Origin of the sequence: Polynucleobacter necessarius (assembly GCF_900095215.1) — a bacterium.
Taxonomy (GTDB): Bacteria; Pseudomonadota; Gammaproteobacteria; order Burkholderiales; family Burkholderiaceae; genus Polynucleobacter; species Polynucleobacter necessarius_H.
In genome coordinates, this window is record NZ_LT606949.1 from 618631 (window position 1) to 676301 (window position 57671).

Genomic DNA, 57671 nt, shown 5'->3' on the forward strand with positions numbered 1-57671 from the left:
GTAATTGATAGTGGTTTAGCGAGAGTAAAGCGCTACTCTTATCGTAATAAGGTGGAGCAACTTCAGATCGAACCAACTTCGCAAGCGGCAGCCAATCAAAGAGTGGGGCGTTGCGGTCGTGTATCTGACGGTATCGGTGTGCGTTTATATAGTGAGCAAGATTATCAAGGCAGATCTAAATTTACCGACCCTGAAATATTACGCAGCTCTTTAGCCGCAGTGTTATTGCGCATGAGTTCTTTGCGCTTAGCCAAGATTCGGCATTTTCCGTTTATTGATAAGCCTTTGGGTAGAGCTATTGCCGATGGCGTACAACTCCTTGATGAGTGTGGCGCAATTGCATTTGATGAGTCTGAGTTAGTGGATGGCAAAGATATCAACAGCAGCTTCAAACTGACTGCTATATGCAAACAATTAGCGGATTGACCGCTAGATCCCCGCATTGGGCGGATGCTGCTAGCCGCTAAAGAACAAAACGCACTAAAAGAAGTAACTTATTATTGCTTCAGCCTTGGCCACACAGGATCCCCGTGAGCGCCCCATGGAGCAGGCTGCAGCGGCTGATCAGGCCCATTTGCAGTTTGCGGAAGAGCGTTCCGAGTTCTTGAGTTTCGTTACGCTCTGGAATTGGTATCAAGAGGCTCTGCAACACAAACACAGCAATCGTCAGCTTGAGAATCTATGCAAAAGTAAATTTCTCTCACCACGTCGTTTGCGCGAGTGGCGCGATGTGCACGGCCAGCTCCATACGATGTTGGGTGAAAAGGGCTGGAAAGAGAATGACTTACCTGCTACTTATGAGCAAATTCACTTATCTTTATTGACTGGGCTGCTAGGTTATGTAGCCAAAAAAGAAGAGGATGAACAATCTCAGGACCGCAATAGTAAAACTGGTGGGTATGTTGGCGCGCGCGGTATTCGTCCTTTTATTTGGCTCGGCTCCACCATTGGCAAAAAGGCGGGTGCTTGGATTTTGGCGGGTGAGTTGCAAGAAACCAATCGCATGTATGCCAGAACGATTGCGAAGATTGAGCCCCAGTGGGTAGAGCGCGTAGCGGCGCATCGTCTCATTAAGTCCTTGAGTGATCCATTTTGGGATAACCGTCAGGGTGAAGTAATGGCGTTTGAGCGAGGTACTTTGTATGGTTTACCGATCTACAATGGCCGTCGCGTGCGTTATGAGCCACATAATCCAGATGAGGCAAGAGAGTTGTTTATTCGACAAGCGCTAGTTCAGGAAGAAATGTTTGGGCGCATGGGTACGCCTGCCCTACAACGGGAAACAGAATCTGACGCCAAGAAAAAATATCCCAATGTGTTTGCTTTCTTTTGGCAAAACCGCCGTCTCATTAAAGAAATTGAGGCTTTAGAGCATCGCTCCCGTCGCCCAGATGTATTAGTCGATGATGATTTGTTGGTTGCGTTTTATGAATCTCGCATTCCAAAAGAAGTGTGTGGGAGAGAGGATCTAAAGTCGTGGCTCAGCAAAGAGAAGGATTTAGATAGTCAGCTACGTCTAGAAACAGCGGATTTGATGCGCCATGAAGCTGCGGGCATTACTGTAGATCGCTATCCCAAAACTATGCTGGTCGGTGGTGCACCACTCAGTCTGACTTATCACTTTGAACCCGGCAGTCCAAAGGATGGGGTCACTCTAGTAGTTCCCTTGACTCAGCTGAATCAAGTGGATGGACGTCGCTGCGAATGGCTGGTGCCGGGGATCTGCGAGGAGAAGGTGTTGCTCTGAAGTCCTTGCCTCACAAGCTGAGGCGTTATTGCGTGCCACTACCAGATTACGCCAAGCCTTTTTTGGAGCGCAAGCTAGAAGAGAAGCAATTTGGTGTAGGTGATTTTTTGGATAGCTTGATAAGCGATATTCGCAAAGAACGCGGATTGGATATTAAGCGTACCGATTTCAGGCCCGAAGCATTACCGCTACATTCATCAATGAACTTTCGTTTGATTGATGAGCATGGTCGACAGCTCGAGGTGGAGCGGAATCTGACGCGCTTACGTTCTGAGTATGGGCAGACAGCTCGAAGCGCGTTTCAAGTGAGTGCCCAAGAAACTGCACAAGTTGAATTGGGTGTTGAGTCACCCGTAGGTGAAAAATCTAAACTCAATGCAAATGGAGGCGCAAATACTGCCGATACCACTCGCAAGGTTGAGCAGGGCGGTTACCGTGCCTGGGAATTTGGTGAGCTACCTGAAACGCTAGAGATTCAAAAGAGCAATAAGACTCTATTTGGTTATCCCGCCTTAGTTGATCGCGGCGATTTCTGCGATCTGGAGGTTTTTGACGATCTGGAGGAGGCGCGCAAGCAGCATGCTCTAGGGTTGTGTCGCCTATTTGCGCTGAGCAATAAGAACACGCTGAAGGCCTTGCAAAAACAATTGCCCGGGATTCGGGAATTGGGTTTGTTATTTATTAACGTGGGATCAGTGGATGGTTTGATAGAGCAGATTCTCAATCTAGCGCTGGAACGCGCATTTATGACTGAGCCTTTGCCAGTGAATGCTGACCAATTCATCGAGAGATTACAGGCCGAAAAGCCGAGATTGGCCTTAATTGCTCAGGAGATTTCTCGCCATGCGTTAAATGCATTGCAAGCATATGCTGATTTACAGAAAAAAACCGCTAGCGCGAAAGCGGCCTCACCATCTGCTTATGCCGATATTCAATCCCAGCTGCAAGGTTTAATCTTCCCCAAATTTGTTGCTGAAATACCTTATGCCCAATTGGTGCATTTACCGCGCTACCTAAAAGCGGTTGCGTTGCGGATTGATAAGTTACGCTCGAATCCTAGTCGTGACGCCCAGTGTCAAAAGGACTGGGAATCGGTTGCGCGTCCCTGGCAAAAATTGATGCAAGGAAAGAAAGGCGCTACTTCCTATGCGATGGCTCAGGACCAGGCCTTAATGGATTTTCGGTGGCAGCTAGAAGAGCTCAGGGTGGCCTTGTATGCTCAAGAGCTTAAAATGCCAACCCCCATATCTTTAAAGCGCCTTGAAAAGGTTTTGGCAAGCTTGCGCTAGGTCAAATTCACAGTCATATCCATTGGATTTTTGGGGTTTGAAGTCTCTCCGATTGCTTACAATGTAGGTATGTATACATTTATCAAAATTAGAGGTTTTCGCACTCTTGCGACTTTCGCTTTATTTTCATTTCTTTTTGGCAATCAATCTGCATTTGCCCAGGCTGGTAACGGCATGACACCGGCCGCACCGGTAAATCAACCAAAGTTGGCCGTTATTCTCAATTCTGGTGAAGCCTCGGTTAGTTTGATTGACATGACTACTCGTCAAGTGGTTAAAACTATTCCAGTAAGTAAAGAGCCACATCACCTAATGATCACCCCCGATCAAAAAACCTTGCTAATCACCAATGCGGCGGGTAATGACGTGGTGTTGATGAATCCTACTACTGGTGAGTTGACGGGTAAGATTCCAAACATCATTGATCCGTACCAAATCGGGTACTCACCAAACCATAAATGGTTCATCGCAAATGGCAATCGTTTGGATCGTGTGGATATTTATTCTGCTGATGGTGCCAATCTGAAGTTGGCGAAAACGCCAAATCATATTGCCTTTACATCAGATAGCAAAATCGCATTTATTACTTTGCAAGACTCCAGTGAGCTTGCGGCGATTGATTCGGAAACGCAAAATGTATCGTGGGTGATGTCTACAGGTAAAGTGCCCGCTGGTTTATGGATGACACCAGGAGATCAATATTTATTGGTTGGCATTACTGGCGAATTATCCAGGCAAGGGAGCGCATAATTATCACTGGACTCCCAGCCGGCCCGGATGACATGGAGATTACCCCCGATGGAAAAACACTCTGGATTACTTTCCGTTTCTCTAAAAAGGTTAGGGTAATTGATATCCCAACAATGAAGTTGGTAACTGTGATTCCCGTTGGGAAATCCCCTCATGGCGTCTTCTTTACTCCAAGGGCTGGATGGGAGTAAGTATCATCATGAATCGCATGAGTCATAAGGCATTCATACGTATTACAGCCGTCCTTTTGATCGGCTGTTTTTCATTGTGAGCTATTGCTCAGGTTGCAGAGTGCAATAAACAGGTTTACCTCACCTTTGATGCAGGCAATATAGCGGTCGCTGAAAAGGTTGCGGAGATGCTGCAGCGTCAAAATGTGAAGGCCACTTTCTTTTTGGCGAATGAGAAAACATTCCGCGGCGACTTTTCCATGGACGATTCATGGAAAACGTATTGGCAAGCGCGCGTTAAGGAAAGTCATCACTTCGGTAATCATACTTTTGACCACACTTATTTTGTCAAAGATGGTCTCAAAGGCGAGGTATTTGAAAAACCTCAATTTGGTTCCAAGGCCGGCATGACCCTGTCGTACAACGAAGCGGCAATGTGTAAAGAAATTCGCCGAGTAGGCCAGCGTTTTCAGGAGCTTACCGATCAGCCCATTCAAAAGATTTGGCGTGCCCCGGGTGGTACAACCTCTCCAACATTGATTCGGATGGGGGATATGTGTGGTTATGAACATATAGGTTGGGCTTCTACGGGATTCTTGGGTGATGAACTGAACTCGTATAAGCATCCCAATAGCGTTCTGCTAGATAAAGCAAGCCGTAGCATCAAAGATGGGGATATCACGATAGCCCACTTGGGTATTGGGTCTCGGAAAGACCCTTGGGCGCCTGCTGTTTTGGAGCAGCTCATTATTAATCTGAAGGGGCGCGGGTTCTGCTTTGGACTGTTACCCAAAAATGATGTAAATCCGTCAAAATAAAGCATGGATTTCAACGCGATCACTTCTGCGATTGCATCCGCTTACGCCAGCACTCAGGAATTTCTTTTTTCAAACGTTGTAGGTCCAATTCTGTACCAGTTTGATTTGATGTCTTGGGCTGAGGATGTATTCGATGGAATTGATTGGTTTTTATTTGGCTGTATTCAAATTTTCTTAATCATTGTCTTATTAAGAACATGGGAGCGTTTAGCTTCAGCTGAAAAACAGGAGCGTTTTGCTAAGTCGAGCAGGGCAGATGTTATCTACACGCTATTTCATCGCGTCATGTTTATTGCTTTATCTGGGTTCTTTTTGGAGATTGCCTCCATGCTTCATGATTTCCGTTTTGATCGATTGAATGTGGAGTCTTGGTGGCCTGGGGTTAGCTCCATTCCGGCGGTGAGTTTTTTTAATCTACTTGGTGCTACTAGATTTTGTTGATTACCTCTACCACCGGGCTTCGCACGCATTTAATTTGTGGTGGCAGTTACATGCTTTGCATCACAGTCAAACGGTGATGACCGCATGGTCAGACAACCGTAACCACATTCTGGACGACATCACGCGAGCCACTTTCATGGCTTTCTTTGCGCTTTTATTGCTCGTATCTCCCGGTCAATTCATTATGCTGCCAATATCAATGTGCATTTAGGGATCGCGAAATATTTCCTCATTTCTCCCATGTTCCATCGTTTGCATCATGCGGTTGGGTATGGACATGAGGCTATAGGTAAGCCTGGCGTTCTGGGAGGTTGTAATTTTGATATTTTGTTTCCCTGGTGGGACATGTTGTTTAGAACAGCCATCTTCCCAAAAGAGGTCTATCCTACAGGGGTGAGAAGCTTAACGGTTTCCCCAGAACATCCTTACTCAACAGTGGCAAGGACTTGTTCATGCCCTTAAAGAAATCATGCCCAAGTAGACATCAGTCTTAGGCAATAGGAGTTGTATGGTTGGATTACAGCAGGTATTCAAATCGTTTGGAATGGCTTTAGTTGGAACCATGCATCCTCGTATGCTGTGGCTCAGCTTAAGACCATTTCTAATCGTCTCCGTTTTATGGGGTTGTCTTATTTGGCTCACATGGGCGCCTGTTCTAGAGGCGCTCAGCATCTTTCTGACTACCTCTGTATTCACGAGTTGGATACAAGACGGCCTCATTTGGGCGGGTTTTGAAAATGCGAGAGCTTGGATCGCGCCACTATTTTTCGTGATGCTGATCATTCCTTTGATCACGATCAGCTTGCTCGTGTTGATTGCTTTTTCAACAGTGCCTTCGATTGTCAAAATCGCGTCCAGGCAAGCGCAATTCCATGATTTGGAATGCAAGCGCGGCGGGGGTTTCTTTGGCAGCGTGATTTATACCCTATGGTCAGCGTTAATTTGCTTGGCATTAGTGATGTTGACATTGCCAGTGTGGTGGGTTCCTCCGCTTGTGGCGATATTGCCTCCATTGCTTTGGGGCTGGCTAACCATGCGACTCATGTCATATGATGTTTTGGCCAAATATGCTAGCGCAGAAGAGCGTGATTTGCTGATTCAAAAATATCGCTGGCCTTTACTCTGCATGGGTATCGCATCGGGGATGTTGGGCGCAGTACCTACTTTCTTTTGGGCAACCTCCGCATTGGCTTTAGTGCTGTTTCCGATAGTGAGTTTTATCGCGCTTTGGATTTATTCTTTAATCGTTGTGTTTGCCGCTTTGTGGTTTAGCTATTTCCTCTTAGATGCTCTTAAGCAATTAAGAGAGGAGGAATTGGATCAAGCCCTCACAGTGCAGTCACGAGTTGTAGATATGGAGCTTCCATATCATGGCCAATAAGATGGTTGATGCAATTAAAAAAGTGGAGATTGATGCAGCTAAAGATGTATCAACAGCGATGCAGCGACGCTTTGGTCTCATTATGATTGGCGACGAGATATTGTCTTGGCGCCGTCAAGATAAGCACATGAGCAAGTTGATTGAGCTTCTGAATGAGCGTGGCCTCAGTCTTGCCTGGACTAAATATGTTACCAATGATCCAGCGCAAATTACAGCCACCCTAAAAAACAGTTTCGCGAGTGGTGATGTGGTGTTTAGTACGGGCGGCATCGCCGCGACACCGGATGATCACACGCGTTATGTGTAGCGCTTGCTTTGGGCACCAAAACAGAATTGCATCCAACAGCGCGCGAGTTGATTGCTGGACGTATTCAGTCGATGGCAGAGGGCGATCCAATCAAGTCGGATTTAAATACTCCCGAAAACCTACATCGCTTCAAGATGGGTGAGTTTCCAATCGGTAGTGAAATTATTCCGAACCACTATAACCAAATTCCCGGTTTTCGCATTCGGGAACATCACTTCGTACCTGGGTTTCCGATGATGGCTTTGTGCTTGGATACCCACTATAAAGACCTTTTTCATCAAGAAAATTGGGCTGAACAGAGTTTTATTGTGCCCAATGGCATCGAATCCACGTTGACCTCTTTGATGGAGCGTATTGAGGCTAACTTCCCTTGAGTGCAGGTCTTTAGTCTGCCGTCGGTGGGGGATGTCACCAAGGGGGCGTATGCCCAGCGCCACATCGCATTGGGCATCAATGGCAATGCCAACTTGCTAGCAAGTGCATGGATAGCCCTGCGTACAGGAACCCAGGACCTCGGTTACGAAATCCACGATATCAGTTCTCAATTTGCACTAAAAAGGTGCAAATTGAGGTAGTTTTGGCTGCTTGAGTGGTATTTCAGCACTTAACAGTGCGATAATGAGAGTTTCCAGTTGTTTGCTTCAGTAAATTACATACATCTATTGGGCATGTTTGATGCCTGGAATCAACAAGGGCGTATGCCTTAAGTTTTGATTCCGAATTTAGTTAATAAGAGGGGATTTGCATGACGAAGGCCGTCGCTGATGTGATGAAGTTAGTTAAAGAGAAAGAGTGTACTTTTGTTGATTTCCGCTTTGTGGACACAAAGGGCAAAGAACAGCACACGACAGTTCCCATCTCTGCTTTTGACGAAGATAAATTTGAGAGCGGTCATGCATTTGACGGTTCTTCTATCGCTGGCTGGAAGGGTATTGAGGCTTCAGATATGTTGCTCAAACCAGATCCAACAGCGGCTTACATCGATCCATTCTATGAAGAGCCAACCTTGGTTTTGACATGTGATGTGATTGAGCCGGCTGATGGTAAAGGTTACGATCGTGACCCACGTTCTATCGCTAAGCGCGCAGAAGCCTACCTCAAGAGCACTGGTTTAGGCGATACAGCTTACTTTGGTCCAGAGCCAGAGTTCTTTATTTTTGACGGTGTTCGTTGGGGCGCTGATATGCAGGGCTGCTTCGTGAAGATTGAATCTGAGGAAGCTCCATGGTCTTCTGCTGCTGAAATCGACGGGGGTAACACTGGCCATCGTCCAGGCAAAAAAGGTGGCTATTTCCCAGTTGCCCCAGTAGATACATTCCAAGATATGCGTTCTGAAATGTGTTTGATTCTCGAATCACTGGGTATTCCAGTGGAAGTGCATCACCATGAAGTTGCTGGCCAAGGTCAAAACGAATTGGGCACTAAGTTCAGCACATTAGTAGAGCGTGCTGACTGGACTATCTGGCAGAAATACGTGATTCAAAACGTAGCTCATGCTTACGGTAAAACAGCAACATTTATGCCTAAGCCTGTAGTTGGTGATAACGGTTCTGGTATGCACGTTCACCAATCTATTTGGAAAAATGGCGAGAACTTGTTTGCGGGTAACGGTTATGCAGGTTTGTCAGAGTTTGCATTGTTCTACATCGGCGGCATTATTAAGCATGCCAAGGCATTGAATGCGATTACCAATCCAGGCACAAACTCATACAAGCGTTTGGTGCCGGGCTTTGAGGCTCCAGTGAAGTTGGCGTACTCAGCACGTAACCGTTCTGCGTCTATCCGCATTCCACACGTTTCCAATCCTAAGGGTCGTCGTATTGAAACTCGCTTCCCTGATCCATTGGCAAACCCATACCTCTGTTTTGCGGCATTGATGATGGCTGGTTTGGATGGTGTTCAGAACAAGATTCATCCAGGCGAAGCTGCTGACAAGAACTTGTATGACTTGCCACCAGAAGAGGACGCAAAGATTCCAACCGTATGCGCGAGTTTGGAAGAGGCATTGGAAGAATTGAAGAAAGATCATGAGTTCTTGACTCGTGGTGGTGTATTCATTGAATCCATGATTGATGCATATATCAATTTGAAGATGGAAGATGTCACACGTTTCCGTATGACAACTCACCCAATCGAATTTGATATGTACTACTCTCTGTAAGCGAAGGAGAGAACTTGAGCGCATGTCTGTTGCGCAATTCGTTCAAAGGAGCGGCTTCGGCTGCTCCTTTGTTTTCGACATTGCGTGATCAGATGCCTAATGCCATTGTGGTATTTGAGGCTGAGACCCAACAATTGGTGTACGTGAACCCGGCTGCTGAGTCAGCTTTGGATCTTTCGCGTAAATCACTTGAGGGTCAAGCTGTGCACAATTTATTTGGCGATAACCTCGCTTTGGTTGGCATGATTAGCGAGGTGAAGCAAAACCATTTCTTGGCGCAACGCCAAGAAATGGTTTTGCTTCACTACATGGCAGTATTCATCAAGATTCCATTCCTGCGCATGTAGTAGTGGCAGCCTTGGAGGATACCACCCTCATCATGATGGCGTGGTTTCCAATTGACCAGCAATTGCGGAGCGAGCGTGATGAACGCGTGACCCAGCAAGTCGAAGCAAATAAACAGTTAATGCGTAATTTGGCGCATGAGATTAAAAATCCTTTGGGTGGAATTCGTGGAGCAGCTCAGCTGTTAGAGTTTGAGCTACCTGAAAAAGGTTTGCGTGCATATACCCAAGTCATTATTCAAGAATCAGACCGTCTGCAAATTTTGGTAGATCGTATTTTGACGCCGCATCGCAAAGCGCATGTGATGGAATCCTTTAATGTGCATGAAGCGCTGGAGCGAGTGCGCAGCTTAGTTCTGGCTGAGTTTCCCAAAGGACTCAGGATGATTCGGAACTATGACACCAGTCTGCCAGATGTATTGGGGGATCGTGAACAGTTGATACAGGCGGTTCTGAACATCGTGCATAACGCTGCCCAAGCGCTTTCTGAAGAAATTCAAAAAGGTGTTTCGCAAATTGAATTAAAGACGCGTGTGGCTCGTTCGGTGACGATTGCAAAACATCGCTATAAGTTAGCGATGGATCTACATGTGATTGATAACGGGCCTGGTATTCCGGAAGACATGATTGAACGCATCTTTTTCCCCTTGGCTTCGGGAAGAGAGAGCGRTAGTGGGCTTTGGCTGACATTAGCTCAAACCTTTGTGCAGCAACACCAGGGGTTTATTGCCTGTGATAGTCGTCCTGGACGGACTGATTTTTATATTCAAATTCCATACCGTAGGCAGGAGAAAGCATTATGAAGCCAATCTGGATCGTAGATGATGATCAATCCATTCGCTGGGTTTTGGAAAAAGCTTTAGCACGCGAGAATATTCCGCATAAAAGCTTTTCAACCCCCAATGACGTTCTGAATGCCTTGGAAAAAGAAGCTCCACAGGTATTCATTTCGGATATCCGCATGCCACGCGGCAATGGTTTGGATCTTTTGCAGCACGTAAAGGATAGTCATCCCCCAATTCGCCAGTCATTATCATGACAGCTTATTCGAATTTGGATTCAGCGGTTTCCTCGTTTCAATGGGGCGCATTTGAATACCTTACTAAACCATTTGATGTGGAGAAAGCTGTCGAACTAATCCATCGAGCGGTTGAACAGGGCATTCGGAATGAATCTGGCGCTAAAGAATTAACAGCTTGGCGACAAGACGCCACCGAAATCATTTGTCAAGCCCCAGCCATGCAAGAAATCTTCCGTGCTGTTGGCCGCCGATGCGATAAAAATGTCCGCCTGACAGCACCCTCAATAAACGGGTTTGCAAATCCAACGGGAGATCGCCAACCTCACCCAAAAATAGCGTGCCGCCATCAGCCTGCTCAAAGCGGCCTCGACGCAAGGTTTGAGCCCCTGGAAAGACGCCTCGTTCGTGACCAAAAAGCTCGAACTCCAATAAAGCTTTCGGCACAGCGGAAGTACTCAAAGAAATAAATGGTCCTTTAGCGCAAGGGCTATGCTTATGGAGAGCATGAGCCACCAATTCTTTACCGGTACCGGACTCTCCAGTAATTAATACAGTTGCATTTGAGTGGGCTAAGCGGCCAACATCCCATTAAGGAAAATGTACGCATCATTGCTTCAACCCATCAAAATCTCGATGCGCGAGTAGCGGCGGGTTTATTTCGTGAGAATCTGTTGCATCGTCTCAATGTTATTCGTTTGCGTATGCCTTCTTTGCGTGAGTGCAGTGAAGATGTTCCGATGCTCGCTAGACATTTCATGCTTAGCTGCGCCAAGTTTTTAGGTGTTGAGCCCAAGAAATTATCTGATGAAATTTTAAAACAGATCAGCGCAATGCCATTTCCTGGTAATGTGCGTCAGCTGGAAAACTTATGTCACTGGTTAACGGTGATGACACTCGCTAACGTGATTGGCGTTAGCGATCTACCCGCAGATATCGTCGCGGAAGCTAGTGAGCAACCCGTGATTTTGCATGGCGAATCTTCCCCCAGCAATCCCACTGCTAAAGTATCTTCGGGCGACTGGGAGAGTGGTGTGGCCCGTCTTGCGGTCAAGATGCTGCAGGATGGTGACAAAGAAGTGTTTGATACATTAACCGCGCGATTCGATAAGGCGGTATTGCAAGCGGCCTTGGAGGTGACTCGCGGCCGTCCGGTTAATGCGGCTCAGAGTCTAGGTATTTGGCGAAATACAATCACGCGTAAATTACAGGGACTGGAAATTGATGACTGATTTAGTGCGAATAGCTGCGTGGAATGTGAACTCACTAAAGGTTCGCCTCCCACAAGTGCTGCGCTGGCTCCAGGATCAAGAAAAAAAGCGTCAGCCGATTGATGCGCTCTGCTTGCAAGAGCTTAAGCTAACGGATGATAAATATCCACATAAGGCACTAGAAGAGGCTGGTTATCTCAGTCTTGCCGCAGGGCAAAAAACCTATAACGGTGTTGCGATCATTCTGCGTAAGGCTGCTTTAGCGCCGCTTGCCTCTGATGTAGATACCGCCTTTCTAAAGCCCGTCAGAAATATTCCCAACCACGAAGATGAGCGGCAGCGTATTCTTGCGGCGACGGTCTGTTTTGCGGGTACTCAGCCAATGAGGCTTGTTTCAGCATACTTTCCAAATGGACAAGCTCCCGATAGTGACAAGTTTGCATATAAGCTGAATTGGTTAAGTGGCTTGCGTACTTGGTTGGGTGAAGAGCTACAACTAAACCAACGTTTAGCGCTTCTTGGCGACTTCAATATCGCTCCAGCAGATGAAGATGTTCATGATCCCAAGGCGTGGGAAGGGCAGAACTTAGTGTCCCCGCCTGAGCGCGATGCTTTTCGGGAGTTAATTAAGCTTGGGCTCAATGATTCATTTCGGATGTTTGAGCAAGCTCCCAAAACATTTAGTTGGTGGGACTATCGCATGATGGGCTTTAGAAGAAATGCTGGGATGCGTATCGATCACATCTTGTTAAGCAAAGACTTAAGAGAAAAATGCACCGCTAGCACAGTGGATAAAGAGCCGAGAACGTGGGAGCAGCCTTCTGACCATGCTCCCGTGATAGCGACAATTAAAAAAACCTAAGAAAAAGCCAGGCGGCTCTTAAGTTAGTCCGCCATGCCTTAATAGGGCATCAATGCTGGGTTCTCTACCCCTAAAGGCCTTGAATGATTCGGCGGCCGGACGACTTCCGCCCACTTCCAAAATTTCCGTGCAATAGCGTGTGCCGGTTTCTTCATCGAGCACGCTTCCAGTCAGTTTCGCAGCCTCTTCAAAAGCAGAGTAAACATCAGCGGATAACACTTCCGCCCACTTGTAGCTGTAATAGCCTGCCGCATAGCCGCCTGCAAAAATATGGCTAAAGGTGTTGATCCAACGGGAGATTGCTGGCTGTGGAATGACGTTAAATTGATCGGCAATGACTCTCGATTCCTCCAGAACTGCCTGGCCCTTGGCATTCTTCGCATCAAAACTAGCATGCAGCCGCCAGTCGGTTAATGACATGACTATTTGGCGCAAGGTCATATAACCATTCTGGAAATTTTTAGCGGCTAAGATTTTTTCAAAGAGTTCTCGTGGCAGCGGTTTACCTGTTTCCGCATGCGCTGTCATTTTTTCGAGCACCTCCCATTCCCAGCAGAAGTTTTCCATAAACTGGCTAGGTAATTCAACTGCATCCCACTCAACACCATTGATGCCGGAAACTCCCAGCGCGCTGACTTGGGTTAATAAGTGATGCAATCCATGACCGCTCTCATGGAATAGGGTGATGACATCATTGTGGGTAATGGTTGGTTGACGCAAGACGCCGTCTACCTTCACTGGCGGGGCAAAATTACAAACGAGGTGCGCCACAGGAATTTGAATCTCTCCATTTGGCAATACTCTGCGACCACGCGCATCATCCATCCAGGCGCCACCGCGCTTACCAGGGCGAGCGTAGGGATCCAAGTAGAAATACGCCACGAGATCGCCTTTGGCATTCTTTACGGAAAATGATTGCACGTCCGCATGCCAGGTTGGCAAATTGGCAGATTCAATCTTCACCCCAAATAAGGTCTGAATGACTTGAAAGAGTCCATCTAACACCTTGGGCAAAGAAAAATATTGTTTTAATTCATTTTCGGAGAACGAGTAGCGCTCTTGTTTTAATCGTTCCGATGCAAATGCGATATCCCAAGGCTCCAATCCATCGACGATTGCAAGTTTAATGTTGGCAAATTCTGAAAGTTCTTGCCAATCTTTCATGGCAAATGGTTTCGCTGTCTTGGCGAAATTCGTGAGGAAGGAATCAACTTCTGCAACACTGCTAGCCATTTTGAGTGCCAGGCTAAGGGCGGCATAATTTTTATACCCCAGCATGCGCGCTTCTTCATCACGAAGTCGTAATTGATCGAGCATATTTTGTGTGTTATCCCAATCTAATTTACCTTTGCCGTACTGTGGCGCCAGTTCAGAAGCACGAGTGACATAAGCCTCATACATTAGACGCCGTAGCGCGCGATTTTCCGCATACTGCATAATGGGGTAATAAGAGGGGAAGTGCAAAGTGAAAGCCCAGCCCTGCAATGCTTTCTGCTGAGCGGTACCTGCCGCTGCGGCAATGGCATCCTCTGGTAATCCCGCCAGCTCAACTAGGTCAGTCACAAGATGAACGAAGCCATCGGTTGCATCTAATACGTGATCTGAAAATGCTTTGCCTAGGGTTGCTTGCTCATCTTGGATTTGTGCAAAGCGTGGTTTGTCTTCATCGTTCAATTCTGCGCCGCCCAAACGAAAATCTCGCAAAGAGTTTTCAATCACTTTTTTCTGCGCTGCGCTGAGCTTTCCAAAGTCTGGGGTTTTACTTAGGTCTTTAAATTTCTGGTAGAGCTCTAAATTTTGACCAAGACTAGAAAAGAAGGCGGTGACTTTAGGTAGCATCTCTCCGTAAGCGGCACGTAACTCAGGTGTGTCGACAACACTATTGAGGTGTGAGATCACACCCCAGGATCTGCCTAAAGCCTCAGTGGCATCTTCCAGAGGTTCGGCCAGCGTATCCCAGGTTGGTTCTGTATTGGGATTCACTGCGACATCAACCGCATCTTGCGCTTGCCTTAATAAATACTCGATCGCCGGGGCAATATGCTCTGGCTTAACTTCAGAGTATGTAGCAACCCCCCGCCAAAAGGTGAGCAGGGGATTATGTTTTAAGTTTGAAGGATGGGTGGAGCCGTGAGATGCGCTTGAGGATGCAATCATCCCTCTAGCTTAATGGACTAGCAGCAATTTTGCCAAATCCCCAGTCAATTCCCCAGTCAATTTCTCAGTGCGCGTATTGGTTAATGCTTTACTGCCTTTTCAGCGGCCTCTAATGTATTCATCAGCAGCATAGTGATAGTCATAGGGCCGACACCGCCGGGAACCGGGGTAATCCAGCCCGCTACGTACTTGGCAGTATCAAAATCGACATCGCCACAAAGTTTGCCATCAGGAAGTCGATTAATGCCAACATCAATCACTACGGCACCATTTTTTACCATGTCACCAGAGATCATCTTTGGTTTACCAGTGGCCACTACAAGGATATCGGCATCTTTAGTGTGGTGCGCTAGATCGCGAGTCTTGCTATTGCAGATGGTGATAGTCGCGCCGGCTTGCAATAGAAGCATGGCCATTGGCTTGCCCACAATATTAGAGGCGCCAACAATAACCGCGCGAGCGCAGCGAATAGGGTAGTCAATGCTTTCTAGAATCTTCATGCAGCCATAGGGTGTGCATGGTTTGAATTCTGGTTGACCAACCATCAGAGCACCGGCATTCGCAACGTGAAAACCATCTACATCTTTTTTTGGCGTAATCGCTTCTAGTACACGCTCGGAAGCGATATGTTCTGGCAAAGGGAGTTGCACTAAGATGCCATGAATCGCAGGATCCGCATTGAGGGTGGCGATACGAGCAATCAGTTCGTCTTCACCTAGCTCAGCGGAGTAGCGCTCTAAAACAGAATGAAAGCCCACATCTTCACAGGCCTTCACTTTATTGCGAACATATACCTGGCTAGCAGGATTATCTCCAACTACGATGACGGCTAAGCCTGGCCTCGTGCCTGTGGCAGTCACAATTGCGCCACGAGCCGCAATTTCTGTGCGAAGTTTTTTAGAAAGGGCGTTGCCGTCCAATAATTGCGCTGGCATCTAAACACTCCAGTGATTAATTAGGCTGAGGATCGGAGAAAGCGAAGCGGGGTAGGTCTGCAACGGTATTGACATTGAGCTTTTCCATGATGTTCGCGCGGTGCGCTTCAACCGTTTTAATGGAAATACCAAGATCATCGGCAATTTGTTTGTTCAAGCGACCGGCACGCTGTGCTCAAGAACTTGACGCTCACGACCTGTGAGTTTGCTCAGCAAGCCTTGAGTAATTTGTCGTTGACTTGCTTGTGAATAATCAATGCGCGCTTTAGCTAGCATGCGATCCACTAATCCGCGGAGATCATTTTCTTTGAAAGGTTTTTCAATGAAGTGCACCGCGCCACGTTTCATAGTGGATACAGCCATAGACACATCGCCATGACCGGTAATGAAAGCAACTGGCATTGGTAACTTTTCGGCAGTTAAGCGCTCTTGCAATTCAAGGCCTGACATGCCGGGCATACGAACATCCAAGATGGCGCAAGAGATGGTGGACTTATCAGTGCTTTGCAAAGATTGCAAGAAACGTTCCGCACTTGCATGGCAGCGCACAACATAGCCATTGCTCTCTAAAAGCCAGGTAAGTGCATCTCTCACCGCTTCATCATCGTCAACTACATAGACAACTTCAGCTTGGTTCGGTTTTGCAGTAGCACTTAAGTTCATATCAGTTCTCGCGAGGTAAACCTAAAAATTCGATGTTAAGTATTGGCCTTGGTTTCAGTGGATTCTAAGGGTAGAAGTATTGTAAAGGTGCAGCCAGCCAGCTTGGTCTGTTCTGCGTCGGTCACATTGGTGGCCCAGAGTCTGCCATGATGGGATGCGATGATAGAGCGACAAATATTCAGCCCCATGCCAATTCCATCCGATTTTGTGCTGAAAAATGGCTCAAACATGCGTTCTAGGACGTTTTCGGGGATTCCGCCCCCCGCATCTGTAACCTGAATTCTGAGCATGGCCGGGGAAATGCTGGTGTCTAAGTCCGCACTAATTTTTACTGCTGGAGCGGACCAGCGGGATGAGAGGGGATAAGCCTCGCGAACGCTATTTAAGGCGTTTTTCAGGAGATTAACGACTACCTGCAAGATTAAGACGGGGTCCAGATTTACTACCGGGAGATTGTCGGCAATTTCAGAGTTAATGCTTAATCTATGGCGATGGGCTTCAATTTCAACCAGACCTACTGCGTCATTAATGATTTCAGCGATGCAGGCCGCTTTGCGCTGTGGCTCACTGCATTTTACAAAACCTCGAATGCGTTGAATGATGGTTCCAGCGCGATGCGCTTGTTCGGAAGCCTTCTCTAGGGCCGGAAAAATTTCTTTGGTCATGGCGGGATCCAAATTGCCATCTAAGCGTTTTGCAACGCCCATGCAGTAGTTTGAGATCGAGTAGTTTGAGATCGCTGAGAGAGGTTGATTTAACTCGTGCGCCAGGGAGGAGGTCATCTCACCCATGGTGGTGAGGCGGCTCGTGAACTGAATGCGTTCTTGTTGTTGAAGCGCTAAGTCATCCACTTCTTTGCGTGCGGTAATGTCGGTGGCAATTAAGAGTTGTGCGAGGTGGCCATCTACCCAGGGTATGAAGCGTCGTCTCACTTCAAACCATTTATTGCTGTCATCACTTAATTGCACTTCTTCGGATTCGGGCTCTTGATATAAAAAAGAGGTTGGTATGCCAGGAGGAGATTCTTCGAGATCTTCGGCGATATCGCGCATTACCGTATCGCTTGAATCACCACCGGCTAATTGAAAGTGGCCTTTTGAATCATCTCCAAATCACTCTCGATAAAAGCAATTGGCAAACAATAGGGCACTTGTCTCTAATGAGACTACGGACACTGCCGCATCAAGACTTTCTAAAACGGTAGTAAAGCGTTCTTGTGATGCCGCCAATTCTTCACGAATCTTTTTTGGGCTCGGAAATATCAATTAAAGAGGTAACCCAGCCAGTCTGCTTCCCTTTTTCATTAATCAACGGAGCAATGAAGGTGCGCGTTTGAATTAGGGTTCCATCGCGCTTGAGTATCGCGCCTTCAATGCCGACTTTCATGCTGCCGCTGATATTTGATTGCAGCGCTCGATTCATCGTCTCTACAAGTTCATCTCTTCTGCTGTCGGGCCAGAACGGGCAGGGAGGGGTAAGCCCCATTAATTCTTCGGATGACCAACCCGTCATTTCGCAAAACGCGCGATTGACATAGGTATAATGCGCTTTTGCATATCGTGCGCACGAATTCCCACTGGTGTGGAGTTCTCCATCGCATTACGAAAGCTAGTTTCAGTTCTTAAGCTTGCTTCTGCCTCTTGGCGAACTTGCATTTGCTTGAGAACAGACCAGAGGCTCCAAATAACGAAAGCGCTCAACCCCAAGACAACGCCAATCAGCATCCTAAAGGTAAGGTTGGTGTGGAGGATAAGTATCAATACGCAAAGTAATGTTGGGGCTTAAAATCCCGATATCCAGACTAGTCTGATTGCTAAAGACTCAGTTCTTTTGTCTGAAGGAATCGCCAATACTTTTTCGTTGTCGGCAATGCGAGTGAATCCGTAGTAGGACTTCAGTTCGCCAGGGATGATGTCCAATATTCCTTGGGTGGTATAGAGCGCCGCTAAATAGTCAACGATCTCTCCGCTAACGATATTGGGCACCACTTGCCAAAAAACAATTTTTCTTTTCGTAAATATGGGGTCATTGTTCGGTAGATTTAATGAGATGAACTCACTAAAAGCTGCTCGATTGGTGGCTCTACTTAATTCAATTGTGGATGCAAGACTGGCATTAACAAGTTGATCATTGTGGGTTTTGCTGATCCAGTCTGTTTTGCTGGTTTCGGCCGGGGCTACCCATGGCCGCTGACTATGATTGTTGAGCCAAAGGATTCTGATAATTTCATGATTATTGGCTACCAGCTCTTCAGCTTGCTCTCTTGTGATTTGTTTTAACTTGACCTGATCTTCGCTAGCCGAAACTTCGAGATTAATCGTAGTTAATGCATCAAGATTGTTGGCAAAGCGCGATTGAATACGTTGTTTGGCAAATGAAAGTTCTCTGAATAACGCAGCTTCCTGCTGATTCTTTTCTTGTAAGTGCAGTGTGCCCAAAATAATGCCCATGACAGCCGTAAATAAAACAAGCGCTAGCAGGGGGTGTAAAAAAGCTTAAATCCGCGTATTTTGCGCAGCCATTTAAATGGTCTCAGGAAAAGGTTGGTTGGTGCGGGTCCTTTCATGAATACAAAGCATTTTGCCCTATCACCATTGCTAATAAGCGATTTCCGATCCTGGAAAAACCGTTCTTATTTTCAGCGTAATACAATACCACATTATGAGAAATATTATCATTATGTGGAAAATTGCTTGTTTACACCCATATACCTTCCTAGAATATTGTCTATAGAGTTAATGACAAAGTCAGCACTACTATTTATTGGAGACAAAAGATGGCAGCGGTTCCAGACCAAGTATTAGGTAAAAAAAATGCCCAGGACGCTGATCCAGGCGAGACTCAAGAATGGTTGCAAGCGCTCGATGGCGTGATTCGCAACGAAGGTCCTGAGAGGGCTGCCTATCTCATTGATCAGCAAATTTCTCATGCACGCGTCAATGGAGTGGTGCAACCTTTCCATGCGGAGACCCCTTATATCAATACCATTCCAGTTGAGAATCAAGCGCGCTTACCCGGCGATCAAAATGTAGAGCATCGCATTCGTTCTTATACTCGGTGGAACGCGATGGCGATGGTTCTGCGGGCCAATAAAGACACCAATGTTGGTGGTCATATTTCATCCTTCCAATCAGCGGCAACTTTGTACGACGTTGGCTTTAATCACTTTTGGCATGCACCGTCTCCAGAATATGGCGGAGATTTGATATTTGTACAGGGCCACTCCGCGCCGGGCGTTTATGCGCGTGCTTATATGTTGGGTCGCCTTGAAGAAGGCCAGCTGAACAACTTCCGCCAAGAAGTAGGGGGCAAAGGAATATCCAGCTATCCGCATCCTTGGTTGATGCCAGACTTCTGGCAGTTCCCAACGGTATCGATGGGATTAGGCCCAATCATGGCTATTTACCAGGCCCGCTTTATGAAGTACTTAACAGACCGTGGCTTCATTCAAGAGCAGGGTCGTAAGGTTTGGGCTTTCTTGGGCGATGGTGAAGCCGATGAGCCAGAGTCATTGGGTGCAATTGGTATTGCTGGCCGTGAAAAGTTGGACAACCTCATTTTTGTTATTAACTGCAACTTGCAGCGCTTAGATGGCCCAGTACGCGGTAACGGCAAAATTATCCAAGAGCTTGAGGGTGCGTTTCGTGGCGCCGGTTGGAATGTCATCAAAGTAGTGTGGGGCGGTCAATGGGATGCATTATTTGCTCGTGACAAAAAAGGCATTTTGATGCAACGCCTCGGTGAGATCGTTGACGGTCAATATCAGACGATGAAGTCTAAGAATGGCGCTTACGTTCGAGAGATTGTTTTCAATACTCCAGAATTAAAAGCCCTGGTAAGCGACTGGAGCGATGATGAGATTTGGCAGCTGAATCGTGGCGGCCATGATCCCCATAAAGTGTTCGCGGCCTTCCATGCTGCGGTCAACCATAAAGATCAGCCTACAGTGATCTTGGCTCACACCATTAAAGGTTACGGCATGGGCGGCTCTGGTGAAGCGATGAATATTGCCCACCAAGCGAAGAAGATGAATGCGGATGACGTGCGTCGTTTCCGCGACCGCTTTGAAATTCCTGTTAAGGATGAACAGTTGGATGAAATGCCTTTGGTGAAGTTTACTGAAGGTAGTCCTGAGTTGGAGTACATGAAGGCGCGCCGTCAAGAATTGGGTGGCTACTTGCCACAGCGTCGCACTAAAGCAGAAAGCTTGCCTGTACCAGCTTTAGATGTTTTTGCTCCTTTCCTTGAAGCAACCACAGAAGGTCGTGAGATTTCCACAACCATGGCATTCGTGCGTATGCTCAATACAGTAGTGCGCGATAAGGTCTTAGGTAAACGCGTAGTTCCGATTGTGCCGGACGAGTCTCGTACTTTTGGCATGGAAGGTATGTTCCGTCAATTAGGCATCTGGAATCAATTGGGTCAGCTGTATACGCCAGAAGATCATGATCAATTGATGTTCTACAAAGAGGATAAGATTGGTCAAATTCTGCAAGAGGGTATTAATGAAGCTGGCGGTATGTGCGACTGGATCGCCGCCGCGACTTCTTACTCAACACATGGTGTGCCGATGTTGCCTTTCTACATCTTCTACTCCATGTTTGGTTTCCAACGTATTGGCGACCTGGCATGGGCGGCGGGCGATATGCGTAGTCGTGGTTTCTTGCTGGGCGGTACCGCTGGTAGAACTACCTTGAACGGCGAAGGCTTGCAACACGAAGATGGTCACAGTCATTTGTGGAGTGGTGCAGTTCCAAACTGCATCAGTTATGACCCCACATTCTCATTTGAATTGGCGGTAGTGATTCAAGATGGTATGCGTCGCATGTTAGAGGTTCAAGAAGACGTTTACTACTATGTGACGTTGATGAATGAGAACTACGCTCATCCAGCCATGCCTAAGGGTGCTGAAAAAGACATCATCAAGGGTATGTACAAGCTGAAATCCGTTGGTGATGCTAATGCAAAACTGTGCGTGCAACTACTTGGTTCGGGGACTATTTTCCGTGAAGTGATTGAGGCTGCAGAAATTTTGCATAAAGACTGGGGCATTGCTTCTGACTTATGGGGTTGCTCAAGCTTTACCGAATTGGGGCGTGACTGGACTGCGGTACATCGTAGTAATCTCTTAAATCCAAGTGCGGCACCAGCCTTATCTCATGTTGAGAAGTGTTTAAAGGATACCGCTGGACCTGTGATTGCCGCAACTGACTATGTTCGTTTATTCGCTGAGCAAATTCGTCCAGCAATTCAGCATATGGGCCGTCGCTATGAAGTTCTTGGTACTGATGGCTTTGGTCGTTCTGATACCCGTGAAAAACTCCGTGACTTCTTTGAAGTAGATCGTCGTTGGGTTGTTTTGACTGCTTTGAGATCTTTGGTTGACTCTGGTCGGCTGGATCGTTCTAAGTTGGCAGAAGCGATTAAGAAATACGACATCGATACTACTAAACCAAACCCAATGACGGTTTGATAAGAGATAAAAACTATGAGTCAAATAATTGAAATCAAAGTCCCGGATATTGGCGATTACAAAGATGTTCCAGTGATTGAAGTCTTGGTGAAAGCTGGCGACAAAGTTGAGAAAGAACAATCTATCGTTGTATTAGAGTCTGATAAGGCGACTATGGATGTACCTTCCTCCCACTCTGGAATCGTCAAAGAAGTCAAAGTAAAGGTAGGCGATAACCTCTCCGAAGGCTCGGTGGTTCTTGTATTGGAAGGTGGAGCCTTTGGCGTATCTACGCCAGCAGCTAGCCCTTCAGTGTCTGCGGCTCCAGCAATGAAGGCGATTGAGCCGCCGATCGCAAGAGCCCCAGCACCACCGCCTATTAGCAATACGCCTCCGCCAGCAGATGCTGCTGTGAGCCATGCAAGCCCATCTGTGCGCAAGTTTGCACGCGAGCTTGGCGTAACGATTGCTCAGGTCAAAGGATCTGGTCTTAACGGTCGCATTACTCAGGAAGACGTTCAGGCATTTGTGAAGGCCGCAATGAGTGGTGGCGCTGGTAGTCCCGCGGCAACCTCTAGTGGCGGTAGTTTGGGTGGTCTTAATCTGATTCCTTGGCCGAAGGTGGACTTCACGAAGTTTGGCGAAATTGAGCGTCAGCCATTAAATCGTATTAAGAAGCTCACTGCGGCTAACTTGGGTCGTAACTGGGTGATGATTCCAGCAGTGACTTATCACGAAGATGCCGACATTACCGACTTGGAAGCATTCCGCGTTCTCACGAACAAAGAGAATGAGAAGAAGGGCGTCAAGATCACTATGTTGGCTTTCTTAATGAAGGCGGCAGTAGCGGCATTGAAAAAATACCCAGAGTTCAATAGTTCGTTGGATCGTGACGACCTGATATTGAAAAAATATTTTAATATCGGATTTGCGGCAGATACGCCAACTGGATTAGTTGTGCCGGTGATTAAAGATGCGGACAAGAAAGGCATTTTTGAGTTTGCTCAGGAAACTTCTGATTTAGCTGCGCTTGCGCGTGATGGCAAATTAAAGCCGGATCAAATGCAGGGCGCTAGCTTTACGATCTCATCTCTTGGCGGTATCGGTGGCACGTACTTCTCACCAATTGTGAATGCGCCTGAAGTAGCAATCTTGGGGGTGAGCAAGGCTGCTATGAAGCCGGTGTGGGATGGCAAGCAATTTGTGCCGCGCCTCATTTGCCCATTATCCCTATCCGCTGATCACCGCGTTATTGATGGTGCATTGGCTACCCGTTTCAATGTGTACATTGCTCAGCTATTGGCCGACTTCCGTCGTGCCAGTCTGTAAGGGGGATTTATGGCTAAGCAAACGATTCTCGTTCCGGATATTGGCGACTATTCCAATGTGCCAGTGATTGAAGTGCTGGTTAAGGTTGGTGATGTGATTGAAAAAGAGCAACCTTTGTTGGTTCTCGAATCCGATAAAGCAACCATGGAGGTGCTAGCCGATTCTGCGGGCACTGTTACTAGCATTGCAGTCAAGCTTGGAGATAAAGTCAGCAAGGGTTCTGTGATTGCGGAAATTGATGCGAGTGCTGCTGTACCTGCGGCTAAACCTGCTGCAACCCCCGCTCCCGTTGCATCAGCTCCAGCGCCAGCTGCGTCTGTGCCTGAACCCGTTGCAGCGCGGTACAGCGGTAATGTAGATCATGAATGCGAAGTGCTCGTTCTCGGTGCGGGTCCCGGTGGTTATAGCGCCGCGTTTCGTAGCGCTGATTTAGGAATGAATACGGTTTTAGTCGAGCGTTACCCAACTTTGGGTGGCGTTTGTTTAAACGTAGGCTGTATTCCGTCGAAAGCATTACTGCACACCACATCAGTGATGGATGAAGTAAAGACCATGGCTAAACATGGCATTACTTTTGGTGCGCCCAAGATTGAGATTGATCAATTGCGTGGCTATAAAGAATCCGTGATTGCTAAGTTGACTGGCGGCCTTGCGGGTATGGCTAAGGCACGCAAAGTAAAAGTGGTTCGTGGCTTAGGTAAGTTCTTAGACGCAAATCATGTCGAGGTTGAGTTAACCGGCGGCGCTGGTCAGGAGCTCACTGGTCAAAAAGAAGTGATACGCTTTCAGAAGGCGATTATTGCCGCTGGTAGCCAGCCAGTGAAATTGCCTTTCTTGCCTGAAGATCCGCGCATAGTAGATAGTACGGGCGCCTTACTGCTCAAGAGCATTCCAAAGCGTATGCTGGTCATCGGTGGCGGCATCATTGGCTTGGAGATGGGGACTGTTTACAGCACGCTAGGTTCACGCATTGATATTGCTGAAATGATGGATGGCCTCATGGCGGGCGCTGATCGTGACTTAGAAAAGGTCTGGGAGAAGTTCAATGCCGGACGTTTTGAAACAATCATGCTCAAAACTCGCGCTGCGAAAGCAGAAGTTAAGACTGATGGCATTCAAGTGAGTTTTGAGGGTGAAAACGCACCAGCTGAACCGCAAACTTACGATTTGGTTTTGGTTGCTGTAGGCCGCACTCCAAATGGCAAGAAGATTGATGCAGGTAATGCGGGCGTTCAAGTTGATGAGCGTGGCTTTATTCCGGTTGATAAACAAATGCGTACCAACGTCCCTCATATTTTTGCAATTGGCGACTTGGTTGGGCAGCCGATGTTGGCTCACAAAGCGGTACATGAAGGTCACGTTGCCGCTGAAGCTGCTGCCGGTGAAAAATCCTACTTTGATGCCAAGCAAATCCCATCTGTTGCCTACACTGATCCTGAAGTAGCTTGGGCTGGTTTGACGGAAGAGCAGTGCAAGGCCCAGGGCATTGCTTATGAGAAGTGTTTATTTCCATGGACTGCGAGTGGACGCGCAATTGCTAATGGACGCGATGAAGGTTTCACAAAACTCATTTTTGATGCGACAAGCCATCGCATTATTGGTGGCGGCATTGTTGGCACGCACGCTGGCGATTTAATTGGTGAAGTGTGTTTAGCAATTGAGATGGGCGCTGATGCGGTGGATATTGGTAAAACAATTCATCCCCATCCAACGCTTGGCGAATCAGTCGGCCTTGCTGCAGAGGCTGCACATGGTCATTGCACCGATTTGCCGCCAGTTAAAAAGAAATCGTAAATCCAAGGGGAGGGCGAACTAAGCCCAGATTTTGTTCCTTGTGCATTCTTGATTTGCAAAAGAAAAAGCCACGCGTAATAGGGTCTTTTGTATTGTTATGCACTTAATGCCTATAGGAATTGCTGCTTCTTAGCAGCTTTGCTTGCGGTGTCTGCGGCTTTTAAAACGGTGTCAGTAGCGCTATGAAGATTGGTTTGCGCAACTTAAACTGCATGCTTCACCGCTTTTGGACTAGTTTCAAATACATTGTTCGCGAATGCAATCGCCTGTTTCATGGCTTGTACAGCAGCATCAGATCCAACGGGCGCATTCTTAGTCCACTCCTCTACTAGGGAATTGATTTTCTTTGTGGCGGCTTGAAATTCTTTTTCGGCTGACTGGGTAAAGCTATTTTGAGTCTCGTGCGCCAATTCATATAAGTGGCGGCTATAAGCCATAATTTTTTCAGCCATTGGTTGTACAGCTTCTGGTTGATGGGCGAGTAATTGCTGAATATCTTTCACTTCCAATGCTTTCTTAGCGCTATTCATACTATCGCTCAAGCTTTGCTTAGCGATATGCATCTTGAGTTCAACTAATTTTTCAATGCTTTGCAATGCTTGATTGGTTAATCCGCTCAAGGTCTCTAAGTTTGCTTTTTGGGCTGCTGCAATTTGTTCTGGAGTTAAGTTCATTTCAGTTTCGATCTGTTTCTGGGTTCTGACCTTAGGTTTTCCTAGTGTACTCTCATTGCACCATTATATTGCATTTATGTTGCAATACAACATAAATCCTAAGACATGAAGATCAGTGTGGTATTTAATAAAAGCGCCTAAAATTAGGGGAGTCGCAAAAAATATTAATCTTTTCAGTAATTTACCAACGAAGCTTTCATTAGATAACGTCATTGCACCGATATTTGTACTTATTTGGAGTGCGGGATTTGTGATTGCGCGTTTAGCCATGCCCTATGTGGAGCCAGCCACCTTCTTATTTTGGCGATTTGCGGTGGTTCGAGCGGCTATGGCAGCGCTCAGCTTAGTGTGGAGAATGACCTGGCCTATCTGGGCTCAAATCAAGCATATTGCTGTTGCAGGTATCTTGCTTCAGTTTGGTTATTTGATGGGGGTATGGTTTGCTGTCAGGTTAGGTATGACAGTGGGATTGGTGGCCATTATTGTTGGACTTCAGCCGATTGTGACTGCCTGGTTTGCGGCCTGGATTTCCGAGAAGGTAACTCAACGCCAATGGATTGGCTTGGGCTTTGGTTTTGCTGGTGTTGCTTTAGTGGTCGCTGAAAAGATTGGTTTTGCGCATATTCCATTTGTGAGTTACGTGCTCGCTTTTATTGGGTTGCTGTCTATTACATTTGGAACTCTTTATCAAAAGAAATTCTGCCCTGTGTTTGATTTGCGCGCTGGTTCATCAATTCAGTTTGGCGTATCTGCCGTGCTTTGCTTTATTTGTATGTATGTATTTGAATCCGGGGAGATGATTTGGAATCTTTCCGTTATTGGCGCGTTGTTATGGGCAACCTTCCCCTTATCCATTGGATCTATCAGTTTGCTATTTATGATGATTCGCAAGGAGGCTGCTACCAAGGTCACCAGCTTGCTTTATTTGATGCCACCCACGACTGCCTTAATGGCCTGGTTAATGTTTGATGAGCCATTTACGTTGTTAATGGCCGTGGGATTATGTTTGACAATGACCGGTGTGGTGCTGGTAAATGCGCGTCAAACTAATACCGTGGCGACAATTGCAGAGTAGGTTATAAATTTAGTGGAATGAATTGCTAGAGTTGGGGCGTATAAAACCGCCTTGTCTTGGGAAATTAATTATCATTCCGTATGTTGAAAGTTTTGGAAGGTATTTTGGAATGCGTTTGAATCAATTTTGGCTCTGCATCTTGGCGGTATTGTTTGCGATTGGTGTCCTGGTGAATGCACCCGCTATTGCCGCCAGTAAAGATAAGCGGCAGACCAAAGCAAGCGCTAAAACAGCCACTAAGACGACTTCTAGATCGGTCAAGAAGCCTAAAACTGTTCGCGTAACTGTGACACGCTCAGCAGAGCCTGTTGTTCCAGCAAGACCTTCTCTTGCTACCGCATTGGGGTTGCGTGGTCAGCACGATGAGCTCAGCCTCAAATCCAGCGTGGCGATGGTAGTCAACCAAGATACGAAAGAGGTGTATTTTGAAAAGAATCCATCAGTGAGTTTGCCAATTGCATCGATTACCAAGTTGATGACCGCGATGGTTGTATTGGATTCCAAATTACCTCTAGATGAAACTTTGGTCATTAATGCGGATGATGTGCATATTTATCGCGCCTCACGTTTAGCTGGCGGTACGGTTTTAACTCGTGCAGAGGCTTTGCTTTTGGCGTTGATGTCCTCTGAGAACCGTGCGGCATATACCTTGGGAAGAAATTACCCAGGCGGTATTCCAGCGTTTGTGGATGCGATGAATCGTAAAGCAAAAGAGTTGGGTATGGACCATGCCCGTTTTGCGGACCCAACGGGTTTAATGAGCGAGAACGTGGCTTCCGCAGAAGACCTCACACGCATGTTGAACGCAGCATACCAATACAAAATGATTCGTGAGTTTTCAACTTGGCCAGATTTAACGATGGTGATCGCAAAGCGCCGACAAAAGTTTTTGAATACCAATCGCTTAGTCCGTTCTCGCGATATGAATATCGGTTTGCAAAAAACAGGATTCATTAATGCCGCTGGTAAATGTTTGGTGATGCAGGCGAGAGTGAATAACACCCCCTTATTGTTAGTCTTCCTGGACTCAGTAGGTACGCAATCGCGTTTTGCTGATGCCGTACGTGTACGAGATTGGTACGAGCGTATGCCTTCTAGCGGCGCTCACCCAATTCGTCGTTTGATGTAACTGAGGATTGGATGAAATTGCTGAGCCTGGCTCGGCAGACTTGGGTTTAAAGCCAATACCCTTGGAGATCTGTAAGGCGGTTTCTTGCAGGGCGCGTAGCTAATCCGCTTGAATACGGTCGGTTGGGGCGCTTAAAGAGAGTCCGGCGACCAATTTTCCGGTGTCATCCAGAATAGATTCGGCCAAGCAGCTTACGCCTAACTCCAATGCCTCATCATCACGTGCGCTACCCACTTTGCGAACATGATTGAGCTCGGTTTTTAGTTTTCCTAAGTCGGTAATGCTGTGGCGAGTATGTCCAGATAAGCCGGTGCGAGTGATATACGCGCGAACCTGACTGGGATCATCGCTCGCTAAAAAGAGTTTGCCAACAGACGTGAGATGCAGTGGGGCGAGACCGCCAATCGCACGGACTACCTGCATGCCGGAGCGTTCGCTATAGGCGCCGATCAACGTAGACGATTTCATCGCCTTGGCGCACGGAAAGATTCACGGTTTCGCCAGTGAGCTTATGCAAAGTGCGCATTGGTAATTGCGCAGTCTCACGCACCGACAATCGCGCTTTAACTAAGTTACCCAGTTCTAATAGCTTCAAATCTAGACGGTACGTGCCGCCGTCGCCACGCTCAACCAGTCTGCACGCAACCATATCGTTCAAAATGCGATGAGCGGTTGCGGGGTGTAATCCAGTAACTTCTGCGAGGTTCTTTAGGCTACTGGAGTCCTCTTGTTCGGCAAGAGCATCAAGTAAGTTCATCATGCGCTCCACCACCTGGATGGCGGTTTTCCCAACCTCACCGGTTGCCTTAGGAGTTTTGACAGTTTTGCTGGTATTGATGGGGCTTATTGTAGCGATTTCATGTGAAGTTGCATATTATGAAATCCTGTTTTATAGAATTCCACACAAATCAAATTCCCAAGTATTTCTTGGAGATGGGGCTCTAGGCCTGTCTTAGGGCGGTAGCACACTCATTGACAAGATCTGGGCCGCGATAGATCAAGCCGCTGTATAGCTGAATAAAGCTGGCGCCAGCCAAAAGCTTTTCGCGGGCATCGACGCCATTCAGAATGCCGCCTACGCCAATGATGGGGAGCTGATTGCCAAGTCGGGATTTTAAAGCTTTGATTACTAAATTGGATGCATTACGCACTGGGGCACCTGAAAGGCCGCCAGCTTCTTCGCCAAACTCCATTCCTTTCACGGCATCGCGAGAGATGGTGGTGTTCGTAGCAATTACGGCATCGATACCAAACGCGAGCAGAAGATCGGCAATTAAATTGATGTCGCTATGATCCAAGTCAGGGGCAATCTTTAAAAAGAGTGGCTTGCGTACACCATAGCGATCGCATAAACGCTTTCTAGCTTCATCCAGACTGCCCAATAATTCTCGTAGCATTTCTTCGCCTTGCAGAGCTCGTAGATTTTTGGTGTTCGGGGAGGAGATGTTGACAGTGATGTAGGTTGCGATTTCATAGACCGCTTCCATAGCGAGAATATAGTCGCGTGAAGCCTCTTCCATAGGGGTGCTGGCATTCTTGCCAATATTCAAACCTAGAACGCCACCGTTTTGCCAGAATTTAGAGCGACGAACTCGAGCGACAGAAGCCTCCACACCATCGTTATTAAATCCCATGCGATTAATGATGGCCTGCGCTTGCGGTAAACGAAACATCCGTGGCTTCGGATTGCCTGGTTGTGGTCGAGGCGTGACTGTGCCGATTTCCAAGAATCCAAATCCCAATCCAGCGAGCGCGTCAATATGTTTACCATCCTTATCTAACCCAGCAGCAAGGCCAACTGGATTCGGAAATTCAATGCCGCATAGCATTTTCGGATCGTTAATCGGTTTTGTAACCAAGTGCTCCAATAGTCCCCAGTGCTGCGCACGGTCTAGATTATTTAGGGTGAGGTTGTGGGCTGTCTCGGGGTCTATACAAAAAAGCCAAGGGCGTAGGAGGGAGTAACGATCGATCATAGGTTGATATTATGACCCAGAGAGTGTTTGCCAATGATCTTCAACCAAGCCTTCCATGGGTTGATATTTGATTTTGTATGACATCTTTTCACTTTCCTTGATGTAGTAACCAAGGTAGAGGTAGGGTAGACCTAAGATACGAGCTTGCTCTATCTGCCATAGAATGCTGTAACTGCCATAGCTTGCAACAGGATTTGAGGTGTCATAGAAGGTGTATACCGATGAGATGCCTTGTTCCAAAATATCAATCATGCTGACCATGCGCAATCGACCGGGATGCGAGTCTTGAGGCCCGTTTCGAAATTCCACAATGCGTGAGTTCACTCGGCTTTGCAATAAAAACTGCATGTACTGATCTTGGTCATCGCTATCCATATCCCCACCAGCATGACGCTCACTCTGATAGCGTTGATAGAGTTGGTAATGTTCTTCCAAGATTGAGAACAGAGACTTCAAGACCAGCATGTTTTTTCTGTGCACGCCTCTGGCTACATGAAGGAGTGAATTGATTCACCAAAATGCGTGTCGCGATACAGGCCCTGCATTCGTCACAATAAGGTCGATAGGTATATAAACCACTGCGTCTAAACCCCGCATTTAACAAATCGTTATACACATCCGTATGTATGAGGTGGGATGGAGTGGCTACTTGCGATCGAGCGGTCTTATTTGGTAAATAGCTGCAGGCATAAGGCGCAGTTGCATAGAACTGCAATGCGGTTAAGGGCAGTTCTTTTAGCTGCGTCATAACCAGTGATGCAAGATTGCTTTGTCAAAAGTCCAAGAGTTCTCAATCTTAGTTTGATTTAGGGAAATTTGCAGTTGTTCTAAAAATGCTTGCCGAGAAATGGGTGCCGCACCCAAGGAGAGTAGGTGGGCAGTTTCTTGTTGGCAATCGATCATATGGACATCATTGATTAGGCACCAGGCACTCAGAGCTGCTAGGGCGATTTTGGATGCATTCGTCTTGCGGCTAAACATGGATTCGCCAAAAACCATGCCACCAAAAGCAACGCAGTAGAGGCCGCCCATTAGCTGACTATCTTCTATAATAGCAATGCTGTTGGCATTTCCTTGTTCGTGAAGGGTGGTGTAAGCATCGATAATTTCATGGGTGATCCAGGTGCCATCTTGATCCTTGCGGGCACTAGTGGCGCATGAGCGGATGACCGCGCCAAAATCCACATCGACTTCTATTTGATTTCGGGTATTTTGACAAAAGCTTCGAATCGTTTTGCGCAAAGACTCACTGCATTTAAATGAAGCGGGTTTCAGCACCATTCTAGGGTCTGGTAACAACCATAAAACAGGTTGATTATCGGAGTACCACGGAAGAATTCCTTGTTGATAGGCGCGCGCCAGTTGCCCCGGATAAATCCGCTCACTCACTCCAACTAAGCCAGGCACGCTAGGGTCTGGATCTGGCTCGAGCAGGGGATTTGGAAAAGGGTCATGAGGCCCTAGCCAGGCAATCTGACCCATATAGACTTTTTAAATTATTTCGGAAGGCAATACATCGCGACTGCGAACATGACATTCTTTTCCAAGCTCCAGATTACCTGCGGCACGATCTGCAAAAAACCATTCTAAAGTTTGCTTTACAGTGGGAAAGGCTAAATCACCCCATGGAATCTCGCTCTCATGAAAGAGCGCAACTTCCAGGCTTTCTTCGCCCGCCGAGAACTCGGGCGTCTTCATTGTGGCTAAATAAAATAAATGGACTTGCTCTGCGTGAGGCACATTGAGTAAAGAGTAGAGCGGTCCAATTTCAACAATGGCACCCGCCTCTTCAAGTGTTTCGCGAGCTGCGCCATGGCTAGTGCTTTCGCCAAGCTCCATAAATCCTGCGGGAAGCGTCCAATACCCATGGCGAGGTTCTATTGCGCGACGACATAGCAGCACTTGCTTGCCATAAATGGGGATGCTGCCCACCACATTACGGGGATTTTGATAATGAATGTTGCCGCAGGATTCGCATACATGACGTTCGCGAGAATCATCCGCCGGAATTTTGATTGTCAATACAGAGGCGCAGTTGGAGCAATACTTCATACCGACTTTCTAAAAATGGGCTTTGATAGCGCCCTGCAGGGCATTGCTAAGCATAATCTCATCTGCCATTGAAACATCATTAATCGTCAGGTTGGCTTCGCGGGCATTTATGGCGGGGTCAGCAAGCAAGTCTGCGCGTATTACTCCGGGTCATAGGCCGGCTGAGACAGGCGGCGTAAGCCATTCAGGGCTACCTTGGGGTTTAACAAAAATGCTAGTTCTACCACCTTCGGTAACAAAGCCTTGCTCGTTACAAAAAAGAGCATCAAAACCGCCAAGCTTTACAGCCTCTTGCCATGCTTGATCATAGAGCGCGCGTTTGCTAATTTTGTGGCGCAATCAGGCGTTCATTGCCACATTACCCGAAAAGATATCCTTTGCCCAGAATATTTTTACGGGTTCGTTGACGACTTCAAGAGTGCCGGTCGTAACGGAGAGTGCTCCATCGGGTGCTAGATCTAACCTTAATCGACATAACACGTCTTTATCGAGAGTCTGACAGGCGCTCGCAATGACATTTTCAGCAATTTCCATATGAAAAGGAATTCTGATGGCTAATGCAGAAACATGCATGCGCTGGAAGTGGGCTTGCAATCGCTGGGGTTCGCTGTTTACTACTGCAATCGTTTCAAGCAGGCCCGTATTACTTGGAAGATTCATCAAAAAGGCGGATTTAATATGACATTCTTCCCGCTCTTGCTTGATGTTAGAGTCATTGGTAATACTCGTACCAACTCCAAGGGTGAAGCGAGATGCGTGAGATTTGTGATCTTGCTCAATTTCTACTGTGCGAATAGGAACGCTAAAAGTGAAGTTGCCGTTAGGATCAAGCCAACCTAGAGCGCCGCAATAGTAACCGCGATCTTCGGCCTCGAGTTCTTGAATAATTTCCATGCTGCGTTTTTTTGGTGCGCCAGTAGTGAAGCGCATTTTCATATAGACGGCTAGAGGGTGAGGCCGCGGTACTTTGCGCATCATCGAGCACAATCATCGCGGCTTCCCTATGCAGTCTGATTACTTCAGAATCGTTGCGGATTCGATTGTTACGGTTTTGCTTGGAACGTCAGCCATTCTACCCATGCGGGGTGCTGGGACTACCATAGTTGGTATTTTGCGGATTGCATCAATCGTTTGTGTACCAGAAATTACTTTGCCAAAAACGGTGTAACCATGACCCATTGCATTTGGATAATCTAAGCCAGCATTGTCCTTAATATTAATGAAGAACTGAGCAGTTGCGGAGTCTGGATCGGATGTGCGAGCCATTGCAATGGTGTGGGCATTATTTTTTAAGCCATTGTGCGCTTCGGATACTACTGGGGGATCGGTTGGTTTTTGAACGAGGTCAGCGGTAAAGCCACCACCCTGAATCATAAAGCCATCAATGACACGGTGAAAGACGGTGCCGTTATAAAAACCGCTTTTTACATAGTTTAAAAAGTTGGCAGTTGTCTTGGGCGCTTGCACATCATCTAGCTCCACAACAAAATTGCCCATAGTGGTTTTAAATTCCACCTGTGGGCCGGCGAATGCGGCCTGAGTGGCACAACAAGAAACGATAAAAATTAGGGCGGCAAATAGCTTACGCATTAAAACTCCTTAAACAAGATAAAAACGACTTAACTGATTGTATTGCTCAATGTCACCAGGTGGCGATTTGCCGTCTTGGCCTAACTTAGACCATTAGGAACATGGCCGGCATAGGCATATGAAACTTCTTCAAACATGCTTGGTCTAGCAAGGTAGTCGAGAACCCAGTCAATCGTATCCACACCCCAAAAGCAGTGTTGGTTGACAACTAAGGCGGGTACACCAAAAGCGCCATCTACTTTAGCTTGATTGGTATTGGCAATAAGCTTGACTCTTACTGCTGGGCTTTCAGGTTTGGGTGTATCCGTGGGTAAGTTTAAGTCAGTACAAAATTCCGACCAAGAGAGGTTTGGGTCTTTGCCTTCCACCCAAATATAATCAAAAGCACGCTCAACCATTAGCCAGTCAGCATCTTTCGCTACCAAGAGACGTTGAGCTGCCACAGTCATAAATGGATGGTTCTCCGGAAAGCGAAAGGGGATTCCCAATTTTTCCGCTTGCCAGATGCAGAACTGATAAGTGTGTGGGCGTTTTGCCGCAACTTCACCAGGGCCTTTATTTTCAGTGACACGTAGAAGGCCGCCTAGTAGGAGGGGGGTGGGTTTAATCTCGAGTTTACTTGTAAGACTCTGTCTTTGTTTGACGTAAAGATAGGTAAAAGGCGAAACAATGTCGTCATAAAAAGTTGCCGATATTTTCGATTTCGTATCACCCATCTACTTTATCCTTCGCATGGTTTCTTATTTCTTCTTGCGTTCTTCGTCGAGCTTTTTCAAGAAGGCTAACTTTTCTTTAATCTGCGACTCCAGGCCGCGCTCAACTGGCTCATACCAGTTCGGCTCTTTCATGCCTTCTGGTAGATAGGATTCACCGGCTGCATAACCGTTTGGCTCATCGTGGGCATAGCGATATGCTTTTCCATGACCCCATTCCTTCATGAGTTTGGTTGGCGCATTGCGTACATGATTTGGCACACCCCTGGACTGGTCTTGAGCTACAAAAGCACGCGCTGCGTTAAAGGCGTTATAGCTCGCATTGCGCTTAGATGCGACCGCAAGATAAACCACGGCTTGCCCAAGGGCTAGCTCGCCTTCGGGTGAGCCCAGTCTTTCATAGGTTTGAGCGGCATCGTTTGCTAGTTGCATTGCTCTTGGATCTGCTAGCCCGATATCTTCCCAGGCCATACGAATAATTCTTCTAGCGAGATAGCGTGGGTCAGCGCCGCCGTCCAACATGCGACAAAACCAATATAAGGCCGCATCAGGATTCGATCCACGTACCGATTTATGTAGGGCGGAGATTTGATCGTAAAAGTGATCGCCGCCTTTATTAAAACGTCGCGCTTGGGCGCTTAATGCGTTTTCAATAAATTGTTGATCAACATTCTTGAGTTCTGCGTTTGGGGTGAGTGCGGCATTACGCACTTGTTCAATCAAGTTCAGAAGACGGCGCGCATCACCATCCGCATTGGAGATTAGGGTATCAATGGCTGCAGATTCGAATTGCACATCGGGCATTGCATATTGACGTGCGCGTTCAAATAGTAGTCTCAATTCCTCTGCCGCGAGGGACTTCAGTACATATATACCTGCGCACGCGATAAAAGCGCAGAGTTCACCTCGAAAGAATGGTTCTCAGTAGTCGCCCCTATAAAGGTGAATAAGCCTGATTCCACATGGGGTAGAAGAGCATCTTGTTGGCTTTTATTAAAGCGATGGATCTCGTCGACAAACAGGATCGTTTGTTTGCCATATTGATTGATGTTTTGCTGGGCCTGCTCAATAGCTTCGCGAATCTCTTTTACATCGGCAAGAACCGCTGAGATTGCAATAAATTCGCGATCAAATGCTTTAGCGGAAAGACGTGCGAGAGTGGTCTTGCCAGCGCCTGGAGGGCCCCACAAAATCATTGAGTGTGGCTGCCCTGACGCAAATGCTAGGTTGAGGGGTTTGCCGATAGCTAATAAATGCGTTTTCCCAATCACTTCCTCAATTACTTTTGGGCGCAATGCTTCCGCCAGTGGTGAAGGCGGTGCGCTATCAAAAAGACCACTCATGACATCATGCTTGAATAAAAAGAATCACTAATGATGCCCAAGTCAAGCATCCGGCGGCAACGTAGGTTAAGCGATTGCGCATAGTCATAAATGCGGAGCAAGTCGCTTCATCGGAAAAATAATACTGATAGGTGTTTTGATCAATATTGCGTTGAATAATCAAAGTGGAAGACAGAATCAGTAAACCTACGGGAATATAAATATGAAGGGCCACCAAAGCAACTAAGGCCGGGATAACTCCCCAGATCCAGGCATTGCGGTCTTCCCAGCGATCGCCGGCGGGTGTTTTGCCCAGTCAGGGTAAGTTGACACCCCAATGTAAGGCTCCCATAAATGCAGTAATCATAGCGCCATAACCCGCTAAAGATTCGGCGCTTACATAATTGACTGGGGTTGGTGCCAGTTGCACCATGAGGGCTAGCCCAACAAATGGAATCAGGCCAGCGTAGCCCAGTTTGCGCGCTAGGGGTGGAATAGAGTTTACGATGAAATTAATAAAATTTAACAATAGATTGAAAAATTATTTATCGTAGGTATAAACACCGCGACCTGTTTTGCGACCAAGGTATCCGGCGGCAACCATTTCACGAAGCAGTGGGCCAGGGCAATATTTAGAGTCTAGAGTCGCTGCAGTTTTCAAAATACACGTCCATCACCGATAGGCAAGTATCTAGCCCAATGAGATCAGCCAAGGCAAGCGGCCCAATTGGTTGATTGCAACCCAGCTTCATTCCAGCATCAATATCTTCTGGGCTGGCAAGTCCTTCTGATAAAACAAAGAAAGCCTCATTAATCATAGGTAGCAAAATACGGTTCACCACAAAGCCAGGTGAATTTTTAACGGTGATTGGTTATTTGCCAACACGTTTGGCCATTTCAATAATAGCGGCATGAGTGGCATCGCTAGTTTGAAGTCCGCGGATGACTTCCACGAGAGTCATCAAAGGTGGCGGGTTGAAGAAGTGCATACCAATAAAGCGCGCCGGATTGGAGTCCAACGCCGCCAATTTGGTTATCGATAGTGATGAGGTATTGGTGGCGATGATCGTGTCTTTACTCACAATTTCATCGACTTGCTTGAGAATCTTTTCTTTCACCGCTTGATTTTCGGTGGCAGCTTCAATGACTAAACCCAATCCTTTGAAATCGTTATGGGAGGTGCTACCTTTAATGCGTTTCAACGCGGCTTCTTTTGCCTCAATCGTTAAGGTCGCTTTTTTTAACGAGACGATCTAAGCTTTTGCTAATTTGTTCTAGGTCACGCTGTACTGCCGCATCGTTAATATCAACCATCACCACATCAAGACCAGCAATTGCGCACACTTGTGCAATACCATTGCCCATAGTGCCAGCGCCGATTACACCGACTGATTGAATGCTCACCTTATTTTCTCTTTCGATACTGGGTTGAACCAAATAACTGCTCTCTAGCCTTGTCATCATGTAATGGCTTGCGTAATGCTGTTAATACTTCGCAACCGCGTTTTACCGCTGGTCGCGCACCGATCTTTTCAAACCAGCGTTTGAAATGCGAGTACTCATTGATATCAATGCCTTGATTTTTCCAATTGCGAGTCCATGGATAGATCGCAATGCCTGCAATTGAGTAAGTTTTCCCTGCAATATAGGGATTCTCTTTCAGTTGTCCATCGAGCACCCCATAGATACACTTTGCTTCATTGGTATAGCGATTGATGGCGCACTCAATTTTCTCCGGCGCATAGAGTCGGCAGTGGTGGTTTTGCCCAAGCATGGGGCCAAGACCGCCCATCTGGAACATTAGCCATTGCAGAACTTCATACTTGCCGCGAGTATCTTCAGGTAAAAACTTGCCAGTCTTACTAGCCAAGTAGAGCAGAATCGCGCCAGATTCAAAACGACTGATGGGTTTGCCATCCGGCCCGTTGGGATCAACGATTGCTGGAATCTTGTTGTGAGGGCTGATCTTTAAAAACTCCGGTGTAAACTGGTCTCCGGCGTCGATATCAATCGGGTGAGCAATCCAGTCGCGGCCTAAGCGATAGCGACATTCTTCGCGCATGATGTGTACTTTGTTATCATTCGAAGTTGGCCAGCTATAGACATCAATCACGTCTTTGGATGTTGGTTTCCCCATCTTGCCATCTATAAGGGGTTTGTAAACGTTGTAACGCGCTAGTCAGGGTTTGCTCTTGTTTGGCGAAACAAAAACGAATTACGCCTGACTCTGTATCTTGTTCGTCAAAAGCGGATACAGGAATGGCAGCGCCTCCAATCTCAGTCGTCAGCCATTGGCAAAAATCCGCTTCATTTAATTTAGCTTGAGGAATATTCAGCGCGGAGTAGTTTACACACTGAAAATAAGTGCCTGGTTTCGGTAATCATGTAAATCGAGTGTTACTCAATCCCGCTCTGAAAAAATCACGCTTGGCCTGATAAAAAGTTTGGCAGATTCAAATAATGTTCTGCATTAGAAAGGTAGGCCGCTAAACGATATTGCATCGGCGTATGCACGGTAAAAACATTGAACTGATGTACTTTGCGAAATTCTTTGGTTAGTGCTGGAGGTGCGGCAACATAACCTACTTTCCAGCCAGTGACATGGTAGGTCTTACCAAAGCTAGAAATTAAAAAGCGTCTGACAGCAAGCTCTGGGTTGGATGCCAAACTGTGATGTTTGGCGCCGTCATAGACCATATGTTCATAGACTTCATCACTCAAAACCAATGTGAAAGTATTGCGTACTAAATCTGCGAGGCGATCTAGGTCTGCCTTATTCCAAACCATTCCAGTAGGGTTATGCGGTGTATTAATGATGATCAAGCGAGTTTTTGGATGAATTGCATTTGCTAACGCATCCCAGGGAATTTCATAGGATGCGACTTGACCAGACTCATCGCGAATCACTTGTAAAGAAACTGCAACCGTTTTGCCGCCGGCTAATTCAACTGCGGGGCGGTAGCTGTCGTACGCCGACTCGATGATGATGACTTCATCGCCTGGGCTAACACAGGCTAGTATGGCCGTTAGGATGCCTTGCGTACCGCCCGCAGTGATCGTGACTTCAGTATCGGGGTTGTAGTGGCGACCATATATATTTTTAATCTTTTGGCTAATGCCATTGCGAAGTTCGGCAACCCCAATCATGGGCGGGTATGATTGCGATCTGCCAGCATGGCGTCATTCACTTTGGTGATGAGTTTTCGATCGCAGGGGCAGTCTGGAAATCCTTGGCCAAGATTGATTGCTTCATATTCTGTAGCTAGGGCTGACATGACTGTAAATATCGTGGTCCCAACTGTCGGCAGTCGACTTGGAAAGAAGGGTGTCTCTAATGGATTCATGAGGGTGGATGGTGGCAGTTGGTTTTGTAAAGCGGAGAAATCCAGTACTCGCTAGAATGGTAGAAATAGATAAACAATTGTGCCATGCTGATCGTCCTTTCACCCGCTAAATCCCTGGATTACAAGACCCCGGTTAATGTCAAGACGTCAACCTTGCCTGAGTTTGTCTCGGCATCGGCCAAACTCATCGCCGATCTCAAGAAGTTAGCCCCTCACGATGTCGCGAAATTAATGGGATTATCGGATCAATTGGCCTCTCTGAATGTTGGCCGTTATCGGGATTGGTCTAACAAATTCACAGAAGAAAACCGTAAACCAGCCATTTACACTTTTGACGGTGATGTCTATGATGGATTTGATGTCAAAACCCTCAACGCCAAAGCGGTAGCGTTTGCTCAAGATCACCTCCGGATATTGTCTGGTCTTTACGGGGTGCTCAAGCCATTGGATTTGATGCAGCCTTACCGTTTAGAGATGGGTACTTCACTTAAGAACGCCAGCGGTAAGGATTTGTATGCTTTTTGGGGCGGCAAGGTTACAAGCTCGCTTAAAAGATTTTGGAAAAGCAAAAGAAGCCAGTGCTACTTAATTTGGCTTCGGAAGAATATTGCAAAGTACTCCAGCCAAAAGAGTTGGATTGCCATGTCATCTCCCCAGTTTTTCAGGATGCCAAAGACGGTAAGTACAAGATTATTTCTTTTTATGCCAAGCGGGCTCGCGGCCTTATGGCGCGCTACGTAGTTGAGAATCGCATTGCCGATCCGTCTGATTTAAAAGGTTTTAATTTAGACGGGTATAAATACTATTCCGCGGAATCTAAGGTGGATCAGCCTGTATTTAGAAGGGCGGAAAGAAAATAATGGCCGTACATCGCACGAAAGCTTCGCAGCGTAATTCTCCCGAAGTGGAGAAGTGGGTGGCTGATGCTATTTCTTTAGCTGCCTCTGGCAGTCAGGTGGAGGATCGTTTTTGGGAAGAACGTTTAAATGTTCGCTTAATGCGTTTGCTTAAAAGTCACAATCAAAACGTCATCGATGCCGCTTTTGATCAAACTTTTCGAATTAATACGGTGGCCTTCGAGGTTCTCGCGGATATCGCGAAGACATTGGCGGAGTCCTTGCGGGTGGAGCATGAGGGGCAGTAATGGGATGTGCTTTTGTTGGCAATGCCTATTGTTGCGCACACGCGATACCAAATTCCGTCGGGTCCATTGCCGGCTAAGATGATTGAATGAACCGCCCAAGCTTTGCATAGAGCAATCGCATCAACAGACACCCGTTTGGCAATTGTTCCCTGGCTCTACAGTATTGATCAAATGCCACATTCGCATTGTCAAACTCGCCTCTTGACAGAGGCATTAGCTAATGCGGCTATTTCTGGCAAGGATGTGAACCTAAAGTTGCGCGATATGTCTGAAACCATCGCGGTCTTGGCTGATCCGCGGTTCATTATTGCCGCCTTAAGCGCGCCCGCTGGCTCACCGATATTCCGTTGGCAAGCCGAACCCCCCAACTCGTCAAGAGCGCGGCGTGAGTTTGATTGGTTGGCAAAATGCCATGCAAGAGCCGATTGCTTCTTTGTTACCAGGCTGTGAGTTTGAATTTCTTTTACCGGAGGCGTATTTCACAAATTGTCGCTTGGCGGATAAGCATATGCGACCGTTAAGTATTCGCGCTGCCGTGAATTTCTTGGAGAGTACGCTGGGAATTCTACCTGCAGGCCTATCCTGTGTAGTAGGCGCATTTGGCGAAGAGCAGGACGATGAATATCGTATTGCTTTTAGCGCTAAGGGTTCCTCAGAGGTAATGTACGGCGTTATTTGGCCGCTCTATGATCGCGAGAGTGTAGCGAGTGATGCCTTAAATGACTTGTCGGATGATGAGAGTCCGATGAAGAAAATTTGCGATGCCTTGCATGATGCCGGGGTGGAGGATGTGTTCCGCCATGCAATGCTATTTGATCCAGAGCTTTGTGACGATTGCGGCGCACCTTTGTTCCCTGATCGATCGGGCGAAGCAGTCCATGCCGAGATGCCGGATGACACCCCATCTCAACAACCTTTATTGCATTAAAGAAGTAAATAAAGTTGGATAAACAGCGCCTTAAGAAGCAAAAACTAAGCAATAAAAAAGCCGCGATTAAGCGGCTTTTTTATTTAATGCAATGTGAGAAATTAATTCTGCACAAACGGTTCCGCACCAGCAAAAAAATGAGGCTGCTTGCCAGACTTCATTTCTGCTGTTTGGCAGAAATCAGCAAGGCGAACACCAGCTTTAATATTGAACAACATCGCTTTGTTACCCAACACCACCAAGTCGAAACCAGAGTTGGTGTTTTTATAACGTATGCTACCCGGCAGAGAGGTTTCGCGATCTAAATTGTAGGTTTTAGAGTCCCAAGTTAAGTGAACTTTCTCGGTTGTTCCGGATGTTTTGAACTGTTTGCGTTCGCTGCAAGTCCATGTAACCACTTCTTCATTGGCGTGGGCGGTTGCTGCGCCTAAAAGGCTTGCAAGCGCTACGTTAATGGCGAGAAGATTTTTTTTCATGCACGTTTTCCTTATGAGAGCAAGTGCTTAACGCCAGCTTGTTCTTCAAGCAATTCATTCAATGTGTGTGTCATGCGCTCACGGGAGAACTCATCGATCTCTAAGTCTTCAATCATTTTGTATTCGCCGTTTTCGCACACTACTGGGAAGCCATAAATGACTTCAGCTGGAATGCCATACTCACCCTTGGAAGGCATGCCCATGGTCACCCACTTGCCGTTAGTGCCAAGTACCCAATCGTGAATATGATCGATTGCCGCGTTTGCCGCGGAAGCTGCAGACGACAGGCCGCGGGCTTCAATGATGGCTGCACCACGCTTGCCAACGGTAGGAATGAAAACATCTTTGTTCCAGACTGGATCATTGATAGAGTCTTTTACAGACTTTCCGTCGATAGTCGCAAAGCGATAGTCTGGATACATTGTTGGGCTATGGTTACCCCAAACAACCAATTGCTCGATATCGGCAACAGGCTTATTCAACTTGTTCGCCAGTTGTGAGAGCGCGCGGTTGTGATCCAAGCGCAACATCGCTGTGAAGTTCTTCTCAGGAATGTCTGGAGCGGATTTCATAGCGATGTAAGCGTTAGTGTTTGCTGGGTTGCCAACAACCAATACTTTGACTGTCTTTTTAGCGACAGCATTCAATGCTTTACCTTGTGCTGTGAAAATTTGCGCGTTAGCGGAGAGTAAATCTTTGCGCTCCATGCCAGGACCACGTGGACGTGCGCCAACCAAGAGGGCAACGTCGATGTCTTTGAATGCGGTCATCGGGTCAGAGTGCGCAGTCATGCCAGCCAAGAGGGGGAAAGCGCAGTCTTCTAGCTCCATCATCACGCCAGTCAACGCTTTTTGCGCTTTTTCATCAGGAATCTCAAGCAATTGCAAGATTACGGGCTGATCTTTTCCCAAAAGGTCGCCATTGGCGATGCGGAATAAAAGGGAATATCCGATTTGACCGGCTGCACCGGTTACGGCGACACGCATTTGGGCTTTTGCCATTGCTTATAACTCCAGACGAAGGTTAGGGGGTTAATTAAGGAAAACATTATCCATGCAAGTGTAGGTACTTTAGCTTTACACTGTCAATGATGTCTTATATAAGACTAGAGAATTGCCTAGAATTTTATTTAATTGACGCGGTCTGGAGCTAATTTGTCTGATGTGACTTTGCCTGTTGCTTCATTTAGCCCTCTGTATGAACAGATTAAGGCGATGATTTTGACTAGTTTGCAAGCCTCGGAATGGCTTCCGGGGGAGGCTATTCCCAGTGAAATGGAGTTGGCAGCGCGCTTTGCGGTTAGTCAAGGTACTGTACGCAAAGCCATCGATGAGCTTGCCGCTCAAAATTTATTAGTGCGCCGCCAAGGAAAAGGTACTTTCGTAGCCACCCATCAGGAAGATGATTGGCAGTATCGTTTTTTACGCTTAGCCCCCGATTCTGGCGAGAAATTTCACTTGACCAACCAGTTTTTATCCTGCGAAAACACTAAAGCCAGTGCCAATGTTGCTAGTTTGCTCAAATTAAAGGCAGGCGATCCGATTGTTCAAATCGAGCGAATCCAGAGTTTTGCAGGCAAACCCATTGTTTTTGAAGAGATTTTCTTACCCGGAGTCCGTTTTAATGGCCTGGATCTGGAGGCGCTGAACGCTTGGCATGGTCCGATGTACGCCTTTTATGAGGGGCAATATGCCACCCACATGGTGCGAGCCGAAGAAAAAATCAAGGCCGAAGCCGCTGATGAGGTTTTGGCTAAACACCTCGAGTTGCTTGAGGGTGCGCCGCTCCTTTCTGTGGAGAGGGTGGCATTTACCTACGGGAATAAACCAGTAGAAATTCGTCATGCGAGGTACGACACTTCAGAGCAGTATTACGAGAATAAATTGAACTAAGCAAACGAGATTTGCATCAGTAAAAACCAGTAATTGACCTCTTTATAAACGCCAAAAAATCCCCACCACCCCTAAGGTTTCCAATAGAATATGTTGCGATACAACAAAACCAAACTGCACCTCCACCTAAAGATAGAGATTACCCATGGTTGATTCACAGCAAAACGTTAAAAAAGATAGACCGGTTTACCGAAACATTGGTCTTGCGCAATTGATTAAATACCGCCTTCCTTGGGCTGGCAAAGTATCGATTCTTCACCGCATTAGTGGAGCAGTTTTGTTTCTCTTGCTGCCATTTATTTTGTATCTCTTCGATCAGAGTCTTGCCTCTGAGTTGAGCTACCAAAAATTCCAGGCCTTTACCGGCAATGTCTTGGTAAAAATTATTTGCCTTGGCTTGATTTGGTGTTTCTTGCACCACTTCTGCGCAGGCATCCGTTACCTCTTGCTCGATTTGGAAATCGGCGTAGAGAAGTCAGAAGCAAATCGTTCAGCCATTTTGGTATTGTTCCTTGGCTTGGCTTTGACTGCTGTAGTGGGTCTCAAATTATTCGGCGTGTACTAAGCGCGCATTATTTAAGGAAATTTCATGCCTATTTATCAAATTGGACCAAAGCGCTTAGTTGTAGGCGCTCATTACGGCCTTAAAGAGTGGATCATCCAACGCGTCACTGCGATTGTGATGGTGGTATTTACGATTGTTTTGTTGGTTGATTATTGCATCACTGGCAGCGCTACCTATGAGGGTTGGTCTGGCTTGTTTGGCGGTCAGGTAATGAAGCTCTTAACGTTATTGGTTTTCATCAGCTTGTTCTATCACGCTTGGATTGGCGTTCGTGACATCTGGATGGATTACATCAAGCCCGTCAGCATTCGTTTGACACTGCAAGTGTTGACTGTTTTGTATCCCGTAGCCTGTGCGGCCTATGCCGTTCAAATTTTGTGGCAAGTGTAATTCGATGACTGCAATTAAAAAATCATTGCCACGCCGCCGTTTTGATGCGGTGATTGTTGGAGCGGGTGGTTCAGGTATGCGCGCATCATTGCAGTTGGCTGAAGCTGGCTTGAATGTTGCCGTTCTTACAAAAGTTTTCCCAACACGTTCACATACTGTTGCTGCGCAAGGTGGTATTGGTGCTTCATTGGGCAATATGAGTGAAGACAATTGGCACTATCACTTTTATGACACCATCAAAGGTTCTGACTGGTTGGGCGACCAAGATGTGATCGAATTTATGTGTCGCGAAGCTCCAAAAGCAGTTTATGAGTTAGAGCATTTTGGTATGCCGTTTGACCGTAATCCAGATGGCACGATTTACCAGCGTCCATTCGGCGGTCACACAGCAAACTATGGCGAGAAGCCAGTGCAACGTGCTTGTGCTGCGGCTGACCGTACTGGCCATGCGATGTTGCACACCTTATATCAGCGTAACGTACGCGCAAAAACCAATTTCTTTGTGGAGTGGTTGGCGCTTGATTTGATCCGTGATGATGCTGGTGATGTCGTTGGTGTTACCGCTCTCGAAATGGAAACTGGTCAGGTATACATTCTCGAAGCCAAAGTAGTGCTCTTGGCGACTGGTGGTGTCGGCCGTATTTGGGATGCATCCACAAATGCATTTATCAATACCGGCGACGGTATGGGCTTAGCTGCTCGCGCAGGCATTCCGTTGGAGGACATGGAGTTCTGGCAATTCCATCCAACTGGCGTAGCTGGTGCAGGCGTATTGTTGACAGAAGGTTGCCGCGGTGAAGGCGGCGTCTTGCGCAACAAAGATGGCGAGCGTTTCATGGAGCGTTATGCGCCAACATTGAAAGATTTAGCTCCGCGTGATTTCGTATCTCGCTCAATGGACCAAGAGATTAAAGAGGGGCGCGGTTGCGGCCCCAACGGTGACTATGTTGTGCTCGACTTGACGCATATTGGCGCCGATACGATCATGAAGCGTCTGCCTTCTGTGTATGAGATTGGCATTAACTTTGCTAACGTTGACGTTACCAAAGAGCCAATTCCAGTAGTGCCAACCATTCACTATCAGATGGGTGGTATTCCTACCAACATCAATGGTCAGGTTGTTGTACCGGCGAACGGTATTCACAATGAAGTGATCAATGGCCTCTATGCGATTGGTGAGTGTTCATGTGTTTCTGTTCACGGCGCTAACCGCTTGGGAACTAATTCATTGCTCGACCTCTTGGTATTTGGTCGTGCTGCTGGTAACCACATCGTTGGCTTGGATCTTAAGAATCGCGAATTCAAACCGTTGCCTGCTAATACTGGTGAGCAAACGTTGGCGCGTATTGCTGCGTTGGATAACTCCACTGCGGGCGAATACGCTCAAGATGTTGCAAACGACATTCGCAAGTGCATGCAGAAGTACGCTGGTGTGTTCCGCAATCAAGAGTTGATGGACGAAGGTGTTCGTCAAATGGCTAAATTGACAGAGCGCGCTAAGCATTTATGGGTTAAAGACAAATCCGAGATTTTTAATACTGCGCGTATTGAGGCTTTGGAAGTGGCTAACTTGGTTGAGACCGCGAACGCAACAATGACTTCTGCGGCAGCTCGCAAAGAAAGTCGTGGCGCTCACTCACATGATGATTACCCACATCGTGATGATGACAACTGGATGAAACATACTCTTTGGTATAGCGAAGGCAATCGTTTGGACTACAAACCTGTCCAATTGAAACCATTGACTGTTAATTCAGTTCCTCCAAAAGAACGTACTTTCTAAGTAAGAGAGATAGAAGATGAGTGATATCCGTATATTCGAAATTTACCGCTACGATCCAGATGTCGATGCAGCTCCACGCATGGAACGCTATGAGTTAGAACTCACTGGTGAGCGTATGTTGTTGGATGCTTTGATTTCTTTGAAGAAGCAAGACGAGACCATTTCTTATCGTCGCTCATGCCGTGAGGGTGTGTGCGGTTCAGATGCGATGAACATCAACGGTAAAAATGGTTTGGCTTGTTTGACCAATATGTTGACTTTGCCTAAGGTCATCACGTTGCGTCCATTGCCTGGTTTGCCAGTTGTGCGCGATTTGATCGTCGACATGACTTTGTTCTTCAAGCAATATTTATCTATCAAGCCTTACGTGGTCAATGAGAATCCGCCTCCTGAAAAAGAGCGTCTCCAGAGTCCTGAAGAGCGTGAAGAGTTGAACGGTTTGTATGAGTGCATCTTGTGCGCATCATGCTCAACATCATGCCCATCATTCTGGTGGAATCCAGATAAGTTCGTTGGTCCCGCTGGCTTGTTACAGGCATATCGTTTTATCGCTGATAGTCGCGATCAAGAAACTGCGCAGCGCTTGGATAACTTAGAGGATCCATACCGTTTGTTCCGCTGTCACACCATCATGAATTGCGTGGACGTATGTCCTAAGCACTTGAACCCAACGAAGGCTATTGGCAAGATCAAGGAGTTGATGGTTCGTAGGGCGGTATGACCCTAGGAAACGCAGAGTTATATCGTTTAAAAAGTGATGCTCGTAGGGGCTTGCTGGAGAATGATTTAATTCTGCAACGTTTCTTTGAGCGCTATGGAGCTCAGTTAAGCGTAGAAGATGGAAAAGTTTTAAGCCAGTTATTAGCTTTAGATGACAACGACCTAATGGATCTACTCATTGGTCGCAAGGATTCGGTAGCCAGTCTGGAGAAAGAGATGCAAACGGACTCTTTCAAAATGGTTTTACAGAGACTGAGAGAGAAGTAATGCAGTCTTTTGGTGCAGTCGCATTGTAAGCATGTGAACGAATAGTGTATTAATCATAATTTTGAATGACTAAGGATTAGAAATGATTGAATCGGACATCAAGGCAAAACTCTCGTTTTCGGATGGCACACCAGATATTGATCTGCCAATTTACAAGGGGACGGCAGGTCCTGACGTAATTGACATTCGCAAGCTCTATGGTCAGACTGGTAAGTTCACTTACGATTCAGGCTTCCTTTCTACTGCGTCATGCAATAGCAAAATCACTTACATCGATGGTGACAAGGGTGAATTGCTCTATCGCGGCTATCCAATCGAAGATTTGGCGAACAACTGCGATTTCTTAGAAGTTTGCTACCTCTTGATCAATGGCGAATTGCCTAATGCGAAAGACAAGAAAGACTTTGACGAAATGGTCATGCACCACACCATGGTTCATGAGCAAATGCAATTCTTCTTGCGTGGTTTCCGCCGCGATGCCCATCCGATGGCCGTCTTAACCGGCTTGGTTGGAGGTATGGCCGCTTTCTATCACGACGAAATCAATTACAGCGATCCACATGCTCGTGAAGTAGCGCAAATTCGTTTGATTGCGAAGATGCCAACTTTGGTTGCAATGGCTTATAAATATTCTGTAGGACAACCATTTATCTATCCAGATAACTCTTTGTCATACACCGCCAACTTTATGCGCATGATGTTTGCAACGCCATGTGAAGAGTACAAAGTAAACCCAGTATTGGTGCGTGCTTTGGACCGCATCTTCACATTGCATGCGGACCACGAGCAAAATGCTTCTACATCAACAGTGCGTTTGTGCGGCTCTTCTGGTACAAATCCTTTCGCTGCTATCTCTACTGGTATCGCCTGTCTCTGGGGCCAAGCTCACGGTGGTGCAAACGAAGCTTGCTTGCAGATGTTAAATGAGATTCAAGCTCAAGGTGGCGTAGATAAGATTCATGAGTTCATTGCTCAAGTTAAAGACAAAAATTCAAGCGTTCGCTTGATGGGCTTCGGTCATCGTGTTTACAAGAACTTTGACCCACGCGCTAAATTGATGCGTGAAACTTGCTACGAAGTATTGAATGAGCTTGGCCTGCAAGATGATCCCTTGTTCAAGTTGGCAATGACGCTTGAGAAGATTGCCTTAGAAGACGACTACTTCGTTAGCCGCAAGCTCTATCCAAACGTAGACCTCTACTCTGGTATCGTTCAGCGCGCGCTTGGCATTCCAACAGAAATGTTCACCTGTATTTTTGCTTTGGCAAGAACAGTAGGTTGGATTGCTCAGTGGGAAGAAATGATTACAGACCCTGAGTACAAGATTGGTCGTCCACGTCAGTTGTACGTTGGTGAAACAATCCGCAAGGTTCCAAACATCTCCATTAGCAAATAAGGTAACCGAGGTCTCTCATGTCTCGTACGCTTTATGACAAATTGTGGGATGACCACGTTGTTTACTCGGAAGAAGATGGCACAGCTACGATCTACATTGATCGTCAGCTGCTGCATGAGGTCACTAGCCCTCAGGCATTTGAAAGTTTGAATTTGGCTGGCCGTCCAGTTTGGCGCATTTCCGCCAATTTGGCGGTATCTGATCACAACGTACCAACGACCGATCGTTCAGAAGGCATTGCTGACCCAATCTCCAAGCTGCAAGTGGATACCTTGGATCAAAACTGCGATGCCTTTGGCATTACTCAATACAAGATGAACGATACCCGTCAAGGGATTGTTCACGTCATTGGACCAGAGCAGGGCGCAACTTTGCCTGGCATGACAGTAGTCTGTGGTGATTCTCATACCAGTACTCATGGCGCCTTTGGTGCTTTGGCGTTTGGTATCGGTACGTCCGAAGTTGAACACGTTTTAGCTACCCAAACCTTGCTCATGAAAAAGAGCAAGAACATGTTGGTAAGAGTTGAAGGCCGCTTACAGCCAGGTTCAACTGCTAAAGATATCGTGCTTGCTGTGATCGACAAGATTGGTACGGCAGGTGGCACCGGTTACACCATTGAGTTCGCTGGCGAAGCGATTCGCAATTTTTCGATGGAAGGTCGCATGACCATTTGTAACATGGCAATTGAAGCAGGCGCTCGTTCTGGCTTAGTTGCCGTAGATGAGACAACGATTGAATACATTCAAGGTCGTCCATACGCGCCTAAGGGTCCTGCTATGTTGCAAGCCTTGCAATATTGGAGAACCTTGCACTCTGATCCTGATGCGAAGTTTGATGCTGTCGTTGAATTGCGCGCAGAGGAAATTGCGCCACAGGTGACTTGGGGTACTTCTCCAGAGATGGTGCTTGCGATTAGTGATCGTGTGCCTGATCCAGAAAAAGAGCGTGATCCCAATAAACGCTCAGCAATGGAGCGTGCTTTGGAGTACATGAATCTTGTGCCAAATACGCCATTGAGCAGCATCTCTGTAGATAAAGTGTTTATTGGCTCATGTACTAATAGTCGTATTGAAGATATGCGCGCTGCTGCCAAGGTGGTGGACCGCTTAGGCAAGAAAGTGGCGGCGAATGTGAAGTTAGCATTGGTTGTGCCTGGTTCGGGATTGGTGAAAGCCCAAGCGGAACGCGAAGGTTTGGACCGCATATTTAAGGCCGCTGGCTTTGAGTGGCGTGAGCCAGGTTGTTCGATGTGCTTGGCAATGAATGCGGATCGTTTAGAGCCTGGCGAGCGCTGTGCATCTACCTCTAACCGTAACTTTGAAGGTCGCCAAGGCAATGGTGGTCTCACCCATTTAGTCAGTCCTGCGATGGCCGCCGCTGCGGCAATTGAAGGTCACTTCGTTGATGTTCGTAAGATTTCATAAGGAAACCGATTAATGACATTTGCTTCACTCTCCTTAATTTCCAAATTAGCAATCGTTGGCATTGCTGGCATCATTATTTCTGTATGCAGTAGCACAATGGAGGGCGTTGGTAAGGATCTGCAAAACATGGGCTCCTCTATGGGTGGCTCCGGCAATTCACAACAAAGTAATCAATCTAAAACTAAGGGTAAAGACGTTGTCGTTACTCCAGTGAAGTAAATAAATTAGAGTCAAAGTCAGAATCATGGAAAAATTTACGGTATACAAAGGTTTAGTTGCTCCGCTTAATCGCGAGAACGTGGATACCGATGCCATCATTCCAAAACAGTTTTTAAAATCCATCAAGAAGACGGGCTTTGGTCAAAACCTTTTTGATGAATGGCGCTATTTAGATCATGGTGAGCCAGGTCAAGATTGCAGCACTCGTCCAGTTAATCCAGACTTTGTATTGAATCAACCGCGTTATAAAGGCGCTGGAATTCTGTTGGCCCGTAAAAATTTTGGATGCGGTAGTTCTCGTGAGCATGCTCCTTGGGCCTTGGATCAATTTGGCTTTAGAGCAGTGATTGCGCCTAGTTTTGCAGATATCTTTTACAACAACTGCTTCAACAATGGTGTTTTACCCATTGTTTTGACCGAAATGCAGGTAGATCATCTTTTTAATGAAACCCAGGTATTTAGTGGCTATCAATTAACCATTGACCTTGAGGCTCAGCAGGTGATTGCCCCCGATGGCACTGCCTATAGCTTCGATGTAGCCCCTTTTAGAAAGTATTGCCTCCTTAACGGCTTGGACGATATTGGCTTAACACTCCAATATGCAGATAAAATCAAGGCTTATGAAGCTGAGCGCATCCTGAAGATGCCTTGGCTTGCGACACAATTGCCGTAATTTCGTTGATTTAAAGGCTTTTCATGAAAATTGCAGTTCTACCGGGCGATGGTATCGGCCCGGAAATTGTTGCTCAAGCCGTTCGAGTGCTACAAGCCCTTGGCCAAAAATTTGATCTAGAAGAAGCTCCAGTAGGTGGTGCCGCATACGATATCGCTGGACATCCTTTGCCGCCAACTACCTTGGAGTTGGCAAAAAAAGCTGATGCTATTTTGTTTGGCGCTGTAGGTGATTGGAAGTACGACACACTCGCGCGCGAATTGCGCCCGGAGCAGGCTATCTTGGGTTTGCGTAAGCACCTCGAGTTATTTGCTAATTTTAGACCGGCGATTTGCTATCCAGAACTTACGGCCGCATCGAGTCTGAATCCTGAAATTATTGGTGGCTTAGATATTCTGATTGTGCGCGAACTCAATGGCGACATCTATTTCGGTCAGCCTCGTGGCATTCGCACTTGCGAGTTGCCTTTGTTTAAAGGCGCGCGCGAAGGCTTTGACACCATGCACTATAGCGAGCCAGAAGTGGAGCGTATTGGTCGCGTTGCGTTTGAGGCGGCACGTAAGCGTGGCAAGAAAGTGTGTAGCGTTGATAAGGCGAATGTCCTGGAGACTTCGCAGCTCTGGCGTGAAGTGATGATTCGGATTTCCAAAGAATATCCAGATGTTGAGTTGTCCCATATGTATGTGGACAACGCGGCAATGCAATTGGTGAAGGCGCCTAAGGCGTTTGACGTTGTGGTGACCGGTAACTTGTTTGGCGACATCCTCTCGGATGAGGCTGCTATGTTGACAGGCTCTATTGGAATGTTGCCATCCGCCTCTTTGGATAAAAATAATAAAGGCCTGTATGAACCAAGTCATGGTTCAGCATCTGATATCGCCGGCAAAGGCATCGCCAATCCATTGGCAACCATCTTATCTGCTGCAATGATGCTGCGTTATTCTTTGGGCATGCCTGCGGAGGCGGACCGGATTGAAAAGGCTGTACAGAAAGTATTGGCGCAAGGGTTGCGTACTGCCGATATTTATACCAATGGCACGAAAAAAGTATCAACAGTTGAAATGGGCGATGCTGTATTTGCAGCGCTGGCTTAAACAGTAATTCACAATCTTATTGAAGAAAACAAATTCACTAGATAGCTAACATCATGGCAAATACAAATACACCTTTGGTTGGTTTAGTTGGCTGGCGCGGTATGGTTGGTAGCGTTCTCATGGAGAGAATGCTGGCCGAGAAAGATTTCGATTTCATTGAGCCGTTATTTTTTAGCGCTAGCCAAGCGGGTGGTGAAGTGCCGCTTCTCAATGGTCACAAAGTAAATAAAAGCGAAAGTACTTTGCAAGATGCGAATGATATCAAAGCATTGTCACGTTGCGACAGCATCCTCACTTGCCAAGGCGGCGATTACACCAACGATATTTTCCCTAAGCTGCGTGCATCAGGGTGGAATGGTCATTGGATTGATGCCGCTAGCGCTTTGCGTATGAAAGATGACGCTGTATTGGTTCTGGATCCAGTTAATCGCCCGGTGATTGATAAAGCTTTAGCTGCTGGGGGTAAGAATTGGATTGGTGTCAATTGCACTGTGAGTTTGATGATGATGGCTATGGGTGGTTTGGTTAAGGCTGATATGGTTGAGTGGATCAGTGCCATGACATATCAAGCCGCTTCTGGTGCTGGAGCGCAAAACATGCGCGAATTGCTCCTGCAAATGGGTGCCTTGCGCGATAGCGTTGCTACTGAGCTGGCTGACCCTTCTTCATGGATTTTGGGTATTGATCGCAAGGTCACAGAGACATTGCGTTCTGCTGATTTTCCGAAAAAGAATTTCCGCAATACTGCATTGGCAGGAAGTTTGATTCCTTGGATCGATGTGCCTGTCGAAAATGGGCAAACTAAAGAGGAGTGGAAGGGTGGTGCTGAGTTCAATAAGATCTTGGGTCGCCCTGCATTCCGTACGCCCGACAGTATTCCAATCGATGGTTTATGTGTGCGCGTAGGCGCGATGCGTTGCCATTCACAAGGTTTGACTGTAAAGCTCAAAAAAGATATTCCCCTTACAGAGATTGAAGCAATTTTGGCTGCCGATAATCAGTGGGTCAAAGTAGTGCCAAATGATCGCGAAACAACTGAACGTGATTTATCTCCAGCAGCTATTAGCGGCACATTGACTGTGCCTATTGGCCGTTTGCATAAGATGGCAATGGGGCCGGAGTACTTGAGCGCTTTTACGGTTGGTGATCAGCTCTTATGGGGTGCCGCCGAACCATTACGCCGCATGTTGCGCATTTTGCTTGAGAAATAAATTTACCGTTTATGATTCGCATTAACCAGCTGGGTGTAAGACTGCTTTGTTTTGCCCTGCTTGGCTGGTCATCGGTTGCTGGCGCTATCTCGCTGGGCGCTCCGCAGCTGCAGTCTCGCCCTGTCGAGCAAGTGCGAGTTGAAATTCCGATTCGAGTTGGCGCGGAAGAGCAGAGTGCTTTGTCTAGCCTGAATGTCGCAATGCCTAATAAGGCTGCATATGAGCGTTTAGGCATTTCGCAAAAGATATTGTCTTTAAATCCGCAGGCGATGGTGTATCACAATCGCCAAGAGCAGTTGATGGGATTGGTCGAGACGGTTGATTCAGTGCCCATGACAGATGATCCATTTTTAGATGTCTTGGTCAATCTCAGTTGGTCTAGTGGAATCCTTACGCAAACATTCACTTTACTGCTGGGTGATGCGCAAAAGATCACAGTGAAGCCTGGACCAACTTTGTCTGCGATTGCGGGGATTATTGCCCCCCAGGTAGATGGCGCTACCCTCGATCAAACCATGATGGCTTTGTATAAGGCTAATCCAGATGCATTTGCCAGTGGCAGCATCAATCGCTTAGCTGCGGGCGCTGAGCTAACTAAGTCCAGTCAGGCTTTATTGCGATTGATTAGTCCGGCGGAGGCAAATCAGTTTGTCGCCGATGCAAACGAACAGTGGCGTCAAGAGCATGGTGATAAAGATGATGCCACGGGATCATCCAAGTCAGCCAACTCCAAAGCATCTGATGCATCTCTCAAGGATCGACTGAAGATTGGATCAAGCGCCGATGGCAATGAGCAGGAGCGTCGCTACACAGAAGAGCTGGTCGCCCAAGAGAAGATGCTTGAGCAAACCAAAGCGCGCGTAGCCGAGTTAGAGCAAAATATTGCCGATCTGCAAAAACTCTTGGACAAATCTAAAGAGAAGAAAGCGGTAGAGAATAATTTTGGTTTGGGTGGATTTGACCCCGCCATTCTGGCAGTTGCTTTAATTGGATTAACTGGATTGTTGCTCTGGGGCTTGGCGCGCAATGCTCGCCGCTCTGAGGTGACGGGCTTTCAAGCGCAAGTTCATCACACAGGCAAAGAAGAGAAGCATCCAGAAGAAAAACCTGCAGCAGGAGCGCATTTTGAAATGCCAGCTCGCGCTAAGGCATTGTTTGAAGGAATTGATCTTGATCTTTCAAAGCCTGCAAAAGAAGTGCCAGCAACAATTCCCCCTGTAGCCAATCCTTTGGCTGATACCTTGCGCGTTAAATTGAATTTAGCGCGTGCCTACATCACGATTGAAGACTTTTCTGCTGCGAAGAAATCTCTGGATGAAGTGCTTCGCATCAGCAACTCTATTGATCCGGAGATCACCATTGAAGCGCAGGGCTTGCTCGCGGAAATTTCGCATCGCAATACCTAAATCATGCGTATAGCCCTTGGCCTTCAGTATGACGGCAGCCTCTATTCCGGCTGGCAAACGCAGGTCAATCAAAACACAGTTCAAGACGAATTAGAAAAAGCCATTTCTGCCTTTGTTGGTGAGCAAGCTTGTGCAGTTCAGCCCATACAAACGATCACCGCAGGTAGAACCGATGCCGGAGTTCATGCTTTAGGGCAGGTTGTGCATTTTGATACCAATGTCGAGCGTGAAGATTTCTCATGGGTGAGGGGGGTGAACTCTTTTCTGCCGCCATCGATTGTGGTGAACTGGGCAAAGCCAGCGAGTGATGAATTCAGTGCGCGCTTCTCGGCTTACGAGCGTGAATATATTTATGCACTACAAGCTGGGCCCTGTCGTTCCCCAATGGCCCATGCTCGCGCAGGATATTTAATGTTGCCGCCAAATCAGTGGTTGGATGTTGAGGCCATGAAAAAATCGGCTCAGTGTGTAATTGGCGAACATGACTTCAGCTCATTTCGCTCTTCCGAGTGTCAGAGCAAGACGCCGGTGAAAACCATTTATTCCATCGATATTATTTCCGAGCAGCCGTGGTTGTATTTCAGGATTCGTGGCAATGCTTTTTTACAGCACATGATCCGCAATGTAGTCGGTTGCTTTTTGCAAATTGGACAAGGTAGACAAAAGTCGGAATGGATGGCGGAAGTGCTGGCTGCTAAGAACAGGCAGATTGCTGCTCCAACATTTATGGCTGATGGACTTTATTTGGTCAAAATTACTTATCCTGAGGAATTTGCTATTCCTCAGCCATGGCTGGAAAATTCCTGGCTACCAGCCCAGGTCGCTGGCAAGCAAAAGAAAGAGTAAAAGAAATAGTGTGCCTCAGGCCTTATCATTCATTTATGGGCTTACTGACATATTCTCCGGGCCGTACTAGGGTCAAAATTTGCGGTTTAAAGACGGCCACTGACATCGATTCTGCAGTTTCTGCAGGGGTGGATGCGGTGGGTTTTGTCTTTTACCCACCCAGCGTGCGGGCTGTAAGCCCTAATATTGCTGCCCAGCTGATTTCTAGGCTTCCAGCAGGGGTAGACGCAGTTGGTCTCGTTGTAAACGCTACAGATGAGCAATTTGGCGCTATTCGGGCTGCTGCCTCGATCACTTTATGGCAGTTTCATGGGGATGAGACCCCAGAACGCTGCGCTCAGCTAGCTGTAGGTGAGCCCTGGGTAAAGGCTGCCCGCGTAGGAGCTGGCTTCGCTTTTGATGAATTTTCCCTACAATATGACCATGCAAATGCTTTTCTGCTGGATGCCCTTGTCGAGGGATATGGTGGCGGAGGCGTTCCTTTTGATTGGCAAGGAATTCCACAGACATGGGTAAGCGAAAACGCGCCTCGGGTCGTTTTGAGTGGTGGATTGAACGCGCACAACGTGGGCGAGGCGATTGCTCGTCTGCATCCTTGTGCGGTTGACGTCTCTAGTGGCGTTGAAAGCAGTAGGGGTGTGAAAGATCCTGCGATTATGACTGAGGTTGTAAAAGCGGTCCGCGCAGCAGATGCGCAATCATCATCCTAATAATTTGCTGTAGATAAATCAAAAGAGGTAGCTATGTACGACAAGCCAGATGCACGAGGACATTTTGGTCCTTACGGCGGCGTGTTTGTTTCTGAGACATTGATGTATGCGTTAGATGAGCTTAAAGAGACCTACGCTAAATATCAACATGATCCAGAATTTATCGAAGAGTTTCACTACGAGTTAAAACACTTTGTGGGTAGACCATCCCCGGTTTATCACGCGAAGCGTTGGAGTGAAATGCTTGGTGGTGCGCAGATCTATCTCAAGCGTGAAGATTTAAATCACACTGGCGCCCACAAGATCAATAACGTCATTGGTCAAGCAATGCTGGCTAAACGGATGGGTAAGTCACGCATCATTGCTGAAACTGGTGCTGGTCAACATGGCGTTGGTACGGCGACTATCTGCGCGCGTTTCGGCTTAGATTGCACGGTATACCAGGGCGCAGTTGATGTCGCTCGTCAAGCACAAAACGTATTCCGCATGAAATTACTTGGGGCTAAGGTTGTTCCAGTGGAGTCAGGCACCAAAACTTTAAAAGACGCGCTCAATGAAGTGATGCGTGATTGGGTAACCAACGTTGATAACACTTTCTACATTATTGGCACTGTTTCTGGTCCCCATCCTTACCCAATGATGGTGAGGGATTTCCAAAGCGTGATTGGTGAAGAGTGCAAGGTGCAGATGCCGGAGATGACCGGTCGTCAACCCGACTATGTTTTAGCTTGTGTTGGTGGTGGCTCTAACGCGATGGGTATTTTCTATCCATATATCGATTTCCCTGAAGTCAAGCTTGTTGGTGTTGAAGCAGCTGGACACGGTTTGGGAAGTGGGTTGCATTCGGCAGCGTTATGTGTCGGCAAGCCTGGCGTATTGTATGGTAACCGTACTTACTTATTGCAAGATGAGAATGGTCAGATTTCTGAGACCCATTCTGTTTCGGCTGGGATGGACTATCCAGGTGTTGGCCCTGAGCATGCTTGGTTAAAAGATTCTGGCCGCGCTGATTATGTGGCGATTACGGATGAAGAAGCACTTCAAGCCTTTCATGATTGCTGTCGTATCGAAGGCATCATTCCGGCGCTAGAGTCATCCCATGCGATTGCCTATGCTTGCAAGTTGGCTAAGACCTTGCCAAAAGACAAGACTATCTTGGTTAATCTTTCTGGTCGTGGCGACAAAGATATGGATACCGTTGCGCAAGCAACGGGTTCAGAAGGCTAAACAAAACAGAAGAACAAGAATAAGCGAAAGTAAGAATAGAAAAATAGCCATGTCAAAAATTACCGCGCTCTTTAAGGAGCTAAAAGCAACTGGTAAAAAAGGATTGATTCCTTTTATTACTGCGGGCGATCCTGATCCCAAGCAAACCGTCGAACTCATGCACGCATTGGTGCGTGGTGGATCAAGCGTGATTGAGTTAGGTGTACCTTTTTCGGATCCCATGGCTGATGGTCCAGTAATTCAGCGATCGTCTGAGCGTGCGTTAACGCATGGCGTGACTTTGCATGACTCTCTCGAGATGGTGAAAGAGTTCCGCAAGAAAGACGCAAACACGCCAGTGGTATTGATGGGTTATGCAAATCCAGTTGAGCAAATGGGAGCAGAGCGTTTTGCTACTGAAGCAAAGGCGGCTGGATTGGATGGTGTTTTAGTTGTGGATTACCCTCCAGAAGAGTGTGTGGATTTTGCTGCTCGTATGCGTGTTGCTGGCATTGACCCGATTTTCTTATTGGCGCCGACTTCATCCCATGAGCGTATTAAGGAGGCGGCCAAAATAGCTTCTGGTTATATTTATTACGTTTCTATGCGTGGGG

General features: G+C 47.0%; 54 protein-coding genes and 11 pseudogenes (2 of these 65 only partly in view). 39 read left to right on the forward strand and 26 right to left on the reverse strand.

Annotated features, from left to right (window positions below):
* The 12 genes and pseudogenes from hrpA to DXE35_RS03460 all read left to right on the forward strand — a co-directional run.
* Positions 1-3036 (forward strand): annotated as a pseudogene (gene hrpA / locus DXE35_RS11330) (ATP-dependent RNA helicase HrpA) (it extends 1023 nt beyond the left edge of the window).
* A 174-nt stretch (positions 3037-3210) separates the two neighbouring features.
* Positions 3211-3977, forward strand: a pseudogene (locus DXE35_RS03425) (YVTN family beta-propeller repeat protein).
* A gap of 83 nt (positions 3978-4060) precedes the next feature.
* Positions 4061-4774 carry a polysaccharide deacetylase family protein gene (locus DXE35_RS03430; RefSeq protein WP_269459897.1) on the forward strand — a complete coding sequence of 238 codons (714 nt, stop codon included), beginning with the start codon at positions 4061-4063 and terminating at the stop codon, positions 4772-4774.
* A 3-nt stretch (positions 4775-4777) separates the two neighbouring features.
* Positions 4778-5215 (forward strand): hypothetical protein, encoded by a 438-nt coding sequence (locus DXE35_RS09560; RefSeq protein WP_197713949.1) that lies wholly within the window; start codon positions 4778-4780, stop codon positions 5213-5215.
* A complete protein-coding gene (locus DXE35_RS11335) occupies positions 5196-5426 on the forward strand; it encodes a sterol desaturase family protein (RefSeq protein WP_415070279.1) in 231 nt (76 codons plus the stop codon). Before DXE35_RS09560 ends, DXE35_RS11335 begins: the two co-directional genes overlap by 20 nt.
* Positions 5417-5677: a sterol desaturase family protein gene (locus tag DXE35_RS09570; RefSeq protein ID WP_197713951.1), complete on the forward strand. Its 261-nt coding sequence runs from the start codon at positions 5417-5419 to the stop codon at positions 5675-5677. The genes DXE35_RS11335 and DXE35_RS09570 overlap by 10 nt, the downstream gene beginning before the upstream one ends.
* A 46-nt stretch (positions 5678-5723) precedes the next feature.
* Complete coding sequence (locus tag DXE35_RS03440; RefSeq protein WP_114689578.1) at positions 5724-6596, forward strand: EI24 domain-containing protein; 873 nt, start codon at positions 5724-5726, stop codon at positions 6594-6596.
* Between the two features lie 58 nt (positions 6597-6654).
* Positions 6655-7478: pseudogene (locus DXE35_RS03445) on the forward strand (competence/damage-inducible protein A).
* Between the two features lie 170 nt (positions 7479-7648).
* On the forward strand, positions 7649-9064 hold the full coding sequence (glnA, locus tag DXE35_RS03450) for a type I glutamate--ammonia ligase (protein WP_114689579.1): 1416 nt from the start codon (positions 7649-7651) through the stop codon (positions 9062-9064).
* Positions 9065-9078: 14 nt separating this feature from the next.
* The gene (locus DXE35_RS11340) at positions 9079-9411 is read left to right on the forward strand and encodes a PAS domain-containing protein (RefSeq protein ID WP_415069914.1); all 333 of its coding nucleotides are present in this window, start codon (positions 9079-9081) and stop codon (positions 9409-9411) included.
* 2 nt (positions 9412-9413) lie between these two features.
* Complete coding sequence (glnL, locus tag DXE35_RS03455) at positions 9414-10211, forward strand: nitrogen regulation protein NR(II) (RefSeq protein ID WP_415069916.1); 798 nt, start codon at positions 9414-9416, stop codon at positions 10209-10211.
* Complete coding sequence (locus DXE35_RS03460) at positions 10208-10447, forward strand: response regulator (protein WP_114689580.1); 240 nt, start codon at positions 10208-10210, stop codon at positions 10445-10447. Before glnL ends, DXE35_RS03460 begins: the two co-directional genes overlap by 4 nt.
* 225 nt (positions 10448-10672) lie before the next feature.
* On the opposite strand, the pseudogene DXE35_RS03470 reads toward DXE35_RS03460, so the two are convergent.
* A pseudogene (locus DXE35_RS03470) lies at positions 10673-11011 on the reverse strand (sigma 54-interacting transcriptional regulator); the annotation flags it as partial.
* Here DXE35_RS03470 and DXE35_RS03475 point away from each other — a divergent pair.
* Together DXE35_RS03475 and xth are read left to right on the forward strand one after the other, a co-directional pair.
* Positions 10990-11658: an AAA-type ATPase lid domain-containing protein gene (locus tag DXE35_RS03475; RefSeq protein ID WP_162784953.1), complete on the forward strand. Its 669-nt coding sequence runs from the start codon at positions 10990-10992 to the stop codon at positions 11656-11658. The pseudogene DXE35_RS03470 and the gene DXE35_RS03475 overlap by 22 nt on opposite strands.
* Positions 11651-12499 carry an exodeoxyribonuclease III gene (gene xth / locus DXE35_RS03480; protein ID WP_174220937.1) on the forward strand — a complete coding sequence of 283 codons (849 nt, stop codon included), beginning with the start codon at positions 11651-11653 and terminating at the stop codon, positions 12497-12499. The genes DXE35_RS03475 and xth overlap by 8 nt, the downstream gene beginning before the upstream one ends.
* A gap of 18 nt (positions 12500-12517) precedes the next feature.
* Here xth and DXE35_RS03485 read toward each other — a convergent pair whose 3' ends face one another.
* From DXE35_RS03485 to DXE35_RS09585, 6 genes and pseudogenes are all read right to left on the reverse strand, one after another.
* Positions 12518-14656 (reverse strand): M3 family metallopeptidase, encoded by a 2139-nt coding sequence (locus tag DXE35_RS03485; RefSeq protein ID WP_114689582.1) that lies wholly within the window; start codon positions 14654-14656, stop codon positions 12518-12520.
* Positions 14657-14736: 80 nt separating this feature from the next.
* On the reverse strand, positions 14737-15591 hold the full coding sequence (folD, locus tag DXE35_RS03490) for a bifunctional methylenetetrahydrofolate dehydrogenase/methenyltetrahydrofolate cyclohydrolase FolD (protein ID WP_114689583.1): 855 nt from the start codon (positions 15589-15591) through the stop codon (positions 14737-14739).
* Between the two features lie 16 nt (positions 15592-15607).
* A pseudogene (locus tag DXE35_RS03495) lies at positions 15608-16254 on the reverse strand (response regulator transcription factor).
* Positions 16255-16289: 35 nt separating this feature from the next.
* The gene (locus tag DXE35_RS09575) at positions 16290-17306 is read right to left on the reverse strand and encodes a sensor histidine kinase (protein WP_197713952.1); all 1017 of its coding nucleotides are present in this window, start codon (positions 17304-17306) and stop codon (positions 16290-16292) included.
* Positions 17307-17487: 181 nt separating this feature from the next.
* Positions 17488-17766 carry a PAS domain S-box protein gene (locus tag DXE35_RS09580; protein WP_197713953.1) on the reverse strand — a complete coding sequence of 93 codons (279 nt, stop codon included), beginning with the start codon at positions 17764-17766 and terminating at the stop codon, positions 17488-17490.
* 269 nt (positions 17767-18035) lie between these two features.
* Positions 18036-18704 carry a hypothetical protein gene (locus DXE35_RS09585; RefSeq protein ID WP_197713954.1) on the reverse strand — a complete coding sequence of 223 codons (669 nt, stop codon included), beginning with the start codon at positions 18702-18704 and terminating at the stop codon, positions 18036-18038.
* A 326-nt stretch (positions 18705-19030) separates the two neighbouring features.
* Here DXE35_RS09585 and aceE point away from each other — a divergent pair, with 326 nt between their 5' ends.
* From aceE to lpdA, 3 genes are read left to right on the forward strand one after another with little or no spacing between them, the layout of a single operon-like run.
* The gene (gene aceE / locus DXE35_RS03505) at positions 19031-21727 is read left to right on the forward strand and encodes a pyruvate dehydrogenase (acetyl-transferring), homodimeric type (protein WP_114689584.1); all 2697 of its coding nucleotides are present in this window, start codon (positions 19031-19033) and stop codon (positions 21725-21727) included.
* 15 nt (positions 21728-21742) lie between these two features.
* On the forward strand, positions 21743-23035 hold the full coding sequence (aceF, locus tag DXE35_RS03510; protein WP_114689585.1) for a dihydrolipoyllysine-residue acetyltransferase: 1293 nt from the start codon (positions 21743-21745) through the stop codon (positions 23033-23035).
* A 9-nt stretch (positions 23036-23044) separates the two neighbouring features.
* Entirely contained in the window at positions 23045-24829 is a 1785-nt protein-coding gene (lpdA, locus tag DXE35_RS03515) for a dihydrolipoyl dehydrogenase (protein WP_114689586.1), read from the forward strand.
* 203 nt (positions 24830-25032) lie between these two features.
* Here the strand turns inward: lpdA and DXE35_RS03520 are convergent, their stop codons facing one another.
* Entirely contained in the window at positions 25033-25503 is a 471-nt protein-coding gene (locus DXE35_RS03520; protein ID WP_231969985.1) for a phasin family protein, read from the reverse strand.
* Positions 25504-25666: 163 nt separating this feature from the next.
* Here DXE35_RS03520 and DXE35_RS03525 point away from each other — a divergent pair, with 163 nt between their 5' ends.
* Positions 25667-26578: a DMT family transporter gene (locus tag DXE35_RS03525; RefSeq protein ID WP_114690366.1), complete on the forward strand. Its 912-nt coding sequence runs from the start codon at positions 25667-25669 to the stop codon at positions 26576-26578.
* A 109-nt stretch (positions 26579-26687) separates the two neighbouring features.
* Entirely contained in the window at positions 26688-27707 is a 1020-nt protein-coding gene (locus tag DXE35_RS03530) for a serine hydrolase (protein WP_114689587.1), read from the forward strand.
* Positions 27708-27728: 21 nt separating this feature from the next.
* Here DXE35_RS03530 and DXE35_RS03535 read toward each other — a convergent pair.
* The 16 genes and pseudogenes from DXE35_RS03535 to DXE35_RS03595 all read right to left on the reverse strand — a co-directional run.
* Positions 27729-28467: pseudogene (locus DXE35_RS03535) on the reverse strand (IclR family transcriptional regulator); the annotation flags it as partial.
* Positions 28468-28648: 181 nt separating this feature from the next.
* Positions 28649-29683 (reverse strand): quinone-dependent dihydroorotate dehydrogenase, encoded by a 1035-nt coding sequence (locus DXE35_RS03540; RefSeq protein WP_114689588.1) that lies wholly within the window; start codon positions 29681-29683, stop codon positions 28649-28651.
* 9 nt (positions 29684-29692) lie between these two features.
* Positions 29693-30431: pseudogene (locus DXE35_RS03545) on the reverse strand (arginyltransferase).
* A complete protein-coding gene (aat, locus tag DXE35_RS03550) occupies positions 30428-31165 on the reverse strand; it encodes a leucyl/phenylalanyl-tRNA--protein transferase (RefSeq protein WP_114689589.1) in 738 nt (245 codons plus the stop codon). Before aat ends, DXE35_RS03545 begins: the two are co-directional and overlap by 4 nt.
* Before the next feature lie 9 nt (positions 31166-31174).
* Positions 31175-31735 carry an NUDIX hydrolase gene (locus tag DXE35_RS03555; RefSeq protein ID WP_114689590.1) on the reverse strand — a complete coding sequence of 187 codons (561 nt, stop codon included), beginning with the start codon at positions 31733-31735 and terminating at the stop codon, positions 31175-31177.
* 150 nt (positions 31736-31885) lie between these two features.
* The gene (locus DXE35_RS09590; RefSeq protein ID WP_197713955.1) at positions 31886-32074 is read right to left on the reverse strand and encodes an aminotransferase class IV; all 189 of its coding nucleotides are present in this window, start codon (positions 32072-32074) and stop codon (positions 31886-31888) included.
* Positions 32075-32671, reverse strand: a complete 597-nt coding sequence (locus tag DXE35_RS09595) for a chorismate-binding protein (protein ID WP_197713956.1) — start codon at positions 32669-32671, stop codon at positions 32075-32077.
* Between the two features lie 78 nt (positions 32672-32749).
* The gene (locus DXE35_RS03565) at positions 32750-33325 is read right to left on the reverse strand and encodes a peptidylprolyl isomerase (RefSeq protein WP_114689591.1); all 576 of its coding nucleotides are present in this window, start codon (positions 33323-33325) and stop codon (positions 32750-32752) included.
* 80 nt (positions 33326-33405) lie between these two features.
* On the reverse strand, positions 33406-34041 hold the full coding sequence (locus DXE35_RS03570; RefSeq protein ID WP_114689592.1) for a 2-hydroxychromene-2-carboxylate isomerase: 636 nt from the start codon (positions 34039-34041) through the stop codon (positions 33406-33408).
* A gap of 24 nt (positions 34042-34065) precedes the next feature.
* The gene (locus DXE35_RS11345) at positions 34066-34842 is read right to left on the reverse strand and encodes an AAA family ATPase (protein ID WP_415070282.1); all 777 of its coding nucleotides are present in this window, start codon (positions 34840-34842) and stop codon (positions 34066-34068) included.
* A 56-nt stretch (positions 34843-34898) separates the two neighbouring features.
* The gene (locus DXE35_RS11350) at positions 34899-35381 is read right to left on the reverse strand and encodes an AAA family ATPase (RefSeq protein ID WP_415069925.1); all 483 of its coding nucleotides are present in this window, start codon (positions 35379-35381) and stop codon (positions 34899-34901) included.
* Between the two features lie 4 nt (positions 35382-35385).
* Positions 35386-35595: a hypothetical protein gene (locus DXE35_RS09600; RefSeq protein ID WP_197713957.1), complete on the reverse strand. Its 210-nt coding sequence runs from the start codon at positions 35593-35595 to the stop codon at positions 35386-35388.
* Between the two features lie 81 nt (positions 35596-35676).
* Positions 35677-35889, reverse strand: coding sequence for a DUF3429 domain-containing protein (locus DXE35_RS11185; protein ID WP_197713958.1), 213 nt, complete (start codon positions 35887-35889; stop codon positions 35677-35679).
* 12 nt (positions 35890-35901) lie between these two features.
* Positions 35902-36764: pseudogene (locus DXE35_RS03585) on the reverse strand (3-hydroxybutyryl-CoA dehydrogenase).
* A gap of 1 nt (position 36765) precedes the next feature.
* Positions 36766-37473, reverse strand: coding sequence for a glutathione binding-like protein (locus DXE35_RS03590; RefSeq protein WP_114690367.1), 708 nt, complete (start codon positions 37471-37473; stop codon positions 36766-36768).
* Positions 37466-38704, reverse strand: a pseudogene (locus DXE35_RS03595) (methionine aminotransferase). The gene DXE35_RS03590 and the pseudogene DXE35_RS03595 overlap by 8 nt, the downstream one beginning before the upstream one ends.
* An 84-nt stretch (positions 38705-38788) precedes the next feature.
* On the opposite strand from DXE35_RS03595, the pseudogene yaaA reads away from it, so the two are divergent.
* From yaaA to DXE35_RS10940, 3 genes and pseudogenes are all read left to right on the forward strand, one after another.
* Positions 38789-39564: pseudogene (gene yaaA, locus DXE35_RS03600) on the forward strand (peroxide stress protein YaaA).
* A pseudogene (locus tag DXE35_RS10935) lies at positions 39564-40298 on the forward strand (DUF2863 family protein). The pseudogenes yaaA and DXE35_RS10935 overlap by 1 nt, the downstream one beginning before the upstream one ends.
* Positions 40234-40776: a DUF2863 family protein gene (locus tag DXE35_RS10940; RefSeq protein ID WP_269459859.1), complete on the forward strand. Its 543-nt coding sequence runs from the start codon at positions 40234-40236 to the stop codon at positions 40774-40776. The pseudogene DXE35_RS10935 and the gene DXE35_RS10940 overlap by 65 nt, the downstream one beginning before the upstream one ends.
* A gap of 101 nt (positions 40777-40877) precedes the next feature.
* Here the strand turns inward: DXE35_RS10940 and DXE35_RS03610 are convergent, their stop codons facing one another.
* On the reverse strand, positions 40878-41252 hold the full coding sequence (locus tag DXE35_RS03610; protein ID WP_114689593.1) for a hypothetical protein: 375 nt from the start codon (positions 41250-41252) through the stop codon (positions 40878-40880).
* Between the two features lie 11 nt (positions 41253-41263).
* A complete protein-coding gene (locus DXE35_RS03615; RefSeq protein ID WP_114689594.1) occupies positions 41264-42253 on the reverse strand; it encodes a malate dehydrogenase in 990 nt (329 codons plus the stop codon).
* A gap of 162 nt (positions 42254-42415) precedes the next feature.
* On the opposite strand from DXE35_RS03615, the gene DXE35_RS03620 reads away from it, so the two are divergent.
* From DXE35_RS03620 to trpA, 17 genes are all read left to right on the forward strand, one after another.
* A complete protein-coding gene (locus DXE35_RS03620; protein ID WP_231970146.1) occupies positions 42416-43144 on the forward strand; it encodes a GntR family transcriptional regulator in 729 nt (242 codons plus the stop codon).
* Between the two features lie 145 nt (positions 43145-43289).
* Positions 43290-43709, forward strand: a complete 420-nt coding sequence (gene sdhC, locus DXE35_RS03625; protein WP_114689596.1) for a succinate dehydrogenase, cytochrome b556 subunit — start codon at positions 43290-43292, stop codon at positions 43707-43709.
* A 24-nt stretch (positions 43710-43733) separates the two neighbouring features.
* Positions 43734-44099 (forward strand): succinate dehydrogenase, hydrophobic membrane anchor protein, encoded by a 366-nt coding sequence (gene sdhD / locus DXE35_RS03630; protein ID WP_114689597.1) that lies wholly within the window; start codon positions 43734-43736, stop codon positions 44097-44099.
* Between the two features lie 4 nt (positions 44100-44103).
* Positions 44104-45882 carry a succinate dehydrogenase flavoprotein subunit gene (gene sdhA / locus DXE35_RS03635; RefSeq protein ID WP_114689598.1) on the forward strand — a complete coding sequence of 593 codons (1779 nt, stop codon included), beginning with the start codon at positions 44104-44106 and terminating at the stop codon, positions 45880-45882.
* Positions 45883-45898: 16 nt separating this feature from the next.
* A complete protein-coding gene (locus tag DXE35_RS03640) occupies positions 45899-46603 on the forward strand; it encodes a succinate dehydrogenase iron-sulfur subunit (protein ID WP_114689599.1) in 705 nt (234 codons plus the stop codon).
* Complete coding sequence (locus DXE35_RS03645; protein WP_114689600.1) at positions 46600-46869, forward strand: succinate dehydrogenase assembly factor 2; 270 nt, start codon at positions 46600-46602, stop codon at positions 46867-46869. The genes DXE35_RS03640 and DXE35_RS03645 overlap by 4 nt, the downstream gene beginning before the upstream one ends.
* 82 nt (positions 46870-46951) lie before the next feature.
* On the forward strand, positions 46952-48265 hold the full coding sequence (gene gltA / locus DXE35_RS03650; protein ID WP_114689601.1) for a citrate synthase: 1314 nt from the start codon (positions 46952-46954) through the stop codon (positions 48263-48265).
* Positions 48266-48282: 17 nt separating this feature from the next.
* Positions 48283-49692 carry a 3-isopropylmalate dehydratase large subunit gene (gene leuC / locus DXE35_RS03655; RefSeq protein ID WP_114689602.1) on the forward strand — a complete coding sequence of 470 codons (1410 nt, stop codon included), beginning with the start codon at positions 48283-48285 and terminating at the stop codon, positions 49690-49692.
* A 12-nt stretch (positions 49693-49704) separates the two neighbouring features.
* Positions 49705-49911 carry a hypothetical protein gene (locus tag DXE35_RS03660; protein WP_114689603.1) on the forward strand — a complete coding sequence of 69 codons (207 nt, stop codon included), beginning with the start codon at positions 49705-49707 and terminating at the stop codon, positions 49909-49911.
* 25 nt (positions 49912-49936) lie between these two features.
* Entirely contained in the window at positions 49937-50584 is a 648-nt protein-coding gene (gene leuD, locus DXE35_RS03665) for a 3-isopropylmalate dehydratase small subunit (protein ID WP_114689604.1), read from the forward strand.
* Between the two features lie 23 nt (positions 50585-50607).
* Complete coding sequence (gene leuB / locus DXE35_RS03670) at positions 50608-51678, forward strand: 3-isopropylmalate dehydrogenase (protein WP_114689605.1); 1071 nt, start codon at positions 50608-50610, stop codon at positions 51676-51678.
* A 53-nt stretch (positions 51679-51731) separates the two neighbouring features.
* Positions 51732-52889, forward strand: a complete 1158-nt coding sequence (asd, locus tag DXE35_RS03675) for an aspartate-semialdehyde dehydrogenase (RefSeq protein ID WP_114689606.1) — start codon at positions 51732-51734, stop codon at positions 52887-52889.
* 11 nt (positions 52890-52900) lie between these two features.
* Entirely contained in the window at positions 52901-54295 is a 1395-nt protein-coding gene (locus tag DXE35_RS03680) for a FimV/HubP family polar landmark protein (RefSeq protein WP_114689607.1), read from the forward strand.
* 3 nt (positions 54296-54298) lie between these two features.
* Entirely contained in the window at positions 54299-55141 is an 843-nt protein-coding gene (gene truA / locus DXE35_RS03685; protein WP_114689608.1) for a tRNA pseudouridine(38-40) synthase TruA, read from the forward strand.
* A 35-nt stretch (positions 55142-55176) separates the two neighbouring features.
* Positions 55177-55851, forward strand: coding sequence for a phosphoribosylanthranilate isomerase (locus DXE35_RS03690; protein WP_114689609.1), 675 nt, complete (start codon positions 55177-55179; stop codon positions 55849-55851).
* Between the two features lie 33 nt (positions 55852-55884).
* Positions 55885-57078 carry a tryptophan synthase subunit beta gene (gene trpB / locus DXE35_RS03695; RefSeq protein WP_114689610.1) on the forward strand — a complete coding sequence of 398 codons (1194 nt, stop codon included), beginning with the start codon at positions 55885-55887 and terminating at the stop codon, positions 57076-57078.
* 49 nt (positions 57079-57127) lie between these two features.
* Positions 57128-57671, forward strand: the 5' portion of a protein-coding gene (gene trpA, locus DXE35_RS03700; RefSeq protein ID WP_114689611.1) for a tryptophan synthase subunit alpha. Its footprint extends 254 nt past the window's final position; 544 of the gene's 798 nt are visible here — the first part of the coding sequence; the start codon lies at positions 57128-57130; the stop codon falls past the right edge of the window.

Bases quoted from the DNA above. Each gene is read 5' to 3' on its own strand.
- DXE35_RS09560 (WP_197713949.1), top strand. From the start codon at position 4,778: ATGGATTTCAACGCGATCACTTCTGCGATTGCATCCGCTTACGCCAGC.
- DXE35_RS03440 (WP_114689578.1), top strand. From the start codon at position 5,724: ATGGTTGGATTACAGCAGGTATTCAAATCGTTTGGAATGGCTTTAGTT.
- glnA (WP_114689579.1), top strand. From the start codon at position 7,649: ATGACGAAGGCCGTCGCTGATGTGATGAAGTTAGTTAAAGAGAAAGAG.
- DXE35_RS03460 (WP_114689580.1), top strand. From the start codon at position 10,208: ATGAAGCCAATCTGGATCGTAGATGATGATCAATCCATTCGCTGGGTT.
- xth (WP_174220937.1), top strand. From the start codon at position 11,651: ATGACTGATTTAGTGCGAATAGCTGCGTGGAATGTGAACTCACTAAAG.
- DXE35_RS03485 (WP_114689582.1), bottom strand. From the start codon at position 14,656: ATGATTGCATCCTCAAGCGCATCTCACGGCTCCACCCATCCTTCAAAC.
- folD (WP_114689583.1), bottom strand. From the start codon at position 15,591: ATGCCAGCGCAATTATTGGACGGCAACGCCCTTTCTAAAAAACTTCGC.
- DXE35_RS09575 (WP_197713952.1), bottom strand. From the start codon at position 17,306: ATGCGCGATATCGCCGAAGATCTCGAAGAATCTCCTCCTGGCATACCA.
- DXE35_RS09580 (WP_197713953.1), bottom strand. From the start codon at position 17,766: ATGACGGGTTGGTCATCCGAAGAATTAATGGGGCTTACCCCTCCCTGC.
- DXE35_RS09585 (WP_197713954.1), bottom strand. From the start codon at position 18,704: ATGGGCATTATTTTGGGCACACTGCACTTACAAGAAAAGAATCAGCAG.
- aceE (WP_114689584.1), top strand. From the start codon at position 19,031: ATGGCAGCGGTTCCAGACCAAGTATTAGGTAAAAAAAATGCCCAGGAC.
- aceF (WP_114689585.1), top strand. From the start codon at position 21,743: ATGAGTCAAATAATTGAAATCAAAGTCCCGGATATTGGCGATTACAAA.
- lpdA (WP_114689586.1), top strand. From the start codon at position 23,045: ATGGCTAAGCAAACGATTCTCGTTCCGGATATTGGCGACTATTCCAAT.
- DXE35_RS03520 (WP_231969985.1), bottom strand. From the start codon at position 25,503: ATGAACTTAACTCCAGAACAAATTGCAGCAGCCCAAAAAGCAAACTTA.
- DXE35_RS03530 (WP_114689587.1), top strand. From the start codon at position 26,688: ATGCGTTTGAATCAATTTTGGCTCTGCATCTTGGCGGTATTGTTTGCG.
- DXE35_RS03540 (WP_114689588.1), bottom strand. From the start codon at position 29,683: ATGATCGATCGTTACTCCCTCCTACGCCCTTGGCTTTTTTGTATAGAC.
- aat (WP_114689589.1), bottom strand. From the start codon at position 31,165: ATGGGTCAGATTGCCTGGCTAGGGCCTCATGACCCTTTTCCAAATCCC.
- DXE35_RS03555 (WP_114689590.1), bottom strand. From the start codon at position 31,735: ATGAAGTATTGCTCCAACTGCGCCTCTGTATTGACAATCAAAATTCCG.
- DXE35_RS09595 (WP_197713956.1), bottom strand. From the start codon at position 32,671: ATGAAAATGCGCTTCACTACTGGCGCACCAAAAAAACGCAGCATGGAA.
- DXE35_RS03565 (WP_114689591.1), bottom strand. From the start codon at position 33,325: ATGCGTAAGCTATTTGCCGCCCTAATTTTTATCGTTTCTTGTTGTGCC.
- DXE35_RS03570 (WP_114689592.1), bottom strand. From the start codon at position 34,041: ATGGGTGATACGAAATCGAAAATATCGGCAACTTTTTATGACGACATT.
- DXE35_RS11345 (WP_415070282.1), bottom strand. From the start codon at position 34,842: ATGCCCGATGTGCAATTCGAATCTGCAGCCATTGATACCCTAATCTCC.
- DXE35_RS11350 (WP_415069925.1), bottom strand. From the start codon at position 35,381: ATGAGTGGTCTTTTTGATAGCGCACCGCCTTCACCACTGGCGGAAGCA.
- DXE35_RS03610 (WP_114689593.1), bottom strand. From the start codon at position 41,252: ATGAAAAAAAATCTTCTCGCCATTAACGTAGCGCTTGCAAGCCTTTTA.
- DXE35_RS03615 (WP_114689594.1), bottom strand. From the start codon at position 42,253: ATGGCAAAAGCCCAAATGCGTGTCGCCGTAACCGGTGCAGCCGGTCAA.
- sdhC (WP_114689596.1), top strand. From the start codon at position 43,290: ATGGTTGATTCACAGCAAAACGTTAAAAAAGATAGACCGGTTTACCGA.
- sdhD (WP_114689597.1), top strand. From the start codon at position 43,734: ATGCCTATTTATCAAATTGGACCAAAGCGCTTAGTTGTAGGCGCTCAT.
- sdhA (WP_114689598.1), top strand. From the start codon at position 44,104: ATGACTGCAATTAAAAAATCATTGCCACGCCGCCGTTTTGATGCGGTG.
- DXE35_RS03640 (WP_114689599.1), top strand. From the start codon at position 45,899: ATGAGTGATATCCGTATATTCGAAATTTACCGCTACGATCCAGATGTC.
- DXE35_RS03645 (WP_114689600.1), top strand. From the start codon at position 46,600: ATGACCCTAGGAAACGCAGAGTTATATCGTTTAAAAAGTGATGCTCGT.
- gltA (WP_114689601.1), top strand. From the start codon at position 46,952: ATGATTGAATCGGACATCAAGGCAAAACTCTCGTTTTCGGATGGCACA.
- leuC (WP_114689602.1), top strand. From the start codon at position 48,283: ATGTCTCGTACGCTTTATGACAAATTGTGGGATGACCACGTTGTTTAC.
- DXE35_RS03660 (WP_114689603.1), top strand. From the start codon at position 49,705: ATGACATTTGCTTCACTCTCCTTAATTTCCAAATTAGCAATCGTTGGC.
- leuD (WP_114689604.1), top strand. From the start codon at position 49,937: ATGGAAAAATTTACGGTATACAAAGGTTTAGTTGCTCCGCTTAATCGC.
- leuB (WP_114689605.1), top strand. From the start codon at position 50,608: ATGAAAATTGCAGTTCTACCGGGCGATGGTATCGGCCCGGAAATTGTT.
- asd (WP_114689606.1), top strand. From the start codon at position 51,732: ATGGCAAATACAAATACACCTTTGGTTGGTTTAGTTGGCTGGCGCGGT.
- DXE35_RS03680 (WP_114689607.1), top strand. From the start codon at position 52,901: ATGATTCGCATTAACCAGCTGGGTGTAAGACTGCTTTGTTTTGCCCTG.
- truA (WP_114689608.1), top strand. From the start codon at position 54,299: ATGCGTATAGCCCTTGGCCTTCAGTATGACGGCAGCCTCTATTCCGGC.
- DXE35_RS03690 (WP_114689609.1), top strand. From the start codon at position 55,177: ATGGGCTTACTGACATATTCTCCGGGCCGTACTAGGGTCAAAATTTGC.
- trpB (WP_114689610.1), top strand. From the start codon at position 55,885: ATGTACGACAAGCCAGATGCACGAGGACATTTTGGTCCTTACGGCGGC.